The sequence below is a fragment of the Salinimicrobium profundisediminis genome (assembly GCF_026241755.1).
GTDB classification, from domain to species: domain Bacteria; phylum Bacteroidota; class Bacteroidia; order Flavobacteriales; family Flavobacteriaceae; genus Salinimicrobium; species Salinimicrobium profundisediminis.
This window is the reverse complement of sequence record NZ_JAPJDA010000030.1, coordinates 1-44,289: the sequence shown is the minus strand read 5'-3', so window position 1 is coordinate 44,289 and position 44,289 is coordinate 1. Positions and strand designations below refer to the sequence as shown.

Annotated in this window: 39 protein-coding genes and 1 tRNA gene; 19 read left to right on the top strand and 21 right to left on the bottom strand. The window is 43.2% G+C overall.

Features of this window, described 5'->3' with window-relative positions; translation table 11 throughout:
* Positions 1-357: 357 nt before the first annotated feature.
* The 3 genes from OQ279_RS15665 to OQ279_RS15655 form a co-directional block, all read right to left on the bottom strand.
* Positions 358-433 (bottom strand) — tRNA-His (locus OQ279_RS15665).
* A gap of 63 nt (positions 434-496) precedes the next feature.
* Positions 497-1,213 (bottom strand): bacillithiol biosynthesis deacetylase BshB1, encoded by a 717-nt coding sequence (bshB1, locus tag OQ279_RS15660; RefSeq protein ID WP_266070952.1) that lies wholly within the window; start codon positions 1,211-1,213, stop codon positions 497-499.
* Positions 1,214-1,627: 414 nt separating this feature from the next.
* A complete protein-coding gene (locus tag OQ279_RS15655; protein WP_266070951.1) occupies positions 1,628-2,800 on the bottom strand; it encodes a trans-sulfuration enzyme family protein in 1,173 nt (390 codons plus the stop codon).
* 130 nt (positions 2,801-2,930) lie between these two features.
* On the opposite strand from OQ279_RS15655, the gene hutI reads away from it, so the two are divergent.
* The 7 genes from hutI to OQ279_RS15620 all read left to right on the top strand — a co-directional run bounded on the left by hutI (position 2,931) and on the right by OQ279_RS15620 (position 10,738).
* Positions 2,931-4,166 (top strand): imidazolonepropionase, encoded by a 1,236-nt coding sequence (gene hutI / locus OQ279_RS15650; protein WP_266070954.1) that lies wholly within the window; start codon positions 2,931-2,933, stop codon positions 4,164-4,166.
* A complete protein-coding gene (locus OQ279_RS15645; protein WP_266070950.1) occupies positions 4,167-5,162 on the top strand; it encodes a formimidoylglutamase in 996 nt (331 codons plus the stop codon).
* Positions 5,155-5,505, top strand: coding sequence for a DUF1622 domain-containing protein (locus OQ279_RS15640; RefSeq protein WP_266070949.1), 351 nt, complete (start codon positions 5,155-5,157; stop codon positions 5,503-5,505). Before OQ279_RS15645 ends, OQ279_RS15640 begins: the two co-directional genes overlap by 8 nt.
* A complete protein-coding gene (locus OQ279_RS15635; protein ID WP_266070948.1) occupies positions 5,506-5,964 on the top strand; it encodes a GNAT family N-acetyltransferase in 459 nt (152 codons plus the stop codon).
* Between the two features lie 65 nt (positions 5,965-6,029).
* Positions 6,030-6,830 (top strand): MBL fold metallo-hydrolase, encoded by an 801-nt coding sequence (locus OQ279_RS15630; RefSeq protein WP_266070947.1) that lies wholly within the window; start codon positions 6,030-6,032, stop codon positions 6,828-6,830.
* A 221-nt stretch (positions 6,831-7,051) separates the two neighbouring features.
* Entirely contained in the window at positions 7,052-10,117 is a 3,066-nt protein-coding gene (locus tag OQ279_RS15625) for a ligand-binding sensor domain-containing protein (RefSeq protein WP_266070946.1), read from the top strand.
* A 30-nt stretch (positions 10,118-10,147) separates the two neighbouring features.
* Entirely contained in the window at positions 10,148-10,738 is a 591-nt protein-coding gene (locus OQ279_RS15620; protein WP_266070944.1) for a response regulator transcription factor, read from the top strand.
* 77 nt (positions 10,739-10,815) lie between these two features.
* Here the strand turns inward: OQ279_RS15620 and ettA are convergent, their stop codons facing one another.
* Both ettA and OQ279_RS15610 read right to left on the bottom strand, forming a co-directional pair.
* Positions 10,816-12,504 (bottom strand): energy-dependent translational throttle protein EttA, encoded by a 1,689-nt coding sequence (gene ettA / locus OQ279_RS15615; RefSeq protein WP_266070943.1) that lies wholly within the window; start codon positions 12,502-12,504, stop codon positions 10,816-10,818.
* Between the two features lie 113 nt (positions 12,505-12,617).
* Positions 12,618-13,088, bottom strand: a complete 471-nt coding sequence (locus OQ279_RS15610) for a DinB family protein (protein WP_266070942.1) — start codon at positions 13,086-13,088, stop codon at positions 12,618-12,620.
* A gap of 101 nt (positions 13,089-13,189) precedes the next feature.
* On the opposite strand from OQ279_RS15610, the gene OQ279_RS15605 reads away from it, so the two are divergent.
* Positions 13,190-13,855, top strand: coding sequence for a hypothetical protein (locus OQ279_RS15605; RefSeq protein WP_266070941.1), 666 nt, complete (start codon positions 13,190-13,192; stop codon positions 13,853-13,855).
* 157 nt (positions 13,856-14,012) lie between these two features.
* Here the strand turns inward: OQ279_RS15605 and OQ279_RS15600 are convergent, their stop codons facing one another.
* Entirely contained in the window at positions 14,013-14,192 is a 180-nt protein-coding gene (locus tag OQ279_RS15600) for a CAL67264 family membrane protein (RefSeq protein ID WP_266070940.1), read from the bottom strand.
* A 216-nt stretch (positions 14,193-14,408) separates the two neighbouring features.
* Between OQ279_RS15600 and OQ279_RS15595 the strand changes: the two genes are divergently transcribed.
* Together OQ279_RS15595 and OQ279_RS15590 are read left to right on the top strand one after the other, a co-directional pair.
* Positions 14,409-16,037, top strand: coding sequence for an acyl-CoA carboxylase subunit beta (locus tag OQ279_RS15595; RefSeq protein ID WP_266070939.1), 1,629 nt, complete (start codon positions 14,409-14,411; stop codon positions 16,035-16,037).
* A 12-nt stretch (positions 16,038-16,049) separates the two neighbouring features.
* The gene (locus OQ279_RS15590; protein ID WP_266070938.1) at positions 16,050-17,693 is read left to right on the top strand and encodes a M1 family metallopeptidase; all 1,644 of its coding nucleotides are present in this window, start codon (positions 16,050-16,052) and stop codon (positions 17,691-17,693) included.
* 145 nt (positions 17,694-17,838) lie between these two features.
* Here OQ279_RS15590 and OQ279_RS15585 read toward each other — a convergent pair whose 3' ends face one another.
* From OQ279_RS15585 to holA, 6 genes are all read right to left on the bottom strand, one after another.
* Entirely contained in the window at positions 17,839-18,942 is a 1,104-nt protein-coding gene (locus OQ279_RS15585; RefSeq protein ID WP_306419800.1) for an AMP-binding protein, read from the bottom strand.
* 51 nt (positions 18,943-18,993) lie between these two features.
* Positions 18,994-19,938, bottom strand: coding sequence for a CPBP family intramembrane glutamic endopeptidase (locus OQ279_RS15580; protein ID WP_266070937.1), 945 nt, complete (start codon positions 19,936-19,938; stop codon positions 18,994-18,996).
* A gap of 8 nt (positions 19,939-19,946) precedes the next feature.
* Positions 19,947-20,981 carry an o-succinylbenzoate synthase gene (locus tag OQ279_RS15575; RefSeq protein WP_266070936.1) on the bottom strand — a complete coding sequence of 345 codons (1,035 nt, stop codon included), beginning with the start codon at positions 20,979-20,981 and terminating at the stop codon, positions 19,947-19,949.
* Between the two features lie 9 nt (positions 20,982-20,990).
* A complete protein-coding gene (locus OQ279_RS15570; protein ID WP_266070935.1) occupies positions 20,991-21,671 on the bottom strand; it encodes a metal-dependent hydrolase in 681 nt (226 codons plus the stop codon).
* Between the two features lie 297 nt (positions 21,672-21,968).
* Positions 21,969-22,871, bottom strand: a complete 903-nt coding sequence (gene menA / locus OQ279_RS15565; RefSeq protein WP_266070934.1) for a 1,4-dihydroxy-2-naphthoate octaprenyltransferase — start codon at positions 22,869-22,871, stop codon at positions 21,969-21,971.
* A 1-nt stretch (position 22,872) separates the two neighbouring features.
* Entirely contained in the window at positions 22,873-23,877 is a 1,005-nt protein-coding gene (holA, locus tag OQ279_RS15560) for a DNA polymerase III subunit delta (RefSeq protein ID WP_266070933.1), read from the bottom strand.
* A 60-nt stretch (positions 23,878-23,937) separates the two neighbouring features.
* Between holA and OQ279_RS15555 the strand changes: the two genes are divergently transcribed.
* The 4 genes from OQ279_RS15555 (at position 23,938) to OQ279_RS15540 (ending at position 27,623) form a co-directional block, all read left to right on the top strand.
* On the top strand, positions 23,938-24,381 hold the full coding sequence (locus OQ279_RS15555; protein ID WP_266070932.1) for a type I restriction enzyme HsdR N-terminal domain-containing protein: 444 nt from the start codon (positions 23,938-23,940) through the stop codon (positions 24,379-24,381).
* A gap of 61 nt (positions 24,382-24,442) precedes the next feature.
* A complete protein-coding gene (locus OQ279_RS15550) occupies positions 24,443-25,435 on the top strand; it encodes a glycosyltransferase family 2 protein (RefSeq protein WP_266070931.1) in 993 nt (330 codons plus the stop codon).
* Between the two features lie 90 nt (positions 25,436-25,525).
* Positions 25,526-26,359, top strand: a complete 834-nt coding sequence (locus tag OQ279_RS15545; RefSeq protein ID WP_266070930.1) for an OmpA family protein — start codon at positions 25,526-25,528, stop codon at positions 26,357-26,359.
* A gap of 139 nt (positions 26,360-26,498) precedes the next feature.
* Positions 26,499-27,623, top strand: a complete 1,125-nt coding sequence (locus OQ279_RS15540) for a hypothetical protein (protein WP_266070929.1) — start codon at positions 26,499-26,501, stop codon at positions 27,621-27,623.
* Positions 27,624-27,729: 106 nt separating this feature from the next.
* Here the strand turns inward: OQ279_RS15540 and OQ279_RS15535 are convergent, their stop codons facing one another.
* From OQ279_RS15535 to OQ279_RS15525, 3 genes are all read right to left on the bottom strand, one after another.
* Positions 27,730-28,350 (bottom strand): L-threonylcarbamoyladenylate synthase, encoded by a 621-nt coding sequence (locus tag OQ279_RS15535; protein WP_266070928.1) that lies wholly within the window; start codon positions 28,348-28,350, stop codon positions 27,730-27,732.
* 70 nt (positions 28,351-28,420) lie between these two features.
* Positions 28,421-28,633: a hypervirulence associated TUDOR domain-containing protein gene (locus tag OQ279_RS15530; RefSeq protein WP_266070927.1), complete on the bottom strand. Its 213-nt coding sequence runs from the start codon at positions 28,631-28,633 to the stop codon at positions 28,421-28,423.
* A 60-nt stretch (positions 28,634-28,693) separates the two neighbouring features.
* Positions 28,694-31,018, bottom strand: coding sequence for an ATP-dependent helicase (locus OQ279_RS15525; protein WP_266070926.1), 2,325 nt, complete (start codon positions 31,016-31,018; stop codon positions 28,694-28,696).
* A gap of 184 nt (positions 31,019-31,202) precedes the next feature.
* Between OQ279_RS15525 and OQ279_RS15520 the strand changes: the two genes are divergently transcribed.
* From OQ279_RS15520 to OQ279_RS15510, 3 genes are all read left to right on the top strand, one after another.
* Positions 31,203-32,822 (top strand): FMN-binding glutamate synthase family protein, encoded by a 1,620-nt coding sequence (locus OQ279_RS15520; protein WP_266070925.1) that lies wholly within the window; start codon positions 31,203-31,205, stop codon positions 32,820-32,822.
* Positions 32,823-32,829: 7 nt separating this feature from the next.
* Entirely contained in the window at positions 32,830-33,351 is a 522-nt protein-coding gene (locus OQ279_RS15515; protein ID WP_266070924.1) for a DUF7935 family protein, read from the top strand.
* A 113-nt stretch (positions 33,352-33,464) separates the two neighbouring features.
* Positions 33,465-33,968, top strand: a complete 504-nt coding sequence (locus OQ279_RS15510; RefSeq protein ID WP_266070923.1) for a rhodanese-like domain-containing protein — start codon at positions 33,465-33,467, stop codon at positions 33,966-33,968.
* Here OQ279_RS15510 and OQ279_RS15505 read toward each other — a convergent pair.
* Entirely contained in the window at positions 33,965-34,465 is a 501-nt protein-coding gene (locus OQ279_RS15505; protein ID WP_266070922.1) for a VOC family protein, read from the bottom strand. The two genes, OQ279_RS15510 and OQ279_RS15505, sit on opposite strands and share 4 nt — an antisense overlap.
* Before the next feature lie 200 nt (positions 34,466-34,665).
* Complete coding sequence (locus OQ279_RS15500) at positions 34,666-35,832, bottom strand: MFS transporter (protein WP_266070921.1); 1,167 nt, start codon at positions 35,830-35,832, stop codon at positions 34,666-34,668.
* 163 nt (positions 35,833-35,995) lie between these two features.
* On the opposite strand from OQ279_RS15500, the gene OQ279_RS15495 reads away from it, so the two are divergent.
* Entirely contained in the window at positions 35,996-36,355 is a 360-nt protein-coding gene (locus OQ279_RS15495; RefSeq protein ID WP_266070920.1) for a SpoIIAA family protein, read from the top strand.
* On the top strand, positions 36,331-36,981 hold the full coding sequence (locus tag OQ279_RS15490; protein WP_266070919.1) for a class I SAM-dependent DNA methyltransferase: 651 nt from the start codon (positions 36,331-36,333) through the stop codon (positions 36,979-36,981). Before OQ279_RS15495 ends, OQ279_RS15490 begins: the two co-directional genes overlap by 25 nt.
* Here the strand turns inward: OQ279_RS15490 and OQ279_RS15485 are convergent.
* From OQ279_RS15485 to OQ279_RS15470, 4 genes are read right to left on the bottom strand one after another with little or no spacing between them, the layout of a single operon-like run.
* A complete protein-coding gene (locus tag OQ279_RS15485; protein WP_266070917.1) occupies positions 36,949-37,539 on the bottom strand; it encodes a biliverdin-producing heme oxygenase in 591 nt (196 codons plus the stop codon). The two genes, OQ279_RS15490 and OQ279_RS15485, sit on opposite strands and share 33 nt — an antisense overlap.
* Positions 37,517-38,086, bottom strand: a complete 570-nt coding sequence (locus OQ279_RS15480; RefSeq protein ID WP_266070916.1) for a response regulator — start codon at positions 38,084-38,086, stop codon at positions 37,517-37,519. Before OQ279_RS15480 ends, OQ279_RS15485 begins: the two co-directional genes overlap by 23 nt.
* A gap of 12 nt (positions 38,087-38,098) precedes the next feature.
* A complete protein-coding gene (locus OQ279_RS15475) occupies positions 38,099-40,309 on the bottom strand; it encodes an ATP-binding protein (RefSeq protein WP_266070915.1) in 2,211 nt (736 codons plus the stop codon).
* A 4-nt stretch (positions 40,310-40,313) separates the two neighbouring features.
* Positions 40,314-43,958, bottom strand: a complete 3,645-nt coding sequence (locus OQ279_RS15470) for a chemotaxis protein CheB (RefSeq protein WP_266070914.1) — start codon at positions 43,956-43,958, stop codon at positions 40,314-40,316.
* Positions 43,959-44,289 lie beyond the last annotated feature (331 nt).

Here is a 44,289-nt window from a genome sequence, read left to right as displayed (position 1 = left end):
ACTTGAGCTCACGCTCAAAGATTACTATTTTTTTCACGCGAGGCAAGCCTCGGGGTATTTACCCTCCAAGAATAAAAGAATACGCTCCGAAGGAGCGGCATATTTATAGCAGAGCAACCCAAAGACCCAAATAAGCTCCGAAGGAGCGGCATATCTATAGAAAAACACACAGAACCAATATGAGCTCCGGAGGAGCGGCATATTTATAGCAGAGAAATCTCAAGGTCAAAATGAGCTCCAGCGGAGCGACACAATTCCCCACCCCGACCTGCGGCCACCCCTCAAAAGGAGGGGATAATTTGCGTGACGGGATCCCCTAAAACAAAAAAAGCTCCTTGTTTTCACAAGAAGCTTTTTGGGTGGAAGACCGGGTTCGAACCGGCGACCTCTGGAACCACAATCCAGCGCTCTAACCAGCTGAGCTACAACCACCATTTTAATCGGATGCAAATGTAATATAATTCCTCTCTTCTACAAAAGAAAAAAATTGAATTTTTTACAGGAGATCAAACAGGGAATCTACCGCTACATGTCGGCTCACGTTATATCCTTCGGCATAATCTACGTTGATGAGCCTACCTAAATCCCTGGCCCTGTAGGTGATGCTGTCAAAAAAATTACTGCTTGAGATAGGAGTTTCGGGCTCCTGACTATTTTCGTCCCAAAACTGAGATCTGTAGGCTTTAACAGAGGCTAATTTCTTGTCCATGAAGCCCGTAACATCTACCACAACATCGGGGGTAAGATTTTTCCATTGTATGTAGTGAAAAACATTCTTTGGGCGCCATGCCTCCTGTGAATTCCCGTTGTAAATAGTTTCAATCTTACGCAAGCCACTCAAAAAACAGGCATCAGCTACCAGTTTTGCCCCTTTCCCATGATCTATATGCCGGTCGTCTATCGCATTACACAACACCAAATCTGGCTTGTACTTCCGCAGCACTTTAATGATCTCAAGCTGATGAGAGACGTTATTCACAAAAAAACCATCACTGAATTCGAGATTTTCGCGCATTGACAGCCCCAGGATCTTTGCCGCATCGGCAGCCTCCTGATCCCTGATCTCGGCGGTACCACGAGTTCCCAGCTCCCCGCGGGTAAGATCCAGTACCCCCACTTTTTTGCCCCGTGAAATTTCTTTGGCAAGGGTAGCCGAGCAACTCAATTCAACATCATCGGGGTGTGCCCCAATGGCAAGTATATCTAATTTCATTTTTGTAATCTTTCTTGTCTGGTTCGTGAAAATTTAGCCACGAATAAACGTATATTTTTTATTTACTCTTCTCAATATGGATCAGTCGGAGCTTTTTTCAGCAAACTTTCTGAGCACTTTTTAATACTAATTCATCATTCCTGTTCCTCTAGTAGCCACGAATTCACGAATATTTTTATTTATTACTCCTCTTAAGCTTTTTTTAACAAACTTTCTGAGCACTTAACACTGATCACTTTTTGATACTCATTCCTGGTTCCTCTAGTTGCCACGAATAAACGTATATTTTTTATTTACTCTTCTCTTTGTTAATCAGCTAAGATTTTTCAGCAAACTTTCTGACCACTGAACACTGAGCACTGACCACTGAACACTGAGCACTGAGCACTGAATACTTATAACTGCGTACTAACATTACAGCCGAACATCAAGCATATCCTTCTTCGTCTCTTCCAGGGCTTGTTCTATATCGGCAATAAGATCTTCGGGTTCCTCGATACCTACCGAAAATCTCATGAGCTTATCACTTATTCCCTGCGCTGCACGATCTTCGGGAGTTAAAAGGGCGTGAGAGGTCTTGGCAGGTGACAAAATGGTCGACTCTACCCCGGCAAGGCTCATAGAGGGTTTGATAAGCTTCAGGTACGTCATAAACGCCTGCGAATCGAGATCTTTCAGTTCAAATGACAGCATTCCGCCAAACCCGTGCATTTGTTTCTTTGCCAGTTCATGCCCGTCATGAGAAGCCAATCCCGGATAATAGACCTTCTGCACCAACTCATTCTTTTCAAGATATTCGGCCAGCTTTTGTGCATTTTCATTCTGTGCTTTTACTCTAAGTCCCATGGTCTTCAGGCTGCGTTCCAGAAGCCAAACGGTATAATCGCTAAGGCTTCCGCCGAAATTCTTGGCCAGCTGAAAGATCCTGTCGATTTTTTCTTCCGAAGAGATCACGGCCCCGGCAAGAATATCGCTGTGACCGCCCATGTATTTTGTGGCCGAATGTATCACCACATCAATCCCAAAATCAATGGGGTTTTGATTTACGGGTGAAGCAAACGTGTTATCGATCATACTCACCAGCCCTCGCTTTTTTGCGAGCTTTGCCACAGCTTCAATATCAGTTACTGTTAACAATGGGTTTGACGGAGTTTCAATGTAGATCACTTTTGTATTTTCCAGGATCTCGTGCTCAAAAGCTTCCGCAGAAAGATCTTTTGCAAAGGAATATTCGATGCCGAATTTTTCAAATTCCTCGACCACAAGATTACTTGTACCGCCATACAGCGTTTTTTGCAGCACCACGTGATCTCCCTTCTGCAAAAAGGCAAAAAGCGAAGTACTTACCGCAGCCATACCGCTGCCAAAAATAAGAGCAGCTTCGCCATGCTCGAGTGCGGCTATTTTTTGAGCCAGCGCCTGTTGATTTGGCGTATTGAAATATCGCGGGTAGCGTTTCACCTCCACATCTTCGTATGCATAAGAAGTTGACATGTACAACGGGGACACTGCGCCCTTAAACTGTTCATCTTTCAGCTCGCCCACATGGGTGCAAATGGTATTGAGACCGGGTTTTTTATGAGTCATAATTGTCGCAAAAAAATTCTTTTCCAAGATAAAAATAATTAATGAAAAAGACGGGGTTCCAAAAATGCCATTTTTGAGACTCCTCCCTGACAGCCCCTGTAATTTCTCGGCACTTTTTTATCTTTACGATATGAAAACCATCTTTAAGAACATCAAACAGCTCGTACAGGTAAGAGAGGAAACCCTTAAACCTTTAAGAGGCAGCGAAATGAAAGAACTCCCCGTTATAGACAACGCCTGGTTGCTGGTGGAGGACGGGAAAATTGCCGACTTCGGAAAAATGCAGGATCTTCCCTCTTTTGAAGGAGTTTCTGAAGTAGATGCCTCCGGAAAGTTTCTGCTGCCGGGCTGGATAGATTCCCACACACACCTGGTTTACGCCGGAAATAGAGAACAGGAATTCATAGACCGCATTAACGGCCTCACTTATGAAGAAATCGCCGAAAAAGGTGGCGGAATAGTGAACTCGGCCATAAAGCTGCAGGAAACTTCTGAAGAAGAGCTCTACCAGCAATCGGCCAGGCGGCTGGAAGAAGTGATGAAGATGGGTACCACGGCCATTGAGATCAAATCGGGTTACGGTTTGACCACAGCTGCCGAACTCAAAATGTTGAGGGTGATCAAAAAGCTGAAAGAAAACTATAAATTGCCCGTAAAAGCGACCTTTTTGGGCGCTCATGCAATTCCGCCGGAATACAAAAACGACAAAGACGGCTATCTCGACCTGCTCGTTAATGAAATGATCCCAAAAGTAGCTGAAGAAGGGCTGGCCGAATTTGTAGATATTTTCTGCGAAAAAGGCTATTTTTCAGTAGAAGATACACACCGGGTTTTAGAAGCCGGAAAAAAAAATGGGCTCAGGCCAAAGATCCACGTCAATCAATTCAATGCCATTGGCGGTATCAAAGCCGCAGTAGAACATAATGCACTTTCTGTAGACCACCTGGAAGTGATGGAGCCCGACGATCTTGATGCGCTAGAAGATAGCGGCACCATGCCGGTAGCACTGCCCTCCTGCTCTCTTTTCCTCGGAATTCCCTACTCCCCGGCCCGACAAATCCTTGACGCCGGACTGCCACTTGCCCTGGCCACCGATTACAACCCCGGGAGTACTCCCAACGGAAACATGAACCTGGTGATCTCCCTGGCCTGCATAAAGATGAAATTGAACCCCGAAGAAGCCATTAATGCGGCCACAATTAATGCGGCTTATGCAATGGATATTCTCGACACCCACGGCAGCATCACCAAAGGCAAAGCCGCAAACCTCATCCTTACCGAAGAGATCCCTTCTTACGGGTTTATGCCTTACTCCTTTGGCGCCAACCACATTAATTCGGTTTATATAAACGGAAAAAAGGTATAAATGAATCAGTTGAAGTTTTATTCTGAAAAACAGGTTTCAAAGCTGATCTCAACCCGGCAGGGAGAAACTAAACTGGGAGAGAAAATTATGGTTGCCACGAGTTTTGAGGACGTTCAAAAATCGGGAGCCGAAATTGTCATTTTTGGGATCCCTGAAGACATTGGCGTGCGGGCAAACTTCGGAAAACCCGGAACTTCAAATGCATGGCAGGCATTTTTGGGAGCTTTTCTCAATGTTCAGGAAAACCAGTTTAATTCGGGAGAAAATGTACTGCTTTTAGGAGAGATCAATACTTCCGAAGTGATGGAAAAGGCCGGAAATATTGATGTTTCAGATCCCAATTACGTTCAGAAGCTGGGCGATCTTGTGGAGCAACTGGATACTGCAGTTAGTGAGGTTGTCAAAAATGTCATTTTAGCAGGAAAATTTCCGGTGATCATTGGCGGCGGACATAACAATGCGTTTGGCAATTTAAAAGGAGCTTCAGAAGCTTTTAATCATCCCATAAACGTACTGAATATAGATGCACATACCGACCTGCGAAGGCTGGAACATCGTCACAGTGGGAACGGCTTCAGCTATACCTTCAAAAATGGCTTTTTAGAGAGGTATTCGGTTTTCGGGCTCCATCAGAATTACACCCCTCAATATATCTTTGATGTGATGAATGCTTCCGAAGCATATCAATACCACCTGCTTGAAGAGCTTCCGAAGCATAAGCGAAAAATGGCATTTTTGGAACTGCTGGATTTTGTAAAACAGGAAAAATTTGGCCTTGAACTGGATTGTGATGCGATTGCAAACTTTCCCAGCAGCGCTGTTTCGCCCGCCGGCCTTGAGCTTGATGAAGCCCGGGAGATGATAAGAGAGGCTGCAAAAGAGCGAAATTGTTGCTATCTTCACATTTGTGAAGCTGTAGCAACCAATAATTTTCCTACCGGAAAAGCGCTAAGTTATTTAGTAACTGATTTCTTAAAAGAGAAAACACATGCATGAAACTGTACAGTATTACGTGGAATGGGCCGCGCTGGGTATTGAAGTTGCCGGGGTTTTGGTGATGATCATAGGGCCACTTTTTGCTCTTTACAGGTATTTTTTTGACAGGCATGAAGACGGCAGTAGTTACAGAACCTTTAGACATGACCTGGGAAAGGCAATTTTACTGGGACTTGAATTTTTAGTGGCAGGCGATATTATTGCTACGGTAAGCACAGACCCTACAATGAATAATGTACTTGTGCTGGGTGTAATTGTTTTAATACGAACTTTTTTAAGTCTTTCTTTGCAAGTGGAGCTGGAGGGAAAATGGCCCTGGCAAAAGCGGGAAATCGGAGAATAAATGGAGATCATATCATTTGACCAAAAATATGCCGAAGACTTTCGGCAACTGAATATTGAATGGCTGGAAAAATATTTTTGGGTAGAACCTCATGATGAAGAGGTTTTAGGCAAGCCAGAAAAACACATTATTGAACCGGGAGGCAACATTTTCTTTGTCCGCGAAAATGACAGGATTCTTGGGACGGTGGCTTTGATGAAAATTGATGAGGGAATCTTTGAGCTCACAAAAATGGCTGTAGCCCCTGCAGCACAGGGAAAAAATATTGGCCAGAAGCTAATGCAGCACACCCTTGATTTTGCCAAAAGCAGAGGCTGGGAAAAACTCATTATCTACTCAAACCGAAAGCTGGAGAACGCCATTCACATCTACAAAAAATACGGTTTTAGGGAAATTCCCATTGGGGAGAACAATCCTTATGCGCGTGGTGATATCAAAATGGAACTACCGCTTTCTTAAAGTACTATTAAACTTAGGGTGAAAAGCTTCAGTTTTCATTAGTTTTATTGGAAACTGATTTTTTTATGAAACGTATTTTATTATTCGCCATGGTGGCCGGTTCTTTCTTATCCTGCAAAAATGAAAACCGCGAAGTTCCTGATGTTACAGGAGAAGACGTGCTCGAAGGAGAAACAGCTGCCGCTACAGATACTGCTGAAATAGACATCAATCCCATTTCACACGCCACTGCTGTAATCAATTGGGGAGACACGACCATTTACCTCGATCCCGTGGGAGGCGCCGAAGCTTTTACAGGTATGGAAGAAGCTGATTTGGTGCTGGTGACCGACATTCACGGAGATCACATGAGCGCTGAAACCCTGGCTGCTTTGAACCTTGGCGACACGCCCATCATTGCGCCGCAGGCCGTGAAAGATGAGCTGCCTGATTCTTTAGCGACAAAAATCACCGTGATGAACAACGGAGAAAATTTAAGTCAAAGTGGGATTGCCATTGAAGCTATCCCTATGTACAACCTGCGGGAAGAAGCAAAACAGTTCCACCCAAAAGGCCGCGGCAACGGGTATGTTCTTGAAAAAGACGGACAAAGGCTTTACATAGCCGGAGACACCGAAGACATCCCCGAAATGAGAAACCTCGAAAACATAGTTATTGCGCTGGTGCCAATGAACCTGCCTTACACCATGCCGGTTGATGCAGCTGCAGATGCAGTGATCGAGTTTGCACCCGAAAAAGTCTATCCGTACCACTTTCGTGGACAGGATGGAAAAGCCGATGTTGACAAATTCAAACAACTGGTAAACGAAGGAAACAGCGAGGTAGAAGTGGTGCTGGCCAACTGGTACCCCGAAGAAGAATCTTAATCGTAGACCTAGACCCTAACTTTAAACCCGCTAAAAAAAAGCGGGTTTTTTCATTAATAAACTTCAAATGATCATTGAAAAACGCCTTTTTTGACAATCTTCTTTCCTTTTTCTTTACTTCAGAAAAATGCAAAAGCTTGTATTTTATTCACAAACAGGATTTTCTTAAAAATTTTATAAATTCCGCTTAAAATAAGTAGTTTTAGAATTCAGGGAAAAGTATGGCGAAAACTTTACATCTAATTTTTATTGTATTATTTACCTGTACCGGATGGGCTCAAAATTTACAGTTACCTGCCGGTGACACGCTTCGGGTTTCCCAGATAGCCCAAAAGCAGGATCTTTCCCAACTGAATGTTTTACAATTCGATTTTGACGAAAATGGTTATTTGTGGGCAGGTACCGAAGATGGGCTCAACAGGTTCAATGGCTATAATATGTACACCTATTCTCAGGGAACCGATGAAACTTCAGGTCTCACCGATGATCATATTCGGGGGCTGCTTTACAGGAATGACACGCTTTGGCTGGGCACCAATACCCATTCAGTGCAGGCATATATTCCGTCGCAGAACAAATTTCTGCATTACAAGGATCATCAAAAAATTGCTTCCGATCCTTCCCTTAGTTTTGCCCATGGCATTTATGAGGTGAACAGCAAGTATCTCCTGGCAGCCACTCTTAAAAACTGCATCCTTATTAACAGGAAATCTGGCGGGATCACTACTCTCCCCCTGCCCAATCCCGCTGCCAATGATTACGTGCTGGGCCTCATCAATCATTCCGAAGAGAACATCTGGCTGGGCACCTACTTTAACGGTATTTTGAAACTCGATCTTCAAAAAATGACCATTGAAGATATGCCGCAGTTTAATACGCTGGACAATAATCCGGTACATGCTTTTCAGAAAAGAGCGGCTAATGAAGTTTTGATAGGTACTCAAAAAGGGCTTTTTAAATACTCTTTTTCTTCGGAAGAATTACAGCTCATTGGGCAGCCCGAACAGGAATCGGGTATTCGTTGTTTCTTTGACTGGAATGAAGATTACTACCTCCTTGGAGGCACCAAGGGCATCAAATTTCTCAACAAACAAACTTATAAGGTCAAACCTGTAGTGCTGGCCGGTTTTGAGAAGGAAGTATTTTCTCCTGTAGAGATCCTTCAGGTTAAACAGGATGCCGGCGGGGGCGTTTGGATGGGATCACAGGGAAAAGGCATGTTCTACTATCATCCGGCCAGGCAAAAGTTCACTCCACAGCGCATAGAACTTAAAAACGAACCCGAAAAAGACTTCATAAGCATTTTCAACTTTCTGAGAGAAGGCGAAACTCTGTGGATGGCCACCGCTATTGGTTATGTGAAGCACGATATGCGTGCGGATACCTATGAGCTGTACCGCACCAACAAATTGGGTTACACACTGGTCAAAGATTCGCAGGGACAAATTTGGGGTGGCGGATTTGACCTTGGCCTTGAGAAATACAACAGGAAAAAAGACCTTTTTAAAGACGTTACTCCTTTAACCGGCATTCCCGACCGGGATGTGGCGGAGATCATTCCGTTAAGCAAAGACAGCATATGGGTGAGCACCTGGGCTTCGGGAATCTATTCGGTAGATCCACAAACTTTTGAAGCCCATCAGGTAAAAATAAATGGCCGGGATATCCATAGATCAAGAGCATCCTTCATTAGTGAAGACGGGACCATCTGGCTGGGTGCCGACGATGGGCTTTATAGAATTTCGGGCAGTGAAACCCGGCAGTATACGCACAAGTCGGGTTCCGAAGGTTCTCTTAGCAACGACCGGGTTTTTAGTATTACCCAGGATGAGAACAATAATCTCTGGATAGGTACGGCGCAGGGGCTTAACAAACTCGACCTGCAGACCGATGAAATCACTTCTTACCTGGAACAGCCGGGGCTACCCAATGATTTTATTTACGGCGTGCTCGCCGATAATAACAACGATATTTGGGTGAGTACAAACCGCGGACTTTCAAAATTTGACCGGGAAACTGAAACTTTTACCAACTTTACAGAACAGGACGGGCTACAGAACAACGAATTCAATGGCAAGGCAGCTTATAAAGACAGCCTGGGCTACCTGTACTTTGGGGGCATGAACGGCTACAATAAATTCCACGCCGACAGTATACCTGTAAATACCCACGCCGGAAGAACGATTATTGAAGAGGTAGAGCTCTTTGGAACACCCATTGAACGTAATGTAATTTATACCGACACGCTTTCTTTTGAACACGATGAGAACGTAATTACTTTTAAATTCACGGCACTTAATTTTTTGCTTCCGCAGAAGAACAATTACCAGTTTAAAATGCTGGGCTTTGACAAAGACTGGCGCCCGGTGACAAAAGAACGCTCTACTACCTACACCAACCTCAACCCGGGAACCTATACCTTCCTGGTAAAAGGCAGCAACAACGATTTGAAATGGGGAGCACCAGATTCCCTCGTGCTTACCATAAGAGCCCCCTGGTATAAAACTGTCTGGTTCAGGGCTTTTGCCATTCTCTTCTTCCTACTGCTCATCACCGGGGTTTACCTGTACAGGTACAACCTAAAAAAAGCAGAGAACCTGCGCCTTCACAAAATGGTGGAAGGCCGCACTGCCGAGCTTAGAAAAACCAACAACGACCTTAGTAAGGCCATGCACCTCGCAAAAGAGCAAAAAAACAACATCGCTTTTTTAATGCAGGAACTCAACCACCGCGTGAAAAACAACCTCCAGCTCATTGCAAGTTTGCTCGATATCCAAAAAGAGACTATTCAGGATGAATCGGCCAGAAATAACCTTCAGGCGGCGCAAAACAGGCTGTTTACCATTGCAGCCATTCACGATTTGTTAGGTGCCAAAAAACCTGGTGAAAATTTTAAGCTGGATGAATTCGTCTCCAGCCTGGCCAGGGAACTCGTGAGCTTTATGGACGAGGGGGTGCATTTAGATTTTAACCTGGAAGTGCTGAAAGTGCACAAAAAATGTATCACCCCCCTGGGCATCATTATTAATGAACTGGTTACCAATACGCTGAAACATGCTTTTCCCGGCAATAGAAACAACAAGAAGATCGAAATTTCCCTTTCCCGGGAAGGCGAACTTATAAGGCTTGATTATAAAGACAACGGCATAGGAATCCCTGACAATTTCAAAGATGAAAATTCCCTGGGCTTTAATCTTGTAGAAAACCTGGCGAGACAGTTAAAGGGCCATCTCGAGATCCTGAAGGTACCCGAAGGAGCCCATATTGTTATCTTATTTAAATGTTAAGTTTCACCGCGTTCTTAAACCTAACTGCTTATGAATAAAATCCTGATCATTGAAGATGAAATCATTATCGCCGAAAGCTTGCGGATTTTTCTAAAAAAGAATTCTTACGAAGTCTCTATTTCTTCAAATGTAGATAAGGCTGTTGAAAGCCTGCAGCATGAGAGCTATAGTGGGGTAATTTGCGATATCAACCTGCAGGACAGAATGAATGGTATTGAGATCATTCAGAAATTTCATCAACTTGATCAACACGGGCCGGTCATTTTCCTTACAGCCTATTCCAATCCGCAGGTCATGGAGTATGCCGAAGAAGTTACCCCCTATGCCTATATTCTGAAGCCATTCAACAATCAGCAGTTACTCACCACCCTCAACCTGGCACTAAAAAACCGTGAAAATTACATTCAGCCCACACAGGATACTTCAGTAACCGAAAAACTGAGCAAACGGGAGGTCGAGATCCTGCAATCTCTGGCTACCGGAAAGACAAACAAGGTGATTGGAAAAGAGCTGTGCATATCTAAACTTACTGTAGACACCCACGTGAAGAATATTAAAGAAAAACTTCAGCTCAATAAAAAAGGGGAATTGATAAGGTTTGTGCTATCTAATCGGCTGTAACAACTTTCACCAAAAAAATATCCATTACCAGCTGAAGTTTTCAGCTAATAATGGATAGACTTAAAAGGAGCTAATACTTAGCGTACCAGCTTCTTGTATTTAATTCTCTTTGGAGCCACATCGCCAAGACGTTTCTTCCTGTTCTCTTCGTATTCAGAGAAACTGCCTTCAAAGAAATATACTTCCGAGTTTCCTTCAAATGCGAGGATATGAGTACAAACCCTGTCCATAAACCACCTGTCGTGAGAGATGATCACAGCACAGCCTGCAAAATTCTCAAGACCTTCTTCAAGAGCTCTCAAGGTGTTCACATCAAGATCGTTGGTAGGCTCATCCAGAAGTAAAACGTTCCCTTCTTCCTTTAAGGTCATGGCCAGGTGCAGGCGGTTTCTTTCCCCACCAGACAATTTGCTCACCTTCTTGTTCTGTTCGCTTCCGCTGAAGTTAAACCTGCTCAAATATGCTCTTGAATTCACCTGCCGGCCTCCCATAAGCACCAACTCCTGTTCATCGCTGAAGTTCTGCCAAATAGTTTTTTCAGGATCTATATTGGTGTGACTTTGGTCTACGTAGGCAATCTTTGCTGTATCCCCTACTTCAAAAGTACCTTTATCAGGTTGTTCTTCCCCCATGATCATCTTAAAGATCGTGGTTTTACCGGCACCGTTTGGTCCAATAATCCCCACAATCCCGGCCTGCGGCAACTTAAAGTTGAGATCATCATATAACAATTTGTCATCAAAAGCCTTGCTCACACCCTTAGCCTCAATCACATTGGTTCCCAAACGCGGGCCATTTGGAATATAGATCTCCAGTTGTTCGTCCATTTGTTTTTGATCCTGGCTAAGCAGCTTATCGTAGTTGTTCAAACGGGCCTTTTGTTTGGCCTGTCTTCCTTTAGGTGCCATTCTTGACCATTCCAGCTCTCGCTCAAGCGTTTTTTGACGCTTGCTTGCCTGCTTTTGCTCCTGTGCAAGGCGTTTGGCTTTTTGATCGAGCCATGAGGAGTAATTTCCTTTCCACGGAATTCCTTCTCCCCTGTCAAGTTCCAGGATCCAGCCAGCTACGTTATCGAGGAAATAACGGTCGTGCGTTACGGCAATCACTGTTCCTTTATACTGCTGAAGGTGTTGTTCCAGCCATAATACAGATTCTGCATCAAGGTGGTTGGTAGGCTCATCCAGAAGTAGCACATCCGGCTCCTGAAGCAGTAGTCGGCACAGCGCTACCCTTCTTCGTTCCCCACCCGAAAGTACTCCGATTTTCTTATCGGGATCGGGCGTTCTAAGCGCATCCATGGCTATCTCCAGCTTGGTATCCAATTCCCACGCATTGCTCGCATCAATTTGGTCCTGTAGTGCAGCCTGCTTATCCATAAGCTTCTGCATCTTATCTGGATCTTCGTAAACTTCAGGTAGACCAAACATGTCGTTGATCTTGTTGTACTCTTCAAGAATAGCCACGGTCTCGGCTGCCCCTTCCTTTACAATTTCCAGTACAGTTTTATCGTCATCGAGTTTTGGCTCCTGTTCAAGATATCCTACTGAATAGCCTGGTGCAAAGACCACATCTCCCTGGTAATTCTTTTCTTCACCTGCAATAATTCTGAGCAAGGTCGATTTCCCGGAACCGTTAAGACCAAGAATACCAATTTTTGCCCCGTAAAAGAAGCTGAGGTAAATATTCTTAAGTACCGGCGTATTTGCTGACTGGTAGGTCTTTGTAACTCCCGACATCGAGAAAATTATTTTCTTATCATCTGCCATAAAATGCTGTTTTCAGTTTATTATTTCGAAGTTCTTAATAAGAACTCCCGGTTTATTCTAACAGACAAATATCATAATTTTAGAATTGATTTTAAGGCTGCATCAGAATAATTTCAAGAGGAATGAAGTCCCAGGTGCCTTAAGATAATTAAAAGTTGCCCGCTGTGATAAGCGGTATGTTCAATGACCAGTAGAATCTCCCTGAAAAGCGTATGATTTACGCCGGAAGGTACTGTATCCATAAGATCTTTTTCTTCGGAAAGTATAAGCTCCTCTAGCTCATCCCTCTCCTTAAAATAAGCATCTACCAGCTCCTTCCAGGCAATTTCATCATCGGGAGAAGATTTCTCTGGCCAGTAATCCTTAGGCCATTCGGGTGCCTTATAATCAGTTTGTGTACAATAATCTAGAATATCTTTCTGCGTAAAACGAATATGAGAGAAGATCTCAAAGAATGAATAAGGAAGATCTGCAGGCCTTTTCCCCAGTTCCAAAAAGGGTATTTTTTCAATCATCTTATCTACCGGCATAAAAGCTTCGCCGCCTTTTAAATGCTTCACCAAACTTTCTTTCAAATTATCCATAGGCTTAATTGAAATTCAATTTCCTTAAAATTACTTATTTATGGGTATTGCAGCCTCATTTTTAATGAGATATCTTTAGGTTATAACATAATATTAGCGTCATGAAAATATTCACCACCCCGCTCTTCTTTTTAGCCCTGGCTACTTTACTGTTAAACACCGGTTTTATACAGGCACAGGAGCAGCTTCCGGAACAAAGGGATTATAAGGTAAGACCCATACGCCTGGGTGTGAAAATTGGATTTCCAAACATGGTGGGCGGGAATGTAGAATACGTGACGCCGCTTTTAAACGACAAGGTTTCTGTAAGCCTGGATTATTCGACCATTGAATCTGACTGGTTTTTATCTGAAGATGAATCTGGTGACACCGAAACTACCGATCTTAGTTACTCCTATATTGAAGGCGGAATAAATTATTATATTTTTAAAGCGGGCAAAGGCCTTTATGCCGGGGTGAGCTATGGCCAAATGAAGTTTGAAGGCCAGACAGATGTCAATGAAGACGGGATGGATGGCACCGGGTATATTGATTACAACCACAGTTCTTTCAACATTAAATTAGGCGCCAAACTGGGCGGCCTGTTCTATTTTCGGCCAGAAATTGGCTATGCCTTCTCCTCTCTTCCCAAAACCATAGATTACCAGGTGAGGTATCCCGATGGCACCACAGAGAGGGATATTTACGATTTTGAAGAAGAGTTAGCTTCGGCAGATATACTTTTTAAAGGCTTAATTGCCAATATTGGTTTCGGGTTTTCCTTTTAATTTAGGCACGAAGCACTGCAACACCAAACTAATCACTTCTGAAGGTTCATTCAAAAAAGGACAGGATGAATCTTCAGTTTAAAAAGTTATAGTTTGATCAATTTTGCTTTTTGTTCCCGGATCTCTTCAGAAAAAATCCCGGGCGAAAATACTATTTTTAAACCCTTCCTTTTAAAGCATTAAAAGCCCAGGACATTACAAAGAAGCCAATCCCTACGGTAGAAAAACCTATAGCCTGATCCTGGTACTTGAGCACCCCCAGCAAAACCAAAGCTATACCTATAAGGAGCATGCAAAATGATGCCCATCCAAAAATCGTGTTCTTATTCATTCCCATCTTATGCAGCGAGTAATTAGTTTTATGGCAGTCTTTGCCAAAAGGCCGTAAAAGTAGTATTGTAAAATGACCTCTTCTATGACAAAGATCGCATTTTTATATGTTTTTATAAGGATTTTTAGTTGCAGGGTTTTTGTATTTTAGCGACCATTGATAAATCTACACAGCTTTTTAAAGGGGTAGAGTGTTAACCACAACGACTTTTAGATCTTATAAATGGATATTGAATTCAACAAGAACGAAGACCACAACAAATTATTAGTATCAGAGCTTAAGCGACGCCTCAAAGAGGTAAAGTTGGGCGGCGGCGAAAAACGCATTGCAAAACATCACGCCAAAGGCAAAATGACCGCCCGTGAGCGCGTAGATTATTTGCTTGACGATGCCCAGGAAGCTATTGAAATAGGAGCATTTGCAGGAGACGGAATGTACACAGAACACGGCGGCTGCCCAAGTGGCGGCGTGGTGGTGAAGATTGGGAAAATCTCTGGCAAACAATGTATCGTGGTGGCCAACGATGCCACGGTAAAAGCCGGTGCCTGGTTTCCCATTACCGCAAAGAAGAACCTGCGAGCCCAGGAAATATCTATTGAAAACCGACTGCCCATCATTTACCTTGTAGATTCGGCCGGGGTTTACCTCCCTATGCAGGATGAGATCTTTCCCGATAAAGAACACTTCGGAAGGGTCTTTAGAAATAACGCTATAATGAGCAGCATGGGCATCACGCAAATCTCTGCCGTGATGGGAAGTTGCGTTGCCGGAGGGGCTTACCTGCCAATAATGAGTGATGAAGCCCTTATTGTTGACAAAACCGGAAGTATTTTCCTGGCCGGCAGCTACCTCGTTAAAGCCGCTATTGGCGAATCTATCGACAACGAAACCCTGGGCGGTGCCACAACCCACAGTGAAATTAGCGGCGTTACCGATTATAAATCCAAAGATGATAAAGACGCCCTCGATACTATTAAAGGGCTTATAGATAAGATTGGGGATAATGACAAGGCCGGGTACAACCGCAAGGATCCGGTAAAGCCGGCAAAAGATCCGCAGGATATCTACGGAATCCTTCCCAAGCAGCGTAACGAACAGTACGACATGCGGGAGATCATTGCCAGGCTGGTAGACAATTCTGAATTTCAGGAGTACAAAGAAGGTTACGGGCAAACCATCATTACCGCCTATGCCCGAATTGATGGGTGGGCCGTTGGTATCGTGGCCAACCAGCGCAAGATTGTCAAAAGTGCCAAAAAAGAGATGCAGTTTGGCGGGGTGATTTATTCAGACTCGGCCGATAAAGCTACCCGGTTCATAGCCAATTGTAATCAGAAGAAAATTCCGTTGGTATTTCTTCAGGATGTGACCGGCTTTATGGTGGGCAGCAAGAGTGAACATGGCGGCATTATTAAAGACGGGGCAAAAATGGTAAATGCGGTGAGTAATTCGGTAGTCCCAAAGTTTACAGTGATCATTGGAAACTCCTACGGTGCCGGTAACTACGCTATGTGCGGTAAGGCCTATGACCCACGCCTCATTTTCGCCTGGCCCAGTGCCGAACTCGCTGTTATGGGCGGTACCCAGGCGGCAAAAGTACTGGCGCAGATTGAAACTGCGGCCCTGGAGAAAAAAGGGGAAAAAGTAGACGCCGAAAAGGAGAAAAAAGTGTTCGATGAGATCAAGGCCAGGTACGACAGGCAGACTTCAGCATATTACGCTGCTGCCCATTTGTGGACCGATGCGGTGATAGATCCTCTCGAAACCAGGAAATGGCTCTCTACAGGAATTGAAGCAGCCAATAATGCCCCTATCGAAAAAGATTTTAACCTGGGTGTGATCCAGACCTAATACTTCTCAAAAATGCGATTTTTCACCTCTATTATTTTTGTTTTAATTCTTGCAGCTGTACCCCTACAGGGCCAGGTGCTCACCAATAAATCTCAATTCACCGAAGCCGATACGCTGCGTGGTTCTTTGAGGGCCGAAAGAGAGTATGATGTACTCAAATACAACCTGCAGGTAAAGGTGGTGCCCGAAGAAAAGTTCATTTCGGGTTATAACGGCATCAGCTTTAAGGCCGAAGAAGACCTTCCCGTAATGCAGGTGGATCTCTTCAGGAATATGAGGGTTGACTCTATTATCTTCCGCGGAAAAAGAATGGATTTTAAACGGCGCCACAATGCCGTTTTTATCGATTTGGTGCCACAGGTAGAAAAAAATGCAATAGACTCTGTTCTTTTTTACTACTCAGGAAATCCGATAGTTGCCAAAAATGCCCCGTGGGACGGCGGATTTCTATTTGAAAAAGACCAGCAGGGCAACCCATGGATCGCGGTTGCGGTTCAGGGGACGGGAGCAAGCCTCTGGTATCCTAGTAAAGATCACCAAAGCGACGAACCCGAAGAAGCCCTTATTGGAATCGCTGTTCCCAACGATCTTATGAACGTTTCTAACGGTCGCTTCCACGGAAAAGAAATCCTGGATGACGGTTATACCCGCTGGAACTGGAAGGTGAACAACCCCATCAACAATTACAATATTGTTGTGAACATAGGTAATTATGTTCATTTTAAAGACAGGTTCCGCCATCTGGACCTGGATTATTACGTGTTGCCTTACAACCTCGAAAAGGCTAAAAAGCAGTTTGAAGAAGTGAAGTTTATGATGAACTGCTTCTATGAAAAATTTGGGGCCTACCCTTTTGAAGAAGACGGGTTTAAACTGGTGGAAACGCCTTACCTGGGTATGGAACACCAAAGCGCCGTGGCCTATGGCAACCAATATCAAATGGGTTATTTGGGCAGGAATCTAAGCGGCACAGGTGTGGGCTTAAAATGGGATTTTATCATCATCCATGAATCTGGACACGAGTGGTTTGGAAACAGCATTACAGCCAAAGATATCGCCGATATGTGGATACATGAAGGCTTTACCACTTATTCTGAAGCGGTTTACATTGAGTGCCGCTGGGGAAAACAGGAAGCCGTCAACTACCTTAAAGGTATAAGGAACAACATTGCCAACAGCACAAAGATCATTGGCACATATGGGGTGAACAGTGAAGGGTCGGGAGACATGTACTACAAAGGCGCTAACCTGCTAAACACTATTAGAAGCATCTATAATGATGATGATTTGTGGTGGAAAATCTTAAAAGATTATACCGAAACCAATCGCCATAAGATCATTACTACCCAAACCACCGAAGATTTCTTTAATACTGCCATAAAATATGACCTGCAACCGGTATTCGAACAATACCTGAGGCACGCTGCCTTACCCGAACTGCAGTTTAAGCAGGAAAAAGGCAGTATTCTCTACAAATGGAAAGCCGATGTTGAAGGATTTGATATGCCTGTAGATGTAACTATTGAAGGAAAAGAGCTGCGCCTCTATCCTACGGAAAAATGGCAAAAGCTAGAACAGCAGGTGAATTCTCCTGAAGCAGTACAGGTGCAGGAAGATGAGTTCTATATTAAACGTCAAAACCTGAAGCAGGCTTAAAAATGCCATTTTTGACACTTCAGTAAAAACAAAATAAGTCGGGATCAATGTTTTGATCCCGACTTATTTTATTTCAAACCTTGCTCTTTCCTCTATGCTAAAACTTCAGAGGAAATTGGAAAACTTTATTACTTCCGAAGTAAGACTAGTTCATCCGGCTCTTAAGGGTGTTGGCCCTGTGGATCTTTCCGTTTGCAGTTTCTTCGAATTTTTCGACGAAATAGATCTTTTTGGGTATTTCATACTTCCCTAACTTCCTGCAGGCTTTGATCTCCCTTTCAAGATTGTTTAAAGCCACTTCCGAAAACTGACTTTCCACCATCAAAACCAGTTTCTCACCAAGTGCCGCATCGGGCAGGGAGGTGATAAAAAACCTGTGGGCAATGATTGGTGCCAGCTTCACTTCTATCTCTTCAGGATGTAATTTCACCCCTCCCGAATTGATCAGGTTGTCTATTCTGCCTTTCCAGATAAAGCTGTTTTCAGAAACAATTTCCACCACGTCATTAGTAACAAGTGTTTCATCGTTTAATTGTGGGGCTTCAATAACCAGGCAGCTCCTGTCATCAACATCTATCTTGACATTGGGCAACGTAGAAAAAGGCAGCGGATCTTCCATCTTTTTCTCCTTTACATTGATGTGACGGGCTGCAATATGAGAAACTGTTTCGGTCATACCATAAGTTTCATAGACCTCGGTATTGATTCCCTGCACAAGGTTACGCAGGTTCCCCGATACGGCTCCGCCACCTACGATCAGTTTTTTGATGAGGTGTAGCCGGCTAAGAGAATTATCCAGCTGGAAAGGCGTCATGGCACAAAAATCATAGGTTTTAAAAATGCGGTCAAGAGGGTTTGCTTTTGGCAGCTCAAGATCAAGCTTCCAGCCCAGCAGCATAGCCCTTACCAGCATCATTTTTCCGGCAATGAAATTCACCGGAAGACAATGCAATGCAGTAGTGCGCGGCCCCAGTTCAAAATATTTTCCCGTGGCCCGGGCACTATTGATCATTTGCTGTTTTTTAATAGGAATTCTCTTAGGAGGCCCTGTAGAACCCGAGGTTTTTACCTCGATATATTCTTTATCATTAACCCAGTCTAGCAGAAAATTTCCTGCCTGCCCCTCATAGGGCTCCCCTTCCTTGATAAGACTGTAGGCTACCGCAGCCAGTTCTTCATTGTTGTAGTGAAGCCCGTTAAGCCTGAATTCGGGATGAGTTTCGGGTAAGCTGAATTTTGTTTGCATCATTTCGTCATATTTAACGATCAAAGGCTAAAGTTAACGAATTGTTCAGAAATACTAAATTTCTTCAGGGTACTTTATAGGTTCCGGCCGATTTACTTTTCCGAAGAGGCGTTCCTTCCAGTTGGTCCAGCGATAAGTACGAGCCATTAAAAACAGGAAAATTGGATACACGATTACGATTGGCAGAAGAATATCAAGCCCTGCCTCGGGGTTGGAAACATCCTTTAAAACCGAATTGGTTTCAAATGCCGTCCAGTCGGCCGTTACCAGCAATGCACCTACCAGGTTGTTCCCGGCATGAAAACCCAGCGCCAGCTCCATCCCTTCATCCATAAGGGTCATAATACCGAGTAGAAATCCGGTGCCAATGTAGTACACCATAATAATGTAACCAAGCTTCTCCACTTCGGGGTTGAACAGGTGAAGGCTTCCGAAGATCACAGAAGTTATGACCAGAGGCACCCATCTGTTTCCCGCGAGCACCCCAATTCCTTGCATAAGATATCCCCTAAAGAGGTATTCTTCAAAGCTGGTTTGCAGGGGCACCATGATAAGGGCAATGGCTGCGAGAATGAGAAAAGGCACAGTTTTAAAATTCCACAGGTAGTCTTCGGGCTGCATGTTATAGTCTATAAGCGTGGTAACAACTGTGAAAACAGCCACAATGCTAAATCCGAAGAAAAACCTGCCCCAGTCCACTTTTTTGCGAGAAGTAGTAGCGTCTTTAATACTTTGGGCATGCAGGTATTTCACCACAAAAAGCAGGGCAGCGAGGCCCACAGCAAAAGAAAGAAGCAACAAAAAGAAATTGAGATTTGAATCGAGCACCCTCATCCACTCTTCCTGTGAAAGCGTAAGCACATCGGGGCCAGCCTCCAAAATCACGGCACCAAACCAGGGTAAAGCCCCAAAGAGCTGCCAGCCCAAAAAGATGATCACTAACCCTATTACATAGCGCCACCATTCAGTTTTGCCCTTATATGCCTGTTGTATAAACATTTTTTCTTTTATAGATTAAAATTCCAGCTTTTGTTGGGGCGATACCATAATTTTCCGTTCTCAACTTCGAGAGGAGCTTCAAAATTATTGGTGTATAAACCTCCAGTGCCAAGCCCCTGCGGCATAGGATTGTTAAGATTGTAAGTATATTGTGCAATAGCATTAAGCCCTACATTACTTTCAAGAGCACTGGTAACCCACCAGCCAATACCGAGTTCACGGCTAAGCTCAATCCACTCATCTGTTCCCCGAATTCCGCCAATGAGACTGGGTTTAAAAATGACATATTGAGGCCAGATTTTTTCCAGCAGTTCTCTCTTTTTCGAAAGACCTGTTACCCCGATCAATTCTTCATCAAGGGCAATAGGTAAAGGTGTATTCTCACAAAGTGCGGCCATTTCTTCCGGCTGACCTTGTTTTATGGGCTGTTCTATACTGTGGAGTTCCAGATCGCTGAGACGCTTCAGTTTTTCTAATGCTTGGGAAGGTTTAAAAGCTCCATTCGCATCTACTCTTACTTCCATTTCTTCTGAAGTAAATTCACGCCTGATGAAGCTGAGCAATTTCATTTCAGTTTCAAAATCTATAGCACCTATCTTCAGCTTAATGCATTTGAAGCCACCCCTGATCTTTTCAACTATTTGCTCTTTCATATACTGCTCCTCCCCCATCCAAACGAGTCCGTTGATAGAAATGGGCGCCTGGCCGGCAGTAAATTCAGAAGGAAATAATAGAAAAGGATCTTGCGCCGCTAACGATCTAAAGGCCATTTCTACCCCAAATTGAATACTTGGAAATTCCCGAAGTTCTTCCCAGAGCTTTTTTTCGCCCAACTGGATGTTTTCGCACACCCACTTCAGCTTTTCTTCATAACCCGGACGATCGTCGTAACTGAGGCTTCTTAAAATGCCGCACTCTCCAATTCCGGTCTTTCCGTTTTGCTTCAGAATAAAAAACCAGGTTTCCTTTTGTGTAAGAACGCCCCGCGAAGTACCGCTAGGGCGTTTAAAATTCAGGATATACTTATAATAATTTGCCTGCACTTATATTGTTTAAAGTTCTATACTTTCTCCTGTCTCAAACAACATAAGGTCTTTCCCTTTTTCATAGAATTTCCTCTTTGCCTCTTCATGATCAATTTCAATATATCCAAAAGTGTCATAGTGACAACCCAGCACTTTATCACACTGCACAAAATCGCTGGCTATAATGGCATCATCTACCCCCATGGTAAAATTATCGCCAATAGGCAGTATGGCCAGGTCTAGCTTAGTGTGCATGGGGATAAGTTTCATATCCATAGTTAGCGCGGTGTCACCGGCGATGTAAATATTCTTGTGTTCCCCTTCAATGACAAATCCGCCGGGCTGGCCGCCGTAACTACCATCGGGAAAGGAGCTGGTATGAATGGCGTTCACGTATTTCACCGTTCCAAATTCAAAATTCCATTTACCACCGTGGTTAAGCGGGTGTACTTCCAGGCCTTTATTTTCGTAATGAGTGGCTATTTCAAAATTACTGATGATCACCGCGCCGGTTCGTTTGGCAATGGCTTCAGCATCTAACGTATGATCCTGATGCGCATGGGTTAACAGAATATAATCTGCCTTTAGATCATCAATATTCACCATTCCCTTTACCTTCTCATTACCCGAGATAAAAGGATCTATTAAAAGGTGAACCCCCTTAACTTCTATTGCAAATGTGCTGTGTGCGTAGTGAGTAATTTTCATAATGTCATATTTTAATATACAATTCATTATTATCAGGGAGACAAGAGTCAAGATCGCTTCGCTGCAAGAGCCAAGACTTTATCCAACCACCTGATTAACAACGATATTTAATTCTATTTCCATAAATAAAGTTTAATATAAATTCAGAAACTGGAAACCATCTTTCTATACCTTAAATGAACAGTATAATTAGTGAATTCGTGACTTAGCTCCTGATTAATTTATTTAATTGGACAACACTGATACAAAATACAAAATCCTACCCGAAAGACCTTCCAAAAATGGCATTTTTGAGACCTATAATATTTGTCCCAGCCCAAAAAGAACAGCCAGTAAGAAGGTGCCTAAGGCTAGTTTCTTAAGTTCAGGATCGAGGAGGACGGGATTCTTGTTCTCCATGATCCTCTTTAAGTGGAACAAAAGTGGCACAAAAGCAAAGAGATACAGGAGATCATCTATTCCTGTAAAGGAGAAAGCCGAGTAGAGGATCATAGAGGAAAATGCCGCCAGCAGGAGAAAATAATGGTACTGTTTTGCCTGGGCCTCTCCCAGTTTAACTACTAGAGTATTCTTTCCTGCTTTAGCATCGGCAGCGCGATCGCGCATATTGTTAAGGTTGAGCACCCCGGCACTTAAGAATCCAATAGTGGCAGCCGGTAAGAATACCCGCCAGTCCCATTCCATAGTATAAAGAAAATAGCTACCATAAACCGCAACAAGTCCGAAGAACACGAACACAAACACGTCTCCCAGACCCCTGTAACCATAAGCCGAATCTCCCACGGTATACTTCACTGCTGCAGCTATAGCGCCTATTCCCAGGACCAAAAACACCAGTCCGTAGAACAGGCTACGGGTGCCAAAGGCCAGATAAATAAGCGTAACGGCAAAAAAGAAAGTGATGATGCCGGTAACGATCATTCCCCAAAACATTTCATCCCGGGTTATCATTCCACTTTGAAGTGCACGTTGCGGGCCTACCCTGTCTTCATTGTCTGTTCCTTTTACAAAATCTCCATAGTCATTGGCGAAGTTGGAGAGAATCTGCAGGCCCAGCGTGGTGGCCAAAGCCAGTGCAAAGATCACGCTATTAAACTCATTTTGCGCTACAGCTATAGAACTTCCCACCAAAATTCCTGAAATTGATAGCGGCAGCGTTCTGAGCCTCGCTGCACTTACCCAGGTATCTAAATTCGCCATATTAATTGATAATTTTGAAAAGTAATTCTTTTAAAAGATCGCCCTGTGGCACATTGGCAGCTCCTACTCCCTTGCTTTTCACATCGGCGTCACGCAAGTAGGAAATAATACTGCTTACCTTCTTCATGTTGTAATTACGGGCAGCGGTAACATAGTCTTTCACAAAAAAACGGTTGACCTTTAATGCCCTGGCCACATTGTTTTCAGACTGGTCTTTAAGGGCATGGTACTGCTGCAGCTGCACAAAGAAGCTGAACAACATTCCCACCGTCATCACCATAGGATGGTCTTTCTCATTCTGTGAAAAGTAATTGATAATGCGGTGCGCCTTCAGGTTGTCTTTACTGCCAATAGCCTTTCGCAGCTCAAAAATATTGAAATCTTTACTTATCCCTATATTCTCCTCTATAACTTCAGGAGTTATAGTGCTTCCTTTTGGAGTAATAAGCTGAAGTTTCTTTAGCTCATTGTCAATCTTATCTAACTGGTTACCTAAAAATTCGAGGAGCATTTGCGCTGCCTTTGGCGCCATTTGGTAACCGCGGCTATGCATTTCTGCCTGTATCCAGTCTACAACCTGGTTCTCATACAACCTCTTGTTTTCATAGATCACGCCGGTTTTTGCTATTGCCTTGTGCAGCTTTTTGCGCTTATCAAGCTTTTTATACTTGTAGTTGAAAACCAAAACGGTTGTGGGTTGCGGGTTTTCGGCATAAGGCAGGAGTTGCTCTATGGTGCGCGAAAGATCCTGGGCTTCTTTTACGATAATTACCTGCCGTTCGGCCATCATGGGATAACGTTTGGCGTTGCCAATAATTTCATCTACAGTCACATCGCGCCCGTAAAGCACCATCTGGTTAAAGCCCTTTTCTTCTTCGGGCAAAACATGGTCTTCAATGTAATCTGAAATCTTATCAATAAAATACGGCTCTTCTCCCGTTAAAAAATAGATAGGTTTAATATCCCCTTTTTTAATGGCAGTCACTATATTTTTTACGTCATCCATAAAGCTGGTTTTGGGGAGGGACTAAAAGAAGTTTCTTCTGAAAAAATCCTACTTTTGAGCATGCATACACTTAACTTCCCCCGGTACTCATTTCGGCTCAAAAATAGCGAAAATAAAATAGCTGTTTTTGATGAGCTTCGGAAAAAATTTGTTTTACTTACGCCCGAAGAATGGGTGCGCCAACACGTGGTGCAATTTCTTCTTCAGGAAAAGAAATTTCCAAAGAGCCTGCTCAATGTAGAAAAGCAAGTGAAGCTCCACGATCTTATAAAAAGGTATGATGTACTGGCCTATAAACCCAATGGTGATATTCACCTGGTGGTAGAATGCAAGGCAGCCTCTATTCCTATTACACAAGGCACTTTTGACCAGATTGCACGTTATAACCTGGCCCTACAGGCAGATTACCTGATGGTGACCAACGGACTTCAGCATTATTTTTGTCAGCTTGATTATGTAGCCGAGCAATACCACTTTCTCCCAGACCTCCCGGAATGGGGCTAGAAAATGCCATTTTTGACACCCTGTAATGCATCAACCTTATAATTTACTTTAATTTGCACCTGTGAAAGTAGCAGTGATCATTCTTAACTGGAACGGAAAAGCTTTATTGCAGCAGTTCCTACCTTCGGTGGTACAAAATTCTCCTGAAGCTATCATTTATGTAGCCGATAATGCCTCTACCGATGATTCGGTACCTTTTCTTCGGAAGAATTTTCCGCAGGTAAAGATCATTCAGAATAAAATAAACGGCGGATTTGCTAAAGGCTATAACGACGCCCTTCAAGACCTGCAGGAAGACATTTTTGTGCTTTTGAACAGCGATGTAGAGGTGACTGAAGGATGGTTACAGCCATTAATACAAGAAATGGAGCAGGATAAGAAGGTTGCAGCACTCCAGCCAAAGATCCTCAATTACCGGAAAAAAACCCATTTTGAATATGCCGGGGCTGCAGGCGGCTATATTGATGCCATGGGTTATCCCTACTGCCGGGGCCGCATTTTTGAAACCCTTGAAGAAGACCATGGGCAGTACGATGATACCAAAGAGATCTTTTGGGCCACAGGCGCCTGTATGATGATACGCAAAAATGCCTTTTTTGAGGCGGGAGGTTTTGACGAAGATTTCTTTGCGCACCAGGAAGAAATAGATCTTTGCTGGCGCCTTTACAACAGCGGGCTAAAGGTAAAAGCAGTGGGAGCGTCAAAGGTTTACCATCTTGGAGGAGGCACTTTAAATGCCATGCACCCGCGCAAGACTTTTTTAAATTTTAGGAACAGCCTCTTCACAGTGCTAAAAAATGCGCCAAAAGACAAGGTATTTATCATCATTTTTCTACGGTTACTTTTGGATGGGCTGGCAGGTGTAAAATTCTTAATTGAGCTAAAACCCTCACATTCAGCAGCCATTATAAGAGCACATTTTCAGTTTTACCGGCATGCAGGAAAAATGTGGAAAAAAAGGAAACCTTCTCCAAAAAAGACAAAATATTATAACAATATCTCCGTTGTATTCGCATATTACCTACAGGGAAGGAAGGAATTTAAGAGAGTTTAAATTATTTTAATTATGTTCTGTTTAAATTTCGGAATGACCTTAGATTTTGTATTTTTGAAACGTTAACATTTAATCACACAATTAAGAATTATGAAAAAATTCATGCTTTTATCGGCAACTGCTGCGCTCCTTTTTTCTTCATGCGTTTCACAGAAGAAATATGCCGAGCTTGAAGCTCAACAAAAGGAGACTCAGGACAAGTTGAACACAGCCACGGTTAAACTTAACTCCTGTTTGGATGAAAAAGATCGATTGAACCAACAAATTAGTCAGTTGAGCAACCAAAATACTGCTTTATTGAACAACGTTGGAGATCTTGCCACCTTATCAAAGAAAGAAGCCGAAAATCTTGAACGCTCTTTAGAAAGTATCAAAGAAAAAGATATGAAGATTCAGCGTATGCAGGATGCGATCACTAAAAAAGATTCTGTAACACTTGCTTTGGTTACCAGCCTTAAAGGTGTTCTTGGAAACATGAGTGATGACGATATCCAGATCAATGTTGAAAAAGGAGTAGTTTATGTTTCTATTTCTGACAAACTTCTTTTCGAAAGCGGAAAATACAATGTATCTGACCGTGCTAAAGAAGTACTTGGAAAAGTAGCCACTGTTGTGAAAAACCGTCCAGAAATTGAATTTATGGTTGAAGGTCACACAGATGACAAGTCAATTAGAAACGCAGTACTTCAGGACAACTGGGATCTTTCTGTAAAAAGAGCTACTTCTGTAGTACGTGTACTTCAGGAAGAGTTTGGTGTTCAGCCACAAAGAATGACCGCTGCGGGTAGAAGTTACTACGTTCCTGTAGCTTCAAACGAAACTGCTGAAGGTAGAGCCAAGAACAGAAGAACCCGTATCGTGATTCTTCCAAAACTTGATCAATTCTACAACCTTATTGAAGAAGGAATGCAGACTGCTAAATAAGCAAGCTCAAATATTCTTTAAAACCCGGCTATAGGCCGGGTTTTTTATTTTTAACAAATTAATCTTCAGTAAATTACACTTAAAATAATATTTTTTTATTAGCTTCAGCACCTAATAAAAATCAAACTAAACTAAAATTATGCTGAAAAATTTCAACAAGATTGCCATGGTTACCCTGTGCGCCGGGCTTATTAGTATTTCGTGTGAAAAAGAAAACGAAGTAGAAGAAATTATGAATGTAGATGCTGCAGGCGTGAACGCAGTACAGTCGGCACGAACGCTAAGTGCAAACGCTACACTCAATCCAGAATTCAATGTAGACCCTGTTACTTATGCAGGTCACAATTTAAGGAATGAAGTATTTAAAATGGATGCTGTAGCGCCATCTGAATGTGCACCCACAGCTTTTAATCAGGAAATTAATAAGGTGATCCAGCCCTTCTATTCAGATCCGCTGGCGTTGACCTACTACTCCCTCTACCTTGACCTGAGCTTCTACATGGCGTACCTTGATACTTCTGAACAGTACTATGGAGATGAAGGTCAATACACCAATTTTGTAAAGAAGAGAATTCGTGACCTGGAGAAGTTTTGGGGAATACAAGGCGAGATTAGAGTAAACGGGCAACATACTGCCAGCTTGAACGATCGTGAAAAACTGGCCGATCTATACATGATTGTTGGCGCTAACGTTGAAACCAGAGAAGATGCATACGCAATTGCTGATCAACTCCTGGCTATTAATGAAGCATCACCTGTTCTTCCTGAAAGTCCATATTTTGCCATGGACGGATTCGCTACAACAGGAGACCTTATTGTGATTGGAGATGGAATAACGTCAGTTCTTGCCAATACAGGGATTGATGAAGGTATTGTATGGACCGGGATTTTAGCTCATGAGTGGGCGCACGAGATTCAGTTTGACAATTATACTGAATGGTATCCTAACGGTGCAGACGAAGACCCGGCAGCAGCCACCCGTCTTACCGAACTGGAAGCCGACTTTTTAGCTGCTTACTACATGACGCATAAAAGAGGTGCTACTTACAACTGGAAGAGAGTGGAGCAATTCTTTGAGCTATTTTTCAATATTGGAGACTGCAGCTTTGCCAGCAGCGGCCACCACGGTACGCCACTTCAAAGAATGGAAGCAGCCCGCCTGGGGTATGAACTGGCAACCAGCGCACAAAAGAAAGGGCATATCCTTTCTCAACAAGAGGCGCACGAAGCTTTCATCGCCGTGTTTGGAGATATTTTTGAATAAGAAGAAAAACCTTTTGACCTAATTCAAAAGAGGCTGTCTTTGTAAGACAGCCTCTTTTTTGTTTTATTATACTCAATAGAAATATTATTGAGAAATAGGATTTCTTTTATAATATTTCCAGGCTTCCCTTGCCTTCCCTAATCACTTCCGGTTCGGGGGTAGTGAGATCAATTACTGTAGAGGGTACATTATCACCGTATCCGCCATCTACCACTATTTCTACATGCTTATCCCATTTTTCAAGGATGAGTTCAGGATCTGTGGTGTACTCCAGCACCTCATCATCGTCACGAATGGAAGTAGACACTATCGGGTTACCAAGACCTCCTACAAGCGCTCTACAAATATTATTATCGGGTATACGAATACCTACAGTCTTCTTCTTTCTAAAGACCGAGGGTAAATTATTGTTCCCCGGCAGAATAAAAGTATAAGGCCCGGGCAGGTTTCTCTTGAGTATTTTAAAGGTTTGGTTATCTATTTGCCTCACATAATCAGAAAGGTTGCTCAAATTTTCACAGATAAAAGAAAAATTGGCCTTTTCAAGTTTTACACCCCTAAGCTGGGCTATGCGTTCAAGGGCTGCATTATTGGTGATATCACATCCCAAACCGTATACCGTATCTGTAGGATAAATGATTAAAGCACCGTCTCTTAAAGCTTCTACTACTCTCTTTACTTCTTTTGGATTGGGGTTCTCTTCGTAGATCCTGATTAATTCTGCCATAGTTCTTCTGATTTAAATGCTTCAAAAATTACAAAAAATCAGCGCCTTTTAGTAAGAGTTTTAGAGAAATTTAGTCATTTCTTTCTACCTCACTTTCAAGTTTGAGAACTTCATTCCCATTTTCCTGCTGAATATACAAGGCTTTATTTTCGGGGCTTCCTTTACGGGTTACCTTTGTTCCTTTAATGGTGTGTGTAACTTCATGATCAAAAGTATTCTTCACTTTTCCCTGGGCGGTTCCTTTACCCCACTTCCACTTTACTGCTGTACCTTCTCTTATCATTTTTTATTTAAAAATAAGAACAAGAATACACCTAAACCAAAGAATAACAATTACTTAACCTTAATTGAGTAATTTGAGCTTAGCAAACTTTAGGAGTAGTTTTTTTATCCCCCCTGTTTCAAAGTCGATTTCTGCTTTTTTATCCTGCCCTGCCCCTTCTATACTCAACACTTTTCCTTTACCAAAACGCATATGCTCTACTTCGTCACCCGCCATAAGTTTGATCACTTCTCCTGCAGAAGCCGAATTGCCGGGGGAAGTTGCAGGTCGCAGCTTCCTCAGTTTTTGAAGTTGTTCTTCTGTAGGTTTATGTGATGGTGGCGGAGTGCCGCTTGAAGGTTTGGTTTGACGGAATTTACTTTTATCTACCTCCCCAAAAATGTCGGTATCAATAAGAGGTTTGTACTTATAATCGTCCTGCGGAATCATAAAATCCAGGTACTTATCATCTATTTCTTCAATGAACCTGCTGGGCTCGGCATCTACGAGTTTTCCCCAGCGGTACCTCGATTGGGTGTAAGTAAGAAAAGCTTTTTTCTCGGCCCTGGTAAGAGCCACATAAAAAAGCCGGCGTTCTTCTTCCAGTTCGCTACGGGTACTCATACTCATAGCCGAAGGGAATAGATCTTCTTCCATCCCTACAATGTATACAAACGGGAACTCCAGGCCTTTAGCCAAATGTATGGTCATCAGGGCAACGCGATCGTCATCGCCCGAGTCTTTATCCATATCGGTAGCCAGTGCAACATCTTCAAGAAATTCGGTAAGGGAACCGGTAACATCGGCCAGTTCTTTTTGCTCTTCAACAAAATCCCTTATCCCGTTAAGTAATTCCTCGATGTTCTCAATTTTTGCAATACCTTCGGGCGTACCATCTTTCTTCAACTCCTGTAAAAGCCCCGTCTTTTTCGCAACAGTTTCAGCAATGGTGAAAGCATCGGCAGTTTCATTCATGATCTGGAAACTTTTGACCATGTTGATGAAATTCTCCAGCTTAGTTTTGGTACCTCTGTTGATCTTCAGGTCAATCCTGTCCAGGTTTTCAATGATCTCATAGATCGATCTTTTGTAGTGATTGGCAGCAATGGTAAGCCTGTCTATAGTTGTTTGCCCAATTCCCCTTGCCGGGTAATTGATCACCCGTTTTAGCGCTTCCTCATCTTTAGGATTGATCACCAGCCTCAGATAGGACAGCACATCTTTAATTTCTTTACGCTGGTAAAAAGATAATCCACCATAAATACGGTAAGGAATATCCTTTTTCCGCAGGGCATCTTCCATGGCCCGGCTTTGTGCGTTTGTTCGGTAAAGAATAGCGAAATCACCATTTTTCATTTGGTGCTCCATCCGGTTCTCAAAAATAGATCCTGCCACAAACCTTCCTTCTTCCCCATCTGTGAGCAGGCGGTTTACAACGATCCTTGGCCCGTTTTCATTAGCCGTCCATACCACTTTTTCCAGTCGGGTCTTGTTTTTTTCAATGATAGAATTGGCCGCTTCAACTATGTTCTTGGAAGAACGGTAATTCTGTTCCAGCCGGTACATTTGTACATTGTCATAATCCTTCTGAAAGTTGAGAATATTGTTGATGTTAGCGCCACGGAAGGCATAGATACTTTGCGCATCATCACCTACCACGCATATATTCTGAAATTTATCTGAAAGTGCTTTAACAATAAGGTACTGGGAGTGGTTGGTATCCTGGTACTCGTCTACCAGAATATACCTGAAGCGATTCTGGTACTTCTGAAGCACCTCGGGGAAACGATTGAGCAGCTCATTTGTTTTAAGCAACAAGTCATCAAAGTCCATCGCTCCTGCCTTAAAGCAGCGGTCTACATATTCCCTGTAAATTTCACCCAGCCTTGGTTTTTTCGACATGGCATCGGCTTCCATCAATTCAGGATTTTGAAAATATGCCTTTACGGTAATGAGACTGTTCTTATAAGAGGAAATTCGGGAATAGACCTGCTTGTACTTGTACACATCTTTATCGAGCCCCATCTCCTTAATAATAGCCGATATAAGACGTTGGGAATCCTGGGTGTCATAAATAGTAAAATTGGAAGGGTATCCCAGTTTATCGGCCTCAAACCTGAGCATCTTGGCAAAGATGGAGTGAAAAGTACCCATCCAGAGATTTTTGGCCTCACTGTTCCCAACAATTTTTGCAATTCGGGTTTTCATTTCCCGCGCTGCCTTATTGGTAAAAGTTAATGAAAGGATATTGAAGGCATCAACTCCTTTACTCATAAGATAAGCAATCCGATAGGTAAGTACCCGCGTCTTCCCAGACCCCGCACCTGCAATAACAATCATAGCTCCATCCTTCTGTAATACAGGAGCTCGCTGGGCATCATTTAATTCGGCTAAATAAGATTCCAATAGTAACTTCTTTTAAGGGGTGAAAATAGCTAAAATGAGGCAAAATAAGAACCCTCCTACTATATCTTTTTGGCTTTAACTGAAAGCTCCAAAAAACTATTTTACGAATATTTTAAAACAATATATTTTGGAGGAGCAGCTATATAAGCTAACTTTTGATTTTTTAGGAATTAAAGCGGTTTGTATGGATAGTATTTTCGATTTACTGGGAAATATCTCCTGGTGGATGTGGCTCCTCATTTTTGTTGTGCTGGTAGTAATTTATGACGTTTTTATAAATAAAAAACACATCATTCTCCATAATTTTCCATTGGTAGGACATTTCAGGTACATGCTCGAAAGTATTGGCCCCGAATTGCGGCAGTACATTGTGGCAGGAAACAGGGAAGAACTCCCGTTCAATCGAATTGAGCGCGGCTGGGTGTATGCATCTTCCAAAAATGTCAATAATTACGAAGGTTTTGGAACAGATCAGGACATCAATGAAGTGAATTACATCTTTATCAACAATGCTGTAATTCCTTACTACATGCCACATAAGCACGTTAACCGGGAAGACCCTTATTTTGTGGCTTGTGCAAAAGTAATGGGTGAGTTTCACAAACGACGTCGACCATTTCGGCCTGCATCGGTAATTAACGTCTCGGCAATGAGCTTTGGCTCCCTTTCTGCCAAAGCAATAGAATCTTTGAATCTTGGGTGCAAAAAAGCCTACGCTTATCACAACACCGGCGAAGGAGGTTTGTCTCCTTACCACAAAAAAGGGGCAGATATCGTTTTCCAGGTAGGAACAGGATATTTTGGAATTCGAAATGAAGACGGCGGTTTTTCGATAGAAAAACTAGTAAAGCTTGTTAAAGAATATCCCAGTATAAGAGCTATAGAAATCAAACTCTCCCAGGGTGCCAAACCCGGGAAAGGAGGAGTGCTGCCCGCATCCAAAATAACGAAGGAGATATCCGAAATTAGGCACGTGCCCATGGGCAAAGACGTGCTATCTCCACCTGCGCACAGCACTTTTAGCAACATGCAGGAGCTGGTAGACTGGATAGAAGAAATTGCGGAAGAAACAGGCTTGCCGGTGGGAATAAAAGCCGCTATTGGGAAACTCGATGAATGGCGGGAGCTGGCGAGTATCATGGCCGAAACCAACCGCGGACCCGACTTTATTTCCATTGATGGCGGTGAGGGCGGAACCGGGGCGGCCCCTCCAAGTTTTGCCGATCATGTGGCCCTGCCCTGGATTTACGGGTTTACCGATGTTTATAAGATCTTCCAGGCAAGAGATCTCGCCAATCACATTGTATTTATTGGCAGTGGTAAACTCGGTTTTCCTGCTAAAGCGGCCATGGCTTTTGCAATGGGCGTAGATTGTATTAATGTTGCCCGCGAAGCCATGCTAAGCGTGGGCTGTATACAGGCCCAATCCTGCCATACCAACACCTGCCCAACCGGTGTGGCAACACAAAACCGCTGGCTACAGGCCGGAATCAATGTAAAAGACAAATCGGAAAGGGTGAATTATTATTTCAACAATTTCAGGAAGGAACTTCTGGAGATCACCCATGCCTGCGGATACGAACACCCCTGCCAGTTCACGATGGATGATGTAGAAATTAACCTGGGAGACCGGTTCATTGCCAAGACCCTGGCGGAAACTTTCATGTACAACAAGACAAAAGTTCCATTTGATTCTGTTGCTACTTTGGCAGGATGTCCTAACTTAGGGGGCTCGTACAGAAAAGGTAAAGAAACCGATGTGAAAGAGGTAGAAACTGAAGACACCTCGGTAGCCGATCAATAGTTGACCAATGACAGAAGATTCCATTTTAGAGCTGCTGTTCTACATTTTACCGGCAGTGGTTGTGGGCGTGATTGCCTTCTATTTTTTTAACCTGCACACCCGCAATGAAGAGCGGCGGCGGCGGTATTTACTTCACAAAGAATCACAAAAACAGGCGCTGCCTTTACGGCTACAGGCCTATGAAAGGATGGCCCTTTTCCTGGAACGCATCGCCCCGGGAAATCTTCTTGTAAGGATCAAACCTGCAGGAGATGAGAAAGAAGCTTATTTAACGCTTCTCATAAAAGCTATTGAACAGGAATTTGAGCACAACCTGGCGCAACAAATTTATATTTCTGACGAATGCTGGAACGTTATCAAAGCGTCTAAAAATGCAACGATAAACAACCTCAGAAAAGTTGCAGGCCGGGAAGAGGTCACCACCGCAAATGAACTGCGGCAGCAAGTTGTAAATTCACTTATCGATCAACAGCCACCTAGCGAAACCGGCCTGGCTTACATCAAAAATGAAGTAAAGAACCTGTGGTAATCACCTGCAGATTTTCATTTTAAAAATAAAAGCCTAACATTGCCGTTCAAAACCCAAGCGCCCCGACTAAACATTCTATAAATTCTGAATTATTTTCTTCGGACACAAAAAATATGATCAACAAATACTTCTATTCCGCCATTTGCCTGGTTACCTTATTGACTTCAGCCTGCAAAAACGAAACTCAGGAATCTGCAGTTGCAGATAATGAGGTTGTAAAAAACTATGCTGAAGAAGCAAAACCTGAAATTCAGCAAGAACCCTGGTCTCAGCAGCAACTTCTGGAACCTTCAGAGCTCGTTCATCTCCTCGAAAATTCCGAAGATAGCCTTGTTATTTTTAGCCTTGGTGCCGGTGGAATAATCCCAGGGTCTAAAGACACAGGACCTTCCGGAGAAAAAGAAAGCCTCAACAACCTGAGGCAGGAACTGGAAACACTGCCAAAAGACAGCAATATCCTTATCTACTGTGGTTGTTGCCCTTTTGATATTTGTCCTAATGTTCGGCCTGCATTTGCACTGCTCAACGAAATGGATTTCACCAATCATCAACTGCTCAACCTGCGTGAGAATATTAAAGTAGACTGGATAGACAAAGGCTACCCGGTAGGAAATTAACTATTAAGCTCGGCCAGCAAATGGTCAAGGTGCAACGCCCTTGTGTACATTTCCAGAGAGCCGTCTTTTGCATGCGGCCACTGCTCCCTTGGGCGATCGTAATAAAGCTCTACGCCGTTACCATCAGGATCGTTGAGGTACAGGGCTTCAGAAACGCCATGATCGGCCGCCCCTGTTAAAGGATATTCGGCATCAAGAAGCCTTTGAAGTACCTGCGCCAGCTCTTTTCTTTGCTCATAAACTATAGCTGTGTGGTACAGGCCCACTCCCCTTTTAGAGGCTTCGGGCGCACCTTTACTGTGCCAGGTATTGAGGCCAATATGGTGATGGTAACCGCCAGCCGATAAAAATGCAGCTGCATCGCCCATACGCTGCGTCACTTCAAAACCCAACAGCCCGTTATAAAATAACAGAGCCCGTTCAAGATCTGAAACCTTGAGATGAACATGGCCTATTCGTGTTGAAGCAGGTACCTTATAATCTTCATTGTTTGCCATCTTTTCTTATTTTTCTACAGCCGAATAAAATTTATTCAATTCTTCGTGCCGCTCAATACTTCATCTTATAAGCTTGCGTAAATATTTTCTGAAATCAAGATAAGATACAAAAGTAAGGAGTAAGGTCTTTCTAAAAGAATCATAAAACGCTCACCTCTCAAAAATGGTAAATAAAGGAAACGTTTCTGAAAAGCAATATCCTATATCACCTGCTCTTCCTGTTTCAACCTGAAGAACAGCTGAGACACGGGAATGAACAGGAGTCCGGCAAAAAGGAACAGCAGAAAAGAAATTTTAAGGTTAAAAAGATGGGCAATGTAGCCAACCAGTGGCGGCCCTAACAGCATTCCTACAATTCCATAAGTAGTGATGATAGAAATAGCCATTCCTGCCGAATATTTTTTAGAAGTACCTGCCAGGCTAAAGATCATGGGGATAATAGCCGCAACCCCAATACCAACAAGGCTGAAGCCTACAAGTGCCGGCCAAAAACTCGGCCACAGGACCATTAATAATACTCCCGAAGAAATAAGGGAAGAACTCACCACAAACATTCGGGCCATTCCTAGTTTCTCTATGAGTCTATCAGAAAAGAACCTCGAAAGCGCCATAAAGGTCATAAAAATAAGATAGCCTAGTGTGAACACCTCTTCCTTAACAACTTCTCTAAAGTACACGCCGCTCCAGTCAAACATACCACCTTCGCACAGCGATGCAAAAAAGATGAGTAACCCAAGGTAAAGAATGAATTTATCGGGTTTACCAAGCCTTAATTTATTACCGCCCGTGGCACGATCTTTCCGCAGTAAAAAAGAATAAGAACATAAACCGAGTAAGATTCCGAGGCTTGCAACCATCCAAAAATGGATCTGCATGGAAACATTCAGCTTAATTAGCAAGGTAGAAAAAAGCACCCCTACCAGTCCGCCTGTACTCCAAAGGCCGTGAAAAGATCCCAAAATCTTCCGCGGAAATAACTTTTGAAGCGTGAGAGACTGCGTATTCATGGAGATATTGAGTATTCGCATGCTAAAGGCAAAAACACTTATGCCTGCCACCAAAAACACCATGTTTGACGCACTTCCTATAAGCACCAGCCCTACAGCAAAAAAGAAATAAGCCGCAATTAAAGGATTGCGACTGTCAAATTTTGACACCAGCCAACCCGAAATGGGCAAACCAATGAGAGAACTTACCGGCATGGCCAGCAGGAGATTTCCCAGTTGTGCCTCGTTTAGATCAAAATGGGTTTTAATGGTGGGAATGCGGGATGCCCATGTAGAAAAAGCAAAACCCGACATAAAGAAGAAAGTGCTAAGAGCAATACGTTGCTTTTTACGGGATTCCATACCTCTTAAAAAAGGCAAAGATGGCAGGAATTTTTGAATGCTGAAAGCCCTGCTCTCTTAGTTTTTCAGAAAAAAATACTTAACATTCCTTAGGTATAGATTAACAAGAGCTTAACTCTACTCCCATTCCATTGTGTTGTCAAAATCCACATTTCTTTGGAAATTGTAGCAAAACTACATTATGATTTCTATCCAGGTTGAACATAACGTTATTTACACTGTCGCCGAAGAAAAACTTACCAATGAAGACTATGACAGGCTTATCCCACTGCTACAGGAGAAAGTAAGGAGTTTTGGCACCATAAGATGGTACTTTGAAATGAAAGAATTTGAAGGCTGGAACTTGAGTGCCATGTGGCGCGATATCAAATTCGACTTCAAAAATAACGAAAACCTGGAGCGTATTGCCATGGTGGGGAATAAGGAGTGGGAGAAAGAACTTACCCAACTTATGAAACCCTTTACCGGAGCCACGATCAAATATTTTGATTTAACCGAAAAAGACGAAGCCAAAAATTGGATCAAGAAGATAGAAATATGAACACCGGCGACTCCTATAATGCATGGGCAGCCTCTTACGACGCTATGGAGAACAGAACCCGTGACCTCGAAGCCCAGGTGCTTAGGGACACCTTTTTGAACCCTCACTACGGAAATATCCTGGAGCTGGGCTGCGGCACAGGGAAAAACACCGAATGGCTCTCGCAAAAAGCCGATTTTGTTACCGCTATTGATATTTCTCCAAAAATGATGGCCAAAGCGCAGGAAAAAACACAGGCTGAAAATGTTAGCTTTATTGAGGCAGATATTACTGAAGCGTGGCCTGTAAAGCCGGGTTGGGCTAATCTTGTCACCTGTAGCCTCGTGCTAGAACATATCAAGGACCTCAGCTTTATCTTTGCTGAAGGAGCCCGCAGCCTGAAGAGAAACGGAAAGTTCTATATCTGTGAACTTCATCCGGGAAGACAGTATGCAGGCAGTAGAGCAAAATTTGAAACCGAAAGCGGCTACCAAATGCCCCCTGCCTTTACTCATCATCTTTCAGATTTTCTAGACATGGCCAAAGCGCACAAGTTTAAGCTCTTAGACCTCAACGAACATTTTGATAATAATGACAGGTCTAAAGTGCCAAGGCTACTGTCTCTGGTGTTTGAAAGTGGGGTTTAGATCTACATTCAATTCCCTGTCAAAAATACGCTCAAAGAACCGAAAGGTATCTTTAGCCTTTTCAATGGCCATTTTTTCTTCGGAAGGGGTAAAAGGGTAATTTTCGAGCTCTTCCTTAAATGCTTTCCAGTCCTGCATGTTGTTTTTATCTCCATTAAAGAAGTAATGACGCGGAATTTCATCTAAAGCAGCACATTTCTGAAGGTTTTTAGCCAAAACCATCCCACCCAGGGCCGATCCTTCAACCACGTAGGCCGCTCCCAGGGCTTCGGCTTTAGAATGACATTCAAAAATACCATTTTTGGAAGGTATTTCTTCTGTAATGCCCAATTGTTGCAAATCCTGTTTTAACTGCTGGTGCTTTTTGCCTTCGTAGTGTGGCAAGAACTTTTGTATTTCGGTTTCAGTTTCGCGATACGCCAGGTAATTCTGCAGCAACAGGAGTTTATAGGTGGTGAGATCAATACTGTGGTCCATAATTTGCCGGGCCAGGTTCTTATCCTCAATTTGTTCGTGCAGTTCGCGGGTTTCCTCCTTAAGCTTCTCTATTATCTTCATCCCTACCGGCTTTAAAATCTTTAATGGCATTTTTGATCTTGCTGATGTTATCCTTCTGCTCCCTGTTGTCAAATTTCAGGTTATCCAGGTAATCATTGATCTGGTTTATGGCAATCTTGTTCTGCCTTAGGCGTTCCCTTATTTCCTCTTTTTCACTCATGCGGAAGACCACCTGTTTAAGCAGGGGTTTTAATTTATCTTCGAGGTTGTTCATGTGCTTTTTCAGAATAAACCCCGAAGCTCCTGCCAAAATGGTATTGGCAGCCAGTTCTTCGTCGTGAACCGTGCCGGTAAGGAAGATAAATGGAAGTTTGGGATCTTTTTGCTGTACCAGCTGCAGTACCTCCAGGCCTGTACAGGTAGGAAGGTTGTAATCGGAAATCACCACATCGGGAATAAAGTTGATGAGCTTGTTCCTACAGGAAGAAAGGTCTTCAACCACCTCAATATGTGGTTCTTCAACAAGTTTTCTAATAGTGCGCAGGGTAATCAAGACATCAGCTTCATTGTCCTCCACCAGTAATATTCTCAACGGGATCTTAATCATTTGCGTATGCTCCTACTTTTGGGGCTCAAGATAAAAATAAAATACAGAACCTTCTCCGGGTTCACTTTCAACCCAAATTTCTCCTTCATGTTTTTCCACAATCCTCTTTACAATGGCAAGGCCAATGCCGGTGCCTTTAAATTTGCTGCCCACACCGCGCTGAAAGGTCTCGAATATCTTTTCTCTCAATGCCGGGTCTACCCCTATTCCATTATCTTTTACGTAAAACGTACTGCGCCCATTTATGAGGGTTTTACCTACTTCTATAACTGGTGCTTCTTTTTCTGAAGAATATTTTAAAGCATTGTTAAGCAGATTAGACCACAACTGGAACAGCATTCTACGGTTACCCCACATAGGCGGAAGCTCTTCCTGAATCTCTATGCGTGCCGAAGGGAAATTTGCCGAAAGGTTGAAGAGTTCGAATATTTCTTTGAGCATTGCGGTGGTATCTACCTCATGCTTCTCTACCCTCTCAATATGCCCCAGCCTGGAATACTCCAGGATATCGTCAATAAGATCGTTCATTTTTTGGGTAAGGCCGGCACTCATTTCCAGGTATTTAAGACCTTCACTTCCAAGGGGGTTACTAAAATCTTCCCGAAGAATTTTGAGAAAGCCTTCCATACCTCTTACCGGCGCCCGTAGATCATGTGAAAGTCCGTAACTAAATAGTTCCAGCTCCCTGTTGGCTTCTATGAGCTTTTCGTTCAATGCTTCAATTTCCCTGCGCTGGCGGGTGAGCAGCACATGGCTTATATTCTCTCTCAAAGCCCTGGCCGTGTTGCGGTCAAGCTCATGCCATGGTTCCGAAAAGCCGGTGAGTTTCTCACTCCACTTTTCAAAAGATTTACGCGGACTAAGTCTTTGTTCCTCTTCGTTGTAGAACACCTTATTCTGCGGATTCCCTCCCCAGGTCACTACCTGCACTACTTCAGGCTTGAACCATAAAATATATTTGTTATCAGAAATTTTTAAGCTGAAAAGCCCCGAGGCTGTTTTCTTGTATTCTTCGGCTTCAGGAAATAGCGCTGAAAGGTTACGGGTCCAAAAAAGGCTTTTTGACTGCTTTTTTATGAAGTTATTGAGCAGGCTGTCCAGCTGTTCTTTGCCAGGTGTTTGCCCATTTAGTTCCCATTCATTAATGTAAAAAATGGCACCGCCGCTACAATTAAGGAGTTCTAGAAATTGTACGGTATCCCTGCTTAGTGCCTCCACAATATTATCGTGGTATTTCATTTGAGCCACCAGCTGCCGCCGGATACTCTCGGTTTGCTCTGAATGACTTAAAAGACTGCTGGTTTCATGCAGCGTAATTTCGGTTGAGAGCATTTGAGCCAGGAAACGGCAACTCTCCCGCTGGTAAAAATCAAGGTACTTCTCTGCCTGATGATGGCAGGCAATAAGCCCCCACAATTTTCCTTTGACCACAATAGCTGCCGAAAGGGATGCGCCCACGCCCATATTTTTCAAATATTCTATGTGAATAGGAGAAACGGCCCTTAGCGAAGATCTTGAAATATCAAGGGGCTTCCCGGTAACCGGTGAAATTTCTGGCTTTAATGGTACCGGCGTATAATATACATTGGCAATGATCCTTACCCTGTGTTTAAGGAACATTTTACGGGACTGCTGCGGAATATCGGTAGCCGGATATCGCAGCCCCAGCCACGATTCTAAATCGTCATTCTTTGTTTCGGCAATTACTTCACCATTCCACTCCTCATCAAAGCGGTAGATCATCACCCTGTCATAGCCAAACATTTTGCGGGTGAGTTTGGCAGCTTCCGAAGAAAGCTCTTCAAGAGACCGTGCTGCCTGGAACTTGTTGAGGATGCCCGTTAACTGCTTCTGAAAGAAAAATGGATCCTGCACCTGTGTGAGGGGTTCAAAATCGAGCACCAGGCTCTCTTCGGAAATATGCGCAAGCACCAGGAATTTCTTTCGGTTTACTTCCACTTCCTGCGGAAGGCTATCTTCATCAAAACCGGGTGCCAAAAATGGCATTTTCAGAAGATAAGACAGCGGTTTCCCCAGCAGCTCATCTACAGGAATTCCGAAGTATTCCGAAGCATTTTCACCGGCCTGGGTGATATTTAAATTTGTGCGATCACAAACCACCAGCACGCCATGCGCCTGAGATTTCCCAATGATGTGGATAGGTTCTTTGGCACAGTTCTCCAAATCAACCTGAACCGGGTATTTTAAGGACGATTTATCCATATTATTAAGCCTGAAGTTTGAAGTAAAAGGTACTTCCCACCCCTTCTTGCGAGTCTACCCATATGGTACCATTGTGTAAATGCACTATCTTCTCTACGTGTGCCAGCCCCACACCTGTACCATCATTGCTATCGTGTTTTTTGACGCGATTGAATATTGTAAAAATCTTATCCTGGTCTTCTTTTGCAATCCCCACCCCGTTATCTACCACCGTAAATGTCCAGAAATCACCTTCTCTATATGCCGAGATACGCACCTCTGGATTTCGTTCTTTTGGGGTATATTTTATGGCATTACTAATAAGGTTCTGGAAAAGCAGTCTTAGCTCTACTTCATAACCTTGCAGGCGCGGTAAATCTCCAATATGGATCTTTGCCTTTGTATCTTTTATCCTTTTGCCTAGATCATATTTTACTACTTCTACCAGTTCACGGGTATCTACGAGCTTTTTAACCCCGTCGCGCCCTATGCGCGAATGTTCCAGTAAGGCCCTTATTTGTTCTGAAAGCCTGGTAGATGCCTGCTTGATGTAAGAAACATAATTTTGACCTTTTTTATCGAGTTTGGAAGCATAGATTTTACCTAAGATATCTATCCCAAATTTGATGGTAGAAAGCGGCTCCTGCAAATCGTGCGAACAAATTGAAACAAATTGCTCCAGGTCGCGGTTAGCCCTTTCAAGATCGGCTTTTTGTTCCCGCAGTTGATCTTCGGCCTTTTTAAGGGCTTCAATCTCTACAAAAGTATAGCGAATGGTTAGAACGTTGTCTTCTTCATCTCTTTCGGCAGTGGCATTGAGAATGACGGGCAGGCTCTCTCCGTTCTTGTTGAGGATGTTCTGCTCGAGATTGACAAGCACGCCGTTTTCAGCAAAATATTTATTTGATTTTAAAGCCTCCACCTGGGAATCTTCGTGGTACAGGTCGTAAATAGATTTCCCTATAAGTTCTTCTTTCGACTCATACTTCAACTGCTTTATGGCCATTTTGTTGCAATGCACAATTTTATAATTTTGCGGGTTCACGCTTATGTGCATTACAGGGTCTTCTTCATAGAAACTCTTAAACCTGCGTTCGCTCGCCTGCAGCTTCTCTTTAGACTTTTGAAGGCTTTCAATTTCAATGAAAGTGATCACAACCCCGTCAATTTTCTCATTGGAATCTACGTAGGGTGATATTCTTCGCAGGTAATGCAGCCCGTCTTTAGAAACTACGGCTTTCTCTAAAGTTTTACCGGTTTTAAGCACCCGCTTACAACGCTGGAGCAAATTACTTCTTCCAATGTTTCCGGTAAAATGGCTTATTGGCCGCCCCATATCAGAATTAAGAAAACTGAAATGATCTTTTATGGCCGGGGTGAACTTGCGTATGCACAGGGAGCCATCGAGGAAGATGGTACCAATTTGCGTACTTTCAAGCAGGTTGTTAATATCGGCATTAAGCGCAGCAAGATCATCCATTTTCTGAATGTTCTCGGCATTTACGGTGTTGATCTCCTCGTTTACGCTTTGCAGTTCTTCGTTGGTGCTTTGCAGCTCTTCGTTTGAAGCCAAAAGTTCTTCATTGGCCGCCTGCAACTCTTCGTTGCTGGTTTCTATCTCTTCCAGGGAAGTCTGCAATTCTTCTTTGGTTTGCTTTAACTCCTCTTCAAGATTGGAAACATATTCTTTGGTACGGGTGGTAAGGGTAATATTATCTACACTTTCTACCCCTTCAAGGTTGAGTTCCTTCTCAAGGAAGGTGATCATAAAAGTAGTTTCGGAGTCTACATGGTTCCGCAGAAAAGGTTTTACTAAAAGGTCAACAGCTTTTTTCTCCCCCTGGTGTTCAAAAATGGCATCTTTATAATAAACTTTTTGCTGAAGCTTTTCTGCTTTTTTAAGGCTGTTCTGAATCAAATACCTCAAATCTGTGCCCAGCATGTCGAGTAAATTTGTAGAAAAGCCGCTCACAGGAAGGTTGGCGTATTTCCTGAATTCGCCAATGGCCTCAAGTATATTGTAATCTGAATCTACATAAACGCTTGCCGCCTTGAAGTGATCGAGTACGGTCTCATTAAAGTCACTTGTGAGCTTGTTAAATGTAGTGTTGGCAGGAGCTTTATATGCCATTCCTGTACTTGGGGGCTTGCTGCCAGCTACTCTCCCCGCCGATGTTGGCGTGTGGGAAAGGCCGGCTTCGAGCCTGTTATTGGGTTGAATATTCCTGAATATCTTCCATTTGCGATCAATTTCAGAAAAATTCTTTTGCTCTGTATGTACGCTTTCACTGGTTCCCAGTACGAGTACCCCATCCTGTTTAAGGCTGTAATGCAGCACACTCAAGGCCTTGGTTTGTATTGCAGGCTGAAAATATATGAGAAGATTGCGACAGGAAACCAAATCCATATTACTAAACGGCGGATTCTTGATCACGTTGTGGCGTGAGAAGATTACAGCCCGTCTCAACTTATCTACAACCTCATATTTGCCTTGCTTGCTTTTAAAGTATTTAGCAAGAAAATCGGCTGGTACATCGGCTGCTATACTTTCGGGGTATAAGCCTTTGCTGCCTATCTCAAGATGTTTTTCGGCAATGTCGGTAGCAAAAATCTTAAGTTCAATATTCTTCCCCTGGTTTTCGATTTCTTCGATAAAGCACATGGCAAAAGAATAAGCTTCTTCTCCCGTACTACAGGCAACGTCCCAAACTTTTAGAACTTCTCCATCAATTTTTGAACTCACCATTTCGGGGATTACCCGTTGGCGTAAAACGTCCCAGACTTTACTGTCTCTAAAAAATTTGGTGACCCCAATAAGGAACTCCCTGTAAAGTATATCAACTTCTCCTTCGGTATTGGTGAGGTAAGTAAAATATTCGGCAAGAGATCGGCATTTACACACACTCACTCTTCGGGCTACCCTTCGGGCAAGAGTAGACCTTTTGTACTCTCTAAAGTCGAGCCCTGTTTTCTCATCAATGAAGTTTAAGATCTTGATAAGCTCTGTCTGGTCGTAAGCTACATCTCCATCTTTAAAATGAAATATAGAAGGTGCGGTAAGATAATTATCGAGCTCATTACCCATTTCTTTGACTGACAGCACATAATCTACCAGCCCTGTAGCAATCGCGCTTCTGGGCATTCCGTCAAATTGGGCTTCATCAGGCTCCTGCACCATAATCATCCCGTCGCTTTCTTTGATTGCACGTGCCCCGCGGGTTCCGTCACTGCCGGTACCGCTAAGAATAACTCCTATAGCCTTCTCCCGCTGTTCTCGCGCCAACGACTCAAAGAACATGTCTATAGGCAAGTTGAGCGTAGGGTTTTTGGGCTTCTCCAGAAGCTGTAGCCTGTTGCCTTTAATAATCAGGTTATTGGCCGGTGGTATAAGATAGATATGCCCAGGCTTGACTTCCATACCCTCTTCTACTTCCACTATAGGCAAGCCCGTACTGCGGGCCAGGAGTTCGCCCATCATGCTTTTATAATCTGAAGACAGGTGCTGAATTATGATGTAAGCGCTTTTGGTAGCTTGAGGAATATGTTCAAAAAAAGATTTAAGAGCTTCAAGGCCACCAGCACTGGCTCCTACGGCCACAATTCGGGTGTTGGACGAAGAAGGGGTCATTTCTGATTGTAAAGTCGGGGAATTCTTGATTTTCTTACTCATAACGAAAAAAGAGCCACCAAAGAATCCTTACTATTTAAAACAAATCGCAGGTTACCCACAAATCATCTCAAGCAGGAAATTCAATAGCATGTATTGGAAAAATTATTCGCCGTGAAAATACTTCTATACAATAATTTTTACTGTTAACAATGTGTTAAGTAAGTATGTTGTGCAGAATTAAGCTCTTTTGCAGCCAGATATTGACTCCAATGTTGCAGTTTTTCGGCTTTTGTTAAAGTAGAAGATGCAAAATTGAGGCTGTCTGAAAAGTAATTTTTAGGCGGCTTTTTTGTTGGTAGATATTTAAAGGAGTGGTTTTTTCACCTGAGTC

Excerpts from the sequence above, each read along its gene's own strand:
- OQ279_RS15630 (WP_266070947.1), top strand. The coding sequence starts at position 6,030 with ATGAAACGTATTTTATTATTCGCCATGGTGGCCGGTTCTTTCTTATCC.
- OQ279_RS15480 (WP_266070916.1), bottom strand. The coding sequence starts at position 38,086 with ATGATTAAGATCCCGTTGAGAATATTACTGGTGGAGGACAATGAAGCT.
- OQ279_RS15625 (WP_266070946.1), top strand. The coding sequence starts at position 7,052 with ATGGCGAAAACTTTACATCTAATTTTTATTGTATTATTTACCTGTACC.
- OQ279_RS15605 (WP_266070941.1), top strand. The coding sequence starts at position 13,190 with ATGAAAATATTCACCACCCCGCTCTTCTTTTTAGCCCTGGCTACTTTA.
- OQ279_RS15585 (WP_306419800.1), bottom strand. The coding sequence starts at position 18,942 with ATGATGCAAACAAAATTCAGCTTACCCGAAACTCATCCCGAATTCAGG.
- OQ279_RS15515 (WP_266070924.1), top strand. The coding sequence starts at position 32,830 with ATGACAGAAGATTCCATTTTAGAGCTGCTGTTCTACATTTTACCGGCA.
- OQ279_RS15485 (WP_266070917.1), bottom strand. The coding sequence starts at position 37,539 with ATGAAGATAATAGAGAAGCTTAAGGAGGAAACCCGCGAACTGCACGAA.
- OQ279_RS15495 (WP_266070920.1), top strand. The coding sequence starts at position 35,996 with ATGATTTCTATCCAGGTTGAACATAACGTTATTTACACTGTCGCCGAA.
- OQ279_RS15545 (WP_266070930.1), top strand. The coding sequence starts at position 25,526 with ATGAAAAAATTCATGCTTTTATCGGCAACTGCTGCGCTCCTTTTTTCT.
- OQ279_RS15655 (WP_266070951.1), bottom strand. The coding sequence starts at position 2,800 with ATGACTCATAAAAAACCCGGTCTCAATACCATTTGCACCCATGTGGGC.
- OQ279_RS15635 (WP_266070948.1), top strand. The coding sequence starts at position 5,506 with ATGGAGATCATATCATTTGACCAAAAATATGCCGAAGACTTTCGGCAA.
- OQ279_RS15470 (WP_266070914.1), bottom strand. The coding sequence starts at position 43,958 with ATGAGTAAGAAAATCAAGAATTCCCCGACTTTACAATCAGAAATGACC.
- OQ279_RS15555 (WP_266070932.1), top strand. The coding sequence starts at position 23,938 with ATGCATACACTTAACTTCCCCCGGTACTCATTTCGGCTCAAAAATAGC.
- bshB1 (WP_266070952.1), bottom strand. The coding sequence starts at position 1,213 with ATGAAATTAGATATACTTGCCATTGGGGCACACCCCGATGATGTTGAA.
- ettA (WP_266070943.1), bottom strand. The coding sequence starts at position 12,504 with ATGGCAGATGATAAGAAAATAATTTTCTCGATGTCGGGAGTTACAAAG.
- OQ279_RS15610 (WP_266070942.1), bottom strand. The coding sequence starts at position 13,088 with ATGGATAATTTGAAAGAAAGTTTGGTGAAGCATTTAAAAGGCGGCGAA.
- OQ279_RS15475 (WP_266070915.1), bottom strand. The coding sequence starts at position 40,309 with ATGGATAAATCGTCCTTAAAATACCCGGTTCAGGTTGATTTGGAGAAC.
- OQ279_RS15580 (WP_266070937.1), bottom strand. The coding sequence starts at position 19,938 with ATGTTTATACAACAGGCATATAAGGGCAAAACTGAATGGTGGCGCTAT.
- holA (WP_266070933.1), bottom strand. The coding sequence starts at position 23,877 with ATGGATGACGTAAAAAATATAGTGACTGCCATTAAAAAAGGGGATATT.
- OQ279_RS15510 (WP_266070923.1), top strand. The coding sequence starts at position 33,465 with ATGATCAACAAATACTTCTATTCCGCCATTTGCCTGGTTACCTTATTG.
- hutI (WP_266070954.1), top strand. The coding sequence starts at position 2,931 with ATGAAAACCATCTTTAAGAACATCAAACAGCTCGTACAGGTAAGAGAG.
- menA (WP_266070934.1), bottom strand. The coding sequence starts at position 22,871 with ATGGCGAATTTAGATACCTGGGTAAGTGCAGCGAGGCTCAGAACGCTG.
- OQ279_RS15505 (WP_266070922.1), bottom strand. The coding sequence starts at position 34,465 with ATGGCAAACAATGAAGATTATAAGGTACCTGCTTCAACACGAATAGGC.
- OQ279_RS15520 (WP_266070925.1), top strand. The coding sequence starts at position 31,203 with ATGGATAGTATTTTCGATTTACTGGGAAATATCTCCTGGTGGATGTGG.
- OQ279_RS15590 (WP_266070938.1), top strand. The coding sequence starts at position 16,050 with ATGCGATTTTTCACCTCTATTATTTTTGTTTTAATTCTTGCAGCTGTA.
- OQ279_RS15620 (WP_266070944.1), top strand. The coding sequence starts at position 10,148 with ATGAATAAAATCCTGATCATTGAAGATGAAATCATTATCGCCGAAAGC.
- OQ279_RS15530 (WP_266070927.1), bottom strand. The coding sequence starts at position 28,633 with ATGATAAGAGAAGGTACAGCAGTAAAGTGGAAGTGGGGTAAAGGAACC.
- OQ279_RS15645 (WP_266070950.1), top strand. The coding sequence starts at position 4,167 with ATGAATCAGTTGAAGTTTTATTCTGAAAAACAGGTTTCAAAGCTGATC.
- OQ279_RS15600 (WP_266070940.1), bottom strand. The coding sequence starts at position 14,192 with ATGGGAATGAATAAGAACACGATTTTTGGATGGGCATCATTTTGCATG.
- OQ279_RS15540 (WP_266070929.1), top strand. The coding sequence starts at position 26,499 with ATGCTGAAAAATTTCAACAAGATTGCCATGGTTACCCTGTGCGCCGGG.
- OQ279_RS15640 (WP_266070949.1), top strand. The coding sequence starts at position 5,155 with ATGCATGAAACTGTACAGTATTACGTGGAATGGGCCGCGCTGGGTATT.
- OQ279_RS15535 (WP_266070928.1), bottom strand. The coding sequence starts at position 28,350 with ATGGCAGAATTAATCAGGATCTACGAAGAGAACCCCAATCCAAAAGAA.
- OQ279_RS15595 (WP_266070939.1), top strand. The coding sequence starts at position 14,409 with ATGGATATTGAATTCAACAAGAACGAAGACCACAACAAATTATTAGTA.
- OQ279_RS15570 (WP_266070935.1), bottom strand. The coding sequence starts at position 21,671 with ATGAAAATTACTCACTACGCACACAGCACATTTGCAATAGAAGTTAAG.